Genomic DNA, 57671 nt, shown 5'->3' with positions numbered 1-57671 from the left:
CGCATCGACACCGGCACAGCGGGATTGACCGCGCTGCTGGAGGTAATCGCCGAGAGCGGAGGTGCACCGGGCACCACCCCTATCGCGATCGAAACCTACAATAATCTGCTCGTCGTGGCCCTCGTGGAAGCAGGATTCACCGTATACCCGATCAACCCCCGCGCGGTGGCCCGCTACCGCGAACGCCACGGACAGGCCGGCGGCAAGTCCGATCCGGGGGACACCGCGATTCTGGCGAATATTCTGCGCACCGACCGAGCGATGTACCGTCCGATGCCGGCGATCAGCGAACACGGCCGGGCGGTCAAGGCCCTCGCCCGTCAGCACCAGGAGGCGATCTGGGCGCTGCATCAGACCATCAGCCGACTACGCTCTGTGTTGCTGGAGTTTTATCCTGCTGCACTGCAGGCATTTCCAAATTTGAAGCACCGCGCCGCGGTCGCGGCGCTCTCCGCGGCGCCCACCCCGGCATCGGGTCGAGCCCTGACCAGACGCAAAGTTGTGGCGCTCCTGCAACGCAGTGGCCGACGCAACGACCCGAACCTGGTCGAGCAGATCCTGCCGGAGCTGAAGACGCCCGCGCTCCGGCAGCCGCCGCAGGTCGAGTTGACGACACCAATGGTCAGTCAGGGAATGGGTCAGACGCGGACAACCAACTCGCACCCGTCATTCTCATTGTCCGGGAAGTACGAGCCGGAGCGCAGCTTCGGGATCGCGATGTCCAGAGTGCCGGCGCGGGTGTCGAAGTCGCGGTGTCGGTACCCGTTGCGGCTGTTGGTGCGGTCCTCGGAGCGTTCGCCGTAGCCGGCGCCGCACAGGGTATCGGCCTCGGCGCCCATCAGCGCGTCGATGAACGTGGACAGCAAACTCCGCAGCAGATCGGGGCTGGCGTCGGCGAGCTGATCGCTCAGGAACTGGTGCAGGTCGATATCGTGGGCAGTGGCCATCGCGTGGTCCTTCATCGAGTGACTTTGGTCGGTCTCTCGAAGAGTCACGCGATGGCCGCCTTCATAGGGCTACGACACGCCGGTCAGGTTGGGATCCGGTTCGTACACCACTCTGCTGGACGCAACCACATCAACTTTCGGTTGACGCCCTGGGACTGGGAGCGAGTTGATGTCCTGGGAGCGATAGGTGCTAGTGTCCCGCGTCAGAAATTCGTGAGATATATTTGGCGAGGGAATCGAGGATCTCCTCGGCGGTCTTGTGCCAGACGAACGGCTTCGGGTCGTCGTTCCAGGTCTTGATCCAGTTGCGAACGTCTTTCTCCAGTGCGACAACGCTTTTGTGTACTCCACGGCGGAGTAGTTGATCGGTCAGGAATGCGAACCATCGCTCGACCTGATTGATCCAGGAGGACCCGGTCGGGGTGAAGTGGACGTGAAAACGTGGGTGCTTTGCCAACCAGTCGCCCACTGCAGGCGTCTTGTGGGTGGCCAGGTTGTCGCAGACGAGATGCACGTCCAACTCGTCGGGGACGGCCTTGTCGATCGCGGTGAGGAACTTCTTGAACTCCACGGCCCGGTGACGTCGATGAAGCTCGGAGATCACCGTGCCGTCGGCGATGTTGAACGCCGCGAACAGACTGGTGACGCCGCTGCGGGCGTAGTCATGACTGCGCCGTTCCGGCATGCCGGGCATCATCGGCAACACCGGCTGGGAACGGTTCAATGCCTGCATCTGGCTCTTCTCGTCCACGCACAGGACGACAGCACGCTCCGGGGGATTATGGTAAAGGCCAACGACATCGACGACCTTGTCCACGAACTGCGGATCCGTGGACAGCTTGAAACCGTCGGTCAGATGCGGTTTGAGTTCGAACTTGCGCCAGATCCGGCCGATCGTCGACGGTGACAGGCCGGTGCGCTTGGCCATCGAGGTACGCGACCAGTGCGTCGCATTGGCCGGGGAGGTTTCCAGTGTCGCGGTAACCACGTCTTCGACCCGGTCCAGCAAGATCGAGGGCGGACGACCCGGTCGAGGTTCGTCGACCAAGCCGTCGAGGCGTCGGTCGACGAAGCGCCCGCGCCATTTGTTGACCGTGTTGGCGGATATCCCTAGATCTACCGCAACTTGCTTATTTGTCATCCCTGGCTCTGCGCAAGCCAACACGATCCGCGCCCTCAGTGCCAACGATTGTGGGGTTTTCGCCCGCCGCGACCATCGAACGAGCTGTTCGCGTTCGTTATCGGTCAACATCAACTCCACCTTCGGGCGTCCGGTTCGAGGCATACCTCAGGATATCAAGTTAAAGCACGAATTTATGGCGTACGACACTAGCGCAGGTTGGTGCTGTCGAGCGGGTGGAGCAGTGATCATGCCGACGGCGGCGGCGGGTACGAGGTAAGCGCCTGCGGACCGCGCAGCGAGTAGGCCGCGGCGGTCAGCGACTCTGCGAGACTCGCCTCCATCTCCGGCAAGAATGCGGCACGGTCGGCGGCGACAGCCGCTCGGAGGATCGCGGGCATGCTTCTGTCGGACGCTGCGGTCGCCACTCCGCTCCACCCGCGCGATGCGAGATCCGCCGCCTCCGCCGCAGCGTGGACGCCAAGATCGCCGAGGCGGTCGGCCAGTATTTGGCATCCTGAGGCTTGCAGGCTGCGGAAGAATCCACCGCCGGTGCCAGCTTTCTCGATGAACGCCGAGAGCCCGAGCAGTCATTCGTGAAGGTCGCCCTCATGGAGATGTTCGGGCCATCGCCGTAGATCGTCGACGAACACTTGCACCCCATCGAGTCCGGTCCCCTGCACGCTGGCTGAGGAACGGTCGGATATTTTTGGCCCATTGCCGCGGGACAGTGACAAGGCCGCTTGCGTGAGTGCGCTTGCGGAGATCGCACGCAGGTTCGGGACGCATTCTGGCCACTTGACCACGTAGGTGGTGTGTCGGGTCGGAACCGGGAAACCTGTGGAGGTGCGGGCGCGGGCGAGATCGTCATACGGCACCGTTTGAACGTGCTCGCGGTCGTTGTCGACGACATAGGCCAGCCGTTGCTCGTCGTCGTAGCCGACGATCACGATGTCGTGGCGACTCATCTGCAGTCGGACGCGACGGTATGGCAACGCGCTGATGTCCGCCCACACCATCACTGGCCGGCCCGCGTCGATTTCGTCGGTCACCCATTTCCATCCGGCAACGGGGTCGTCGGTTGCCCGCAGCTCGACCTCGGCCCCGATCCGGTCGAGCAGATCGAGTTCGAGATCACCTCCTCGATACGCCTGGTCGCAGTTCCGGCGAACGGAGGTAAGGAGTGCCCCGCCGAGGGTGAACACGAGCCCCTCGTCGGGTGGACCGCCACATCCCAGTCCGGCCCACTCCATCAGGTCCCGCAGGGCTCCGGATCCGCAGTGCCCGCCTATCCGATGCTGTTAGGGCACGTGCACGGCGGTCATCGGGTACTCACCGGCAACGATGTCAAGCCGCGGAAGGACAATCCGCGGCGCCGGCCCGGGTTACCGGCCAGGGCAAGGTGGCGGAATCTGCTCAGTAGTCGTGGAAAACACTTCGGCTCCTTCGAGTCGGGCCACCGGTGCGCCGAGGCAGAGATGGATTTCGGCTCCGAAGGCAAGTGGGGGGCGTCCGGTCCGGGTGAGATCGAGAGTGTCGGGGTCGTCGAAGACGTCGGGGTCGCGGTTGGCGGCACCAAGGAGTGTGAGCACGGCCCGCCTGGGGTCAGGTCGTGGCTGGCGAGGGTGGTCGGGCGCAGCACTGTGCATCCGTTGGTTTGCACGGGGGCGTCGTAGCGCAGGAGTTCCTCGACTGCGGTGCCGACAATTTCGGGTCGTTCGCGGAGCAAGTGCATTTGCTCGGGGTGTGCGAGCAGCGCCGCCACCCCGTTACCGATGAGATTGGCCGTGGTCTCGAAGCCCGCGGCAAACAGCAGCAGCGCGGTACCACGCATTCGTCGTCGTCGAACGCGTCGTCCCCGCGCGCGCGGTGGCCAACCTGCTGAGTAGATCGTCGCCCGGCGCTCGGCGTTTGCCGACAGTAACCCGGTGAAATAGTCGGTCAATCGATCCTCGGCGACGGCCGCGCGCGCGACGGCGGCGGCGTCAGCGCTGGGTTCGAGCGGGGCGACGAGGTCGCGAACCAGCGACGCCGCCGCCGCACGGTCGTCATCCGGGACACCGAGCATCGTCCCGATCACCGAGACCGGTAGGGGTAAAGCCAGATCGGCAATGATGTCGACATGGGGTCGCACGCTCATCTTGTCCAGCAGCAACTCGATCTGGGCGATCACCGACGAGCGCAGTTCGTCGATATGACGGGGGTGAACACATCTGCCACGATGCGGCGCAACCGCCCGTGGTCGCGTGGGTTGCGAAAGAGCATCGTGCGCCGAAAACGACGCATCGCGGTGCGCTGCAATTCTTCGGGCACTTCGCTGAGGCGAAACCCGAGCGATTCGTCGACCTTGCCCAGATTACGGTCTCGTAGCGCGGCGTCACAGTCGTCGTAGCGGGAGAGAATCAGCGCTCCGGTCCGCGTCGACAGTTCCGGGTGAGCGCCGCGCAACCGAGCGAACGCGGCGTAGGGGCCGGCGGGGCCGTGATCGGTGAGCAACGCATCGACGAGCAGTCCCCAGTGCTCGAGGCGGTCACGGGAGGTCCTGGTCGATATCCGTGGTGGACTGGGCACGTGTCAGCGAGGTCGTGAAATGTGCCAGGTCGACGACAATGAACAACGCGCGCGCCGAGGCGGCAAGATCCCCGGTGGTCGCTACTTCCATCCGCGCGGTCACGTCGAGTTTGCGCCCGCGACGGCGCTGCAGGTCCGCGGTGATCACGTACCGAGTGCCGAGCAGGACGGGGGCGTGGAATTCGGTGTCGAGGCGCCTAGTGACCGCCATCTCGCCTACGGTGTAGAGCAGCATCCCGAACATGTCGTCGAGGACCGTGGTGACGGCGCCGCCGTGCGCGATCCCCGGAGCGCCCATGTGCCGGTCGTCGAAGACGTGCTCGGCGACGACCCCCTCTCCGCGACGGCGCGCGTGCAGGTGGTGCCCGTGCGGATTATCGGGTCCGCACCCCAGGCACCAACTGTGATGCGGTGGAAGCTCGTCGCCGTCTCGGACAGTCGGATGGTGCTGGTGAAATCTCCCCCACCACTGTCCCACCCCCCCCTTGCCGGCGCTCTGCGGTACGCGCAAACCATCAGCCGAGTGTCGTTGTTCACCGCCCTCACCTTGATTGCTACACCTGCGACTCATACGGCACCTTTCGAAGGAGCTTGTACGTATCAACTCATTGCATACATATTTTGATCAATTGTATATGCGGATACATAGTCGCATAGTTTGTAAACGCGTTTTCGCTGACCGGCACTATCGGACCAGTGTCGCGATCTGAACACTTATCACCCATCCGTTACGGTGATGGTCGTGATCGGGGAATCCCTGCGGATGTCTTATCGGCGGCACATGCGAGAGGAAGCCTTGCGTGCGACGCAGACGTTGATCACCGAAAAAGGGTGGAACAAGGTCCGCTTCAGTGACGTGGCTGCCATGATCGGAGTCTCGCGTCCGACGTTGTACAAAGAGTTCGCCAGCAAAAATGAGCTCGGGGACGCCCTCGTACTACGTGAAACGGAGCGGTTCCTCACGGGAATACAGACCATCCTCGACACCAACACCGACTCCGTCCCGAGGGCTATCACCGAAGCGGTGCAATACACCCTCGACGAAGCAGTCGAGAGTCCGTTGCTTCGCGCAGCGCTGACCGCACCGCTCGATGACCTCCGGGGGGAATCGAGCGTACTGCGCTTGGTCGCCACGTCCACATCAATGCTCGAACTTGCCACGCAACGGCTGATCAGCTGGTTCGATGAACACTTACCCAACCATGACCGCGCCGACATCGACCACGCCGTCGACGTGCTGATCCGACTCACGGTCAGCCACATAGTCCTGCCCGCCGCAGGTGGCAACGTACACCGAGAAAATGTGGAGACCTGTCGGCAGATTTCTGATGTCGTTCTCCGTTTCCTTCGTCTGTGAGGACATTCTGTGAGGACATGACCGGAGCTCCATGCGTCGACCTGGACGCCTCAGATCACTCATCTCAGTTGACCGGAGTTTGGAGCTTGACGAGCGGACCCGCCCGCCAGGCGTGATGCGGGATCTGACACGAGATGGGTTCGGTCGAACTATGCCGGCGTCCAAAATCTTCGCACCAACCACGGGAAGGACCTGTGTGTCCTGTTCGGCGTCGATGCTTTCCCTGATGGCCGCCTGCGCGTTGGGGGCAACGTATGCATGATCCCCCTGACCGCTCCTGACGACGGAACACGGCCTCGCGAAACGGCAGCCCTGGAGTCGGCTGAATCTGCGCGACAATGCCTTCCATCTCTCTTCCGTGCCGCCACGATGATGGCCAGCCTCGACCAACGCCTGCTCCCGGGCAATCTGCGATTCATCCTTCTCCTCGCTCATACCGATGGGCCGATTCGGCGACCATTGAGGAACTGTTCCACGACGGGCTAGTGTCCCGCGTCAGAAATTCGTGAGATATATTTGGCGAGGGAATCGAGGATCTCCTCGGCGGTCTTGTGCCAGACGAACGGCTTCGGGTCGTCGTTCCAGGTCTTGATCCAGTTGCGAACGTCTTTCTCCAGTGCGACAACGCTTTTGTGTACTCCACGGCGGAGTAGTTGATCGGTCAGGAATGCGAACCATCGCTCGACCTGATTGATCCAGGAGGACCCGGTCGGGGTGAAGTGGACGTGAAAACGTGGGTGCTTTGCCAACCAGTCGCCCACTGCAGGCGTCTTGTGGGTGGCCAGGTTGTCGCAGACGAGATGCACGTCCAACTCGTCGGGGACGGCCTTGTCGATCGCGGTGAGGAACTTCTTGAACTCCACGGCCCGGTGACGTCGATGAAGCTCGGAGATCACCGTGCCGTCGGCGATGTTGAACGCCGCGAACAGACTGGTGACGCCGCTGCGGGCGTAGTCATGACTGCGCCGTTCCGGCATGCCGGGCATCATCGGCAACACCGGCTGGGAACGGTTCAATGCCTGCATCTGGCTCTTCTCGTCCACGCACAGGACGACAGCACGCTCCGGGGGATTATGGTAAAGGCCAACGACATCGACGACCTTGTCCACGAACTGCGGATCCGTGGACAGCTTGAAACCGTCGGTCAGATGCGGTTTGAGTTCGAACTTGCGCCAGATCCGGCCGATCGTCGACGGTGACAGGCCGGTGCGCTTGGCCATCGAGGTACGCGACCAGTGCGTCGCATTGGCCGGGGAGGTTTCCAGTGTCGCGGTAACCACGTCTTCGACCCGGTCCAGCAAGATCGAGGGCGGACGACCCGGTCGAGGTTCGTCGACCAAGCCGTCGAGGCGTCGGTCGACGAAGCGCCCGCGCCATTTGTTGACCGTGTTGGCGGATATCCCTAGATCTACCGCAACTTGCTTATTTGTCATCCCTGGCTCTGCGCAAGCCAACACGATCCGCGCCCTCAGTGCCAACGATTGTGGGGTTTTCGCCCGCCGCGACCATCGAACGAGCTGTTCGCGTTCGTTATCGGTCAACATCAACTCCACCTTCGGGCGTCCGGTTCGAGGCATACCTCAGGATATCAAGTTAAAGCACGAATTTATGGCGTACGACACTAGGCGCTGGTGAGGAGGACCTCCCCGGGGCCGAACATCACCAGATGCTTACGAAAGAGCATTCCGATGTTGTCAGGCACGGTGCGCGCGACGGAAATATTGTGGGTCACGATCAAGATGGTGGCGTCGATCTGCGCATTGATATCGATCAACAGCTGGCTGAGGTAGGCCCGGCGGACCGGGTCGAGACCGGAGTCCGGCGCATCGCACAAAATGAGCTGCGGGTCGAGAACCAGAGCGCGAGCGAGACCGGCACGTTGTCGCATTCCGCCGGAGATCTCGCCCGGAAGCTGTTGACCGTCACTGAATGTGCAGACGACGGCGTCACTCTGGATGCAAACGGTTTCGGACGGATTTCGAGGATTTCGTCGGCATGGTGACGGCATCGTCGTCACGTTGACGGCATACTCGGCACACTGACGGCCGAATTCGGGCATGCGAATACGCTGGAGAACGATTTTCAGCCGCTGCCCGGTGGTGCGAGCAGTCGTCCCCGGGTGTACATCCCGATCAACGCCCACGGCGCGTCGTCGAACCCGAACCGCCGCTTCGCGTGGAACGCGGCGGCGGCCAACACTGTCAACGTGTGGTGCAGCAGATTGCCGGCATAGCGGATGCGGCCGAAGACCTCGACCGCGATCGAGATGAGCCGTTGATTGGCTTGGGTGTATACCCAGTGCAGATGATCGGGTGGGACCCGGCGCAACCAACGGCGCACTGTTGATTCAGGCCGGCCTAGGATATCGGCGATACGCCGATATCCTAGGCCATTCGCCTTGTGTACCAATGCTGTTCCGATCACCTCGGTGGTGTCGGCGCGGCGCACCTGCAGGGCGGTCGGCAACAGCACCTGAGTCTTCGAACAGCGGGCGCAACGGACACGGGCGGGTCGCACGGTCACCCTCTCGGCGCCGAGCCCGCGCACCGTGCGGCTACGGCCGTATCCCCATTTGCGCAGTCCTCCGCCGCATGCCGGGCACGCCATCGCACCCGAGGCCAGGTGCTCGGCGGCGTCCTCGGCGGACAGGATCACGATCACAGGGGGCGGCTCCACTCATAGCTGTTCAGTCTTGACTAGCACACGCGGCCGCGCCAGGGGCCACATGGTGTTGGGCGGAGGGGCTTTCACCGCTGTTGTCACCCATTGATGCCGATGAACGACCGCACCGTAACCGTGCCGACCAACATTCCCGTGTCAACGTCGTCAATCTCGGGCACCCGTCATCGTCGGCACGTTGGCGATGCAGACGAACGGCCACTCGACCCAGCGCCCATCGGCACCAGGAGTGACGATCGCCGGCCCAGTGGTCTTCATTCGAAGCGACGCTCAACAGGAAGCTTGTATCGGTCACTGATTCACATTCCGTCGCTTTCGAGCAGGTGCAGATACCTGCGGAATATCACCAAGACGGGTGGTGTCGTCATCGTGAATATCGAGCGTGCGGCGCAGGGCACATCTCGTCCTGGACCGAGGGCTCCACTTCCCAGTCCGGGTAGTGGATCATCCCCCAGCTCGGGTACCTACCCATCGCCCATGCCCTCCCTCATCCGCTGCCGTGGTGCGGCGGCCCCGGTGTCGGGCCAATTCCGTGGCCTCCCTCCGCTCCGCACCTTCTACCTTCGCTGCGTGCGCGTGCTGGTTGTCTTCACGTGGCCCAACGACCCCGTTCGTCCTTACGCCTTTGGCGCCGGACCGCTTGCCCGTGAATACGAGCGGTCAGCGGCGGAACTCAGACATCGCGGCCCATGGCATCGGTGAGGAAAGAGGCGGTCACATCGGGCCACCGCCGTAACCATCGATCACCGGAGCGGACGTCTTCGAGAAGCTGGGACAGAACATGTGGAATTTCCGCACCGCCATCGAGTAGCAAACGCGGTAGTCCGAGAACGGCACACTGCGACGCGACTGGAGCCAGCGTCCGTTTGGCCTCGTCCATCCGGCCCGCCGATGCAAGGCAGTGCACCAGCAGCAATGTCGACACCATCAGTGCTCGCGGCCGCTTTTGCTTCCTCACGCTCTCGACCAGCGCTCGCCCACGGGCGAGGGCCGCTTCGATGGATGCGTCAGAACGGTCGGCGAGGAGCAGCATTATCGTCGAATCTTCGTCGAATTGAGATGAGACCTCCGCGATCCCGTTCTCCATCTCCTCTCGAGGGCCGGCATCTTTCAGACGCGCTTCCAAAGAGGGATCGATTGGCAATCCGGCGCGAATTCGCTCGTTCACAATGCGCTTGGCCAAAGGCGGAAGATGGAGCTTCTCAGCTATCCTCGCCCCTTCCTCCAGACGGATCGTCGCGGAATCACGGTCTCCGCGAAGTACCTTGATCCGTGATCCAACGCCGTAGGTGGCGAGCATGATGTCGACTACACCACCTTCGGGGCCGAGTTCGTTGCTGCGATCGAGCAACTCTTCCGCGCCGTCGATGGCGCCCTTGTCGTACAGCACAGAACCGAGAAGTGCGCCAGCGAGGCGTGCGGCGTGACTGTGCATGCCGGTCTGTCGTGCGAGCGCCAGTGCGGTATGAAAGATGTTCTCGGCCTCCCCGACGTCGAGAACCTCGTATGCTGCTACTCCAGCCATGCAGTGGCCGTAGACCGCACTGAACGGCCCGACGGTCTGCTCGTGATACCTGCGCGCCCAGTCCTGCCATCGCCGAGCTGCCGCGAACTCGAAGTTGTGAATCGCCAGAAACGACGCCACATCGCTCGCGGCCGACGCGACGAAAGGACGCAAACCGTCAGGATCTCGGAGAATGTCGTCGATCAGGTCCTGAACACCCTCGCTCTGATCGGCGAGGACCTTTGCGACTGCTCGGACCAAGTTTGCTTCGCGGGCGATAGCACGCTGTTCCCACTCGGTCATCGATTCCGAATCGAGGGAGGAAGAGAGACGGTCGAGCGCGAGTTGCATGACCTTCGGCCGCTGTAACAACACATTTCCCCACGCGACGATGAGCTGAAGACGCGGTCGATTGTGCCACAGCGGGGGGAAGCTTCGCGACAAGACCAAGCAATGTTGCCATCCTGGAGTTCTCGATCAACTCCATTCCACCTGATTCGACCAGATGAGCGGCACGATCGAAATCCTTCGCCGCCATTACGTGATCGACTGCCTCGCTGAGCATTCCGTGGTCCTCGAACCAGGTCGACGCAGTGAGATGCAGTTCTCGGGCCCTTGCCGGATCGACTCGTTCGAGTCGACGTTGGAGGAACTCGGCGAACAGATGGTGGTAGCGGAACCATTCCTTGTCATCGTCGATGCTGGTCAAGAAGAGATCCCGACCTTCGGCTTCCTCGAGCAGTGCCTGGCCAGATTGCAGGCCGGCTAGTTTTGCGGCTAGGTCGCCGCAGACCTTCTCGGCGATCGCCGTGGCCATCAGGAAATCGAGTAGGTGGGGCTCGAGCGTGTGAAGCACGTTGGCCACGAGATACTCGCCGATGGCATGATGCCGTCCAGACAGATGTCTGATGAACTCTGCCGGATCGTCCCGGCCGCGAAGCGACAGCGATGCCAACTGCAGCGCGGCCGCCCATCCGTCCGTCGCGATGGCCAGTTCAGTGACCTCCGATTCGCTTAGCCGCAGGCCATTGACGTCGAGGAGGAAAGCCTTCGCTTCCGAGGCATCGAACCGCAGTGCGTCCGGGTCTATTTCCACGAGTTCGTCGCTCACCCGCATCCTGCTCAGGGGTAGACCGGCCTGAGTGCGACTCGTCACTACCAGCTGCAGATGGTGACACCCATGGTCGAGGAGGAAGTCCATGGCCTCGATCGTTTCGTCTGCGCTCACCCGATGCCAATCATCGATGACGACCACCAAACGCTCGCCACTGGAATGGATCTCGTCGATCAGCGAACTCAGTACGTATCGGGCCGCGTCCGGGGGATGGTCTTCGAGGATCTGTCCGAGCTCACGCGCCAGGGCGGGGCGAACCTGGCGGACTGCTTCTACCAGATGGGCGAGAAACCAGACCACATTGTTGTCGTCGGGGTCGACGCTCAGCCATGCGACTGACGCACCGTCCTCGACCAGAACGCCTCGCCACTGCGACGCCAGCGTGCTTTTGCCGAAGCCGGCGGGCGCATGTATCAGGACCAATCTGCGGTGCGCACCACTTTGCAGAGTGTCGATCAGCCTGCGCCGCACCACCAATGGTCGAGTGGAGGTGGGCGGACGGAACTTGGTCGAGGCGCTCGGCGGTGTGGATGTCGCCGCAGGCATCCACCCAGCCTCATGTGCCCTACCAACCGGTTGCTCCGCGGAACGGTTCGCGAAAGTATCGGTTCCTGTGGGCCCTGCAAGCGCCATATCCGCGCTGTACAATCCGTGTTTCTTTCGGATCCCCCGGAGTTCATCTCCGAGAGCGACGGCCGATTGGGGGCGGTCTGTTGGAGACTTGGCCATCGCATGCTCAATTGCGGCCACCACATCGGGTGGAAAATTCCGCATACGGAGGTCGGGGATCGACGCACGGGTGGTTCGTACGAACTGAGCAACAACGCCCTCGCCGGCCCGGCGTTCGAACGCTGCGTGTCCGGTCATCAACGTGAAGAGCGTCGAGCCGAGTCCGTAGATATCGGATACCGGTCCGGGTGCCTGACCCTGCAGCAATTCCGGGGCGGTGTAGGCGGGCGAGCCTGCGATGTGTCCCGTCGAAGTCTTGAAGGCGCCGCCGACCCGCGCGATGCCGAAGTCGGCTAACTGAGGCTCCCCGTAGTCGGTGATCAGGATGTTGGCCGGCTTCACGTCGCGGTGCAATATCTCGAGGTCGTGTGCGGTGTATAGAGCGCCAGCGAGCTTGATCCCGACCTGAAGGACATCCGGCCAGGGCAAGGGGCCGTGGCGTCGAACCCACGCTTCCAGCGAGTCGCGCGCGTGGAATGGCATCACGATATACGGGCGCCCTGCCGCGAGAACTCCCACCTGCAGTATCTGGACGATATTCGGATGCCCGGACAATCTTCCCATGACCCGTTGTTCTCGGACGAAGCGTTCGCGCTCGCCACGTTCGAAGCCTTCATTCAAGACCTTGATCGCGACTGTTCGATCCAATGCGGTCTGAACACAACGGTAGACGACGCCGAAGCCTCCGCGGCCAACTTCCAGCGCGTCGTTGAAGCCTTCGGCTTCGAGCTCGGAGACGACTGAGAGCGCTACGTCGCGTTCAGTCCGTGCGGGCTCTGCATCGGCCATCTCCTAATCCTGGTCTCCCTGGCGATGCCTGCGTTAGCATTTTCTGGAAAGAATACGAATGCCCATCGTCCAACCGCCATGGGCGGAAGAACTGACCGCAGGGCCATCATGGTGGGCCGGGCGCCTGCACAGGACGTCCGCGTCGCGGCGCAGGTGCCATACCGACGCGCCTCGCCGCAGAGGAATCCTGATGGGGTGGACGGCACGGAATACCTGGGACTCGTAGCGTTACCGCCGTGGTGGTGAACCAGTCGGCTCCGGCCAGCGTTTGTCGTGCTCGCCGCTCAGGGTGCTCGTTAGTAATGATGGTCAACGATGTGTGCCCGAGCAGCTTGGAGACCATTCCGACAGGGATTTCGCCCTAGCCTGGGTGGCGTAGGTGTGCCGGCCCCCGACGGTGTCGACGTTGGCTGGACTGGGCCTTTGGGGGGTGGCCGGTGCTTGACATGCCCTCACGGCCCGTTGCGCTGCTCAGGCATAGGCGGGCCGACCCACCCACGCAGTTGGCGTCAGCGAGCTTCGATCGTGTGCCATCGGGCACTATCTCATCGTGTTGGCCACACCCGGGGCGCTGACCGCGGCCCTTACGTCCACTTCTGGTTGCACAACCGGGCTAGAAACTTCATAGATCTGGCGACGACGCTCAGTCGACTGTGCTCGTGCCGAGGAGCCCGTAGTGACCGGCCAAGCCGGCCGCGACGACCCGATTCGGCGCCCCCAGTTTGTTGAGCAGCGCTGCCACCATTCGTTTGGTTGTGCGTTCGGAGACGAGCATGTGCTTGGCGATCTCCGTGGTCTCCAGGCCGCGGGAGAGCAGAACCCAGAGTCGAATCTCCTCCACGGCCAGTTTGTCGAGCAGGCTTTGCGGAGGGTGCCGGACAGAATCGAGAAGTACGGTCAACAAGTCAGGTGCGATGACTCGTAGACCGGCGGCCACGGTCAAGAGCGGAGCTACCAGTACGTGTGGGTCCGCCGACTTTGGTAGAAATCCGTCGGCGCCGGCTCGTAACGCTTCCTCGGCGAGCTTGTAGTCCGTCGTCCCGGACAGCACGACGACTTTCGTGTCGGGGTATCGGGACTTGATTTGACGAATCGCCAGCATTCCGCCGGTCGGGGGCATCGTGAGATCGACGATTGCGATGTCGGCGCCGCACGAGCCGACCAGGGCCAGGGCCTCATCTGCTCGGTTGGTGATGCCGCCTACCTCGAAACGGTCGGCGTCCTGCGCCTCGAGGAGCATTGCCAGCCCTTGCGTGAACAAATCATGATCATCGATCAGGGCCAATATCAGTTTCTGGTCGCGCATTGCCTCACCCGAATTAGTGTCATGCCACAGTGATCACTCAAACGACTGGTTGAGTGTAAGTGGGAGGTAACCATGTCGGCCGTTCCGTGGTGGCGCTCGTCGCGATCCAGTATGCACTCGGGCACGGAGGCATTCAGGGATGCCGATATCCGGACGATCCAGCGGATCATCGTCAGCGTCCGTTGTGGTGTCGTGTTGTCGGTGGGGGTGCTGCTGGCGGTGGGAGCGGGCAATGTACGCGAGCATCTCGGGTGGGCGCTACTTCTCCTCGGTATCTCGACCGTGTATGCGCTCACGGGGTTCTACTATCCGTCGGCTGAACTGGGGAGCATGAGGGCGTCCGCAATCGTGACCACCCTGGACGCGGGGCTGTCGCTCGGGTTCATCGCGACAACCGGAGGTAGGGAAAGTCCCACCGTGGCGTTGCTGTTTCTGGTTATCATCGCCGCGGCGACGCGATTGTCTTTTGCGGGTACCGTCCTGCTCTCCCTTGCGCTGGGTGTGTCGTATTTCCTCCTCGCACTCACTGTGGACTCCGCGGGCACGCCGCTCGAAGTTCGACTACAGGCCGGGCTGTGGTGGCCGCTGTATCTGTTGTTCACCGCCGCATTGACGGCGGCCTTTACTTTGCTGACGGAGCGCGCGGCGCAAGCGCAAGCGGCGGCGCGGGCCGAAGCTGCGGCCGAGCACGCGGCCGCCGAGGAGGAGCGGGACCTGCGTGCTCGGTTGCTGAGGTCGTACGAAGCCCAGGAGACGGGCCTGCAGGTCATCTTGCACGAATTACGAACGCCGATCGCTTCGTTGAAGGCCCTGGCCGACAGCCACGCAGCTCAACGCGATCTACCGGACCACGACACTCAACGGGTCCGGGACCTGATCGCGGCACATGCAGGTCACCTGTCGGCGATGATGGATGCGCTGGGGGACGTTGCGGCGAGCCGTCGACCCACGTTCAGCACCGGGCGTCGGCAGCTGGTTCTTCTGCACGATTTCCTGCTTGCCACCGCAGACGCCGTCGGCCTGGTCCCTCCTCAGCTTCGGATAACGATCTCGCCACCGGATGCCCGATCCCGGTTCGATCCCCAGCTGCTCCGACGCGTGATCACCAATCTGCTCGAGAACGCCAGCCGGCACGGACGGGGTGAGCCGGTCGACATCATCGTTCGTGTGAGTCCGTCCGAATTACATCTCGAGATCCTCGATCGCGGCCCCGGGCTACCTCCAGAACTGGCTTCTGCGGTCACCAGGAAGTTCGTGTCCGTCGGTGATCAGCGTGGTAGCGCGGGACTCGGCTTGTGGATCGCCGATCAAATCGTGGTCTCCCTCAATGGCCGCCTGCACTTCGGCGCGCGGACGGGCGGTGGCCTCGCGGTGTATCTCGAAGTGCCCATCATGTGAGTGGCGGGCGCCAGTCCCCTGTGGTACCGCGTATCGAGGCGATGCCCGCCCAGTGCAGTCTCCCCCGGTCAGTCGGAGAAGCCGCGAAAGCCCGGCTACGTGACCGCGCCGCGGGGAACAACTCGGCACACCCGTGGTCAAGCCGTGGCATGCGTAGTCCTGCACCTGGCCCCCTGGGGCCATCAATGGCACGCACGGCTCGCGCGAACACGCCTTGCCCGTTGTGATGATGGATACACGCCGTTCCGCGAGTGAGGGAGTCAACAGCCCGTGAAGACAAAAGCAGCAGTCCTGTGGGGTCAGAACGAGAAGTGGCAGGTCGAGGAGATCGACTTGGATCCACCCGGCGAGGGCGAGGTACTCGTCAAGCTGACCGCCAGCGGACTGTGCCATTCCGACGAACACCTGGTCACAGGCGACTTGCCTTTCCCCTACCCGCTCGTGGGAGGGCATGAGGGCGCCGGTGTCGTCGAGGCAGTAGGGGCGAACGTCGCCGACATTTCCGAGGGTGATCACGTCGTCATGATGTTCCTGCCCGCATGCGGCCGGTGCTCGTACTGCGTACGCGGGATCGGCAACTTGTGCGATTCCGGTGCCGCGGTGATGCTCGGACCCCAACTCGACGGGACCTACCGGTTCCATGCGCGCGGCGAGGATGTCGGTCAAATGTGTTTGCTCGGAACCTTTTCCGAATACACGGTCGTCCCAGCAGCATCGGTGGTGAAGATCGATGACGGCATTCCCCTGGACAAGGCTGCGCTGGTGGGCTGTGGAGTAACGACCGGGTACGGCAGCGCAGTTCGTTCGGGTGAGGTGCGAGCCGGCGACGCCGTCGTCGTCATCGGTGCAGGAGGCATCGGCATGAACGCGATCCAGGGAGCGCGGATCGCCGGCGCCCGCATGATCATGGTCGTGGACCCGGTCGAGTTCAAGCGCACCAAGTCACGCGAGTTCGGCGCCACGCACACCGCTTCGTCTGTCGACGAGGCGTGGAATGTGGTCAGCGAATTCACCCGCGGCCAGCTGGCGGATGTTTGCGTCATCACCACCGATGTCGCCGAGGGCGCTTATGTGGCACCCGCACTGAGCCTCGTCGGCAAGCGTGGTCGAGTCGTCGTTACCGCCATCGGCCATCCAGAGGAAACGACCATCACGACCAACCTTCTCGAGTTGACCCTCTACGAAAAGCAAATCCGAGGATCGCTGTTCGGATCTTCGAACGGTCAGCACGACATTCCCCGGTTGCTCGAGCTGTACACCCTCGGACAGTTGAAGCTCGATGAGCTGGTCACAACCGAGTACGACCTCGAGGACATCAACCAGGGCTACGCAGATATGCGCGACGGAAAGAACATCCGTGGCGTGATCCGCTACTGAGTTCGCATTCTCTTCCACCGATCAGGCGCACTAGAAAAGGAAATGGTATGGCAATCGACCGCGTTATCGAGCATGGCAAACGAAGCGGATTTGGCAGCCTCAGCGAGGGCGGCCTGCGAATGAATTCATTCGCAATGAAATTGTTCCGCAAGGGAAACAAGAAGTTCTGGGACCCCGAAGCCATCGACTTCTCCCAGGACGCCCAGGACTTCGCCGGACTGTCCGATGAAGAAAAGCGGCTCACCTGCATCCTTGCCGCACATTTTATCGCCGGTGAGGAGTCGGTGGCACAGGATCTGCAGCCGTTCATGTCGGCGATGGCCGTCGAGGGCAGGCTGGCCGACGAGGCCTACCTCACCCAGTTCACCTTCGAAGAAGCCAAGCACATGCAGGCGTTCCGACTGTGGTTCGACGCAGTGGGACTGAGCAGCGATCTCCACGAATATGTGGATTACAGCGAGCCCTACCAGCGGATTTTCACCGAGGAACTCCCCAAGTCGCTGTACGCACTGACCACAGACCCGTCGCCGGCGGCCCAGATCCGCGCCTCCGTCACCTACAACCACGTGGTCGAGGGATGCCTCGCGCTCACCGGCTATTACGCCTGGGCCAAGGTCTGCAAGAGTCGCAACATCCTGCCCGGGATGCAGGAAGTGATCAAGCACATCGGTGACGATGAGCGTCGGCACATGGCCTGGGGCACGTTCACCTGCCGGCGGCATGTGGCCGCCGACGACCGGAACTGGGATGTCGTAGACGAGCGCATGCAGGAGCTGTTGGAGCCAGCGCTGCAACTGATCGTCAGGATCTTCGACACCTTCGACGAAATCCCGTTCGGTATCACCATCGACGAGATGACCGATTACGGGATGGACAAGCTCAACCGACGGCTCGAGTCGATCGAAAGCGCGCGCGGCAGGCCGCTGGAGGAGATCGACGAGGACTACTCCCCGATGCAGCTCGAGGACAAGTTCGCCGCGGAAGACGAGCTCCAGTTGTCCCAACTTCTGACGAGTGCCACCTCCTGATCCGTCCGGTGTCGTGTCGCAGTCGCGGGCACACATCCGTTCCCCCGTCTACGCCAACCCTGAAACCGAGGAGCGATCTGCATGACAACCGAAATCTCGACAACCGAAATCTCGACAGCCGACGTCGCCGTCGACCTGCTGTTCGTCGGTGCCGGACCGGTTGGCCTCTTCGGCGCGTACTGCGCGGGTTTTCGAGGGCTCAGCACGGCACTGGTTGACGCCTTGCCCGAGGTCGGCGGCCAAGTACAGGCCATCTACCCCGAAAAGAACATCTATGATGTCGCCGGCCTGCCCGGCGTGCAGGGGCAGCAGCTCATCCGGAATCTCACCCAGCAAGCAGAGGCGTTCGCTCCCAAACACCTGCTCTCACAACAGGCCGACACACTCGAACGCCTCCCCGCCGGGTGGCGGGTCACCACCTCGAAACGTGTGGTGATCGACGCGCGGGCTGTGGTGATCACCTCCGGGGTCGGAGCTGTCACTCCGCGGCCCCTGGCAACCGGGGAGGCCTTTCTCGGTCGAGGACTGCGCTACTTCGTTCCCCGGCTAGACGTCCTCGACGGTCAGGATGTCGTCGTCGTCGGCGGCGGTGACTCTGCAGTGGACTGGGCGTTGGCCGCATTACCGCGGGCCCGCTCCGTCACGCTCGTCCACCGGCGTAAGCAGTTCCGGGCGCACGAGCACTCGGTCCGCTTACTGCGTGAGTCTGCCTGCGATCTGCTGCTCGATGCCGATGTGGCGGAAATACGTGGCGATGATCAGGTTGAGAGCGTTATCGTCAAGGTCGCCGGCGAGTCGTCCGGACGTGAAGTCAAGGCCCAGGTTGTCGTTGCCGCGCTCGGATTCCTGATGAATCTCGGGCCGATCGCGGACTGGGGCCTCGAACTCGAAGGCCGGTCGATCAAGGTGGACAGCACAATGCGGACCACCCTGCCCAATATCTTTGCCGCGGGGGACGCCGCCACCTTCGACGGGAAAGTGAAACTGATCGCCGTCGGTTTCGGTGAGGTGGCTACCGCTGTCAACAACGCAGTGGTAGCGCTCGACCCGAACGCATCCCTCGCACCGGGCCATTCGAGCGATCTGGTTCAACCCGTGCTCGCCGAGGCCTGACCTCGTCGGCAAAGTTTGTCACGCAAATAGCAAGGAGGTAGATCTGATGGCATTCGTCATTGGTGAACCGTGTGTGGACGTTATGGACAAGTCGTGCATCGAAGAATGCCCGGTAGATTGCATCTACGAGGGCGGCCGGATGCTCTACATTCATCAGAACGAGTGCATCGACTGCGGTGCATGCGAGCCGGTGTGTCCCGTCAGTGCCATCCGTCCCGCACAAAAGGTCGATGAGCAGTGGCAGCCCTTCCAAGAATCGTCGAGGGAAGTAACCAAGGATCTCGGCAGTCCAGGTGGTTCGAGTAATGTCGACCTTCCGATCGCCGATTCTGAGTATGTGAAGACGCTCGACGAAAAATGACAATCGTCGATTGAGAATCGCCTCGGTCGTATTTCCTCGACAAAAGAGGCCTCCGCACTTGCGCCGCACCTCGTCGGTCGTGAAATGTGCCGCAACCATTCGACAGCCACTCACAATTGTTCGGGCTGCGTTGTGCCGCAAGGAACTTTTGAATCATCTTCTACACAGAAAGGCAGTGCCCGATGACAATGATGTCGGTGGACATACCCGAGGCGGTGCAGTCCTTCTTGCGCGGCGCTTCCGCGAGCATCGTGATCGGGACAGAGAAGTTGGCAGCGGCGGACGGCAGTGAGGTTCCCACCACGGACCCGGCTACTGGCGCAGTCCTGGCGAACATTTCGGCGGGCGGCGCGATCGACGTGGATCGGGCCGTCGACTCCGCAAGTGTGGCCTTCCAGTCCTGGCGCCGCCTGAGTCCCGCCGCTCGAGGTCGGATACTGCTCGACGTCGCGGACGCGATCGAGGCGCACGCGGAGGAACTGGCCACGCTCGAGACCCTCGACAACGGCAAGCCGCTGTCGGAGTCTTTGTATATCGACGTGAGTCTGGCCAGCCAAATCTGGCGATATTTCGGCGGGTGGACAACGAAACTCGCCGGCCAGACTCTGCCGGTTTCACCGGCGGTAGGAGAGGCACTTGTCTACACACAGCGAGAACCGCTGGGGGTGATCGGCGCGATCGCGCCGTGGAACTTTCCGTTACTGATCGCTTCCTGGAAGGTGGCACCCGCGCTGGCGGCAGGCAACACCGTTGTCCTCAAGCCGTCCGAACATACCTCGCTGAGCGCGCTCCGGCTGACCGAAATCGCACTCGAGGTCGGACTGCCCCCCGGAGTCCTCAACCTGGTCACTGGGTTTGGCCCGGAGGCGGGGCAAGCCCTGATTGATCACCCTAAGGTTGCGAAGGTCTCGTTCACCGGATCGACCGAAACGGGGCGCAGGATCATCACCGCCAGCGCGCCGAGCATCAAGAAGCTCACCCTCGAGCTGGGTGGAAAGTCCGCAAACATCGTCTTCCCGGATGCCGATCTCAAGGCCGCAGCACAGGGCGCATTAGCAGCAATCTTCCTCAATCAGGGACAGGTGTGTTGTGCCGGTTCCCGGCTCTTCGTCCACCGCGAGGTCCACGACGAACTCGTAGCCGAGCTGGAGGCGGCCACCCGAGCGATTCAGCTCGGTCATGGGTTGGACGAGAGCACCGAGATGGGCCCATTGGTCTCCGCGATGCAGCTGGACCGTGTCGAGGGCTTCGTACGCGCAGGCACCCGGGAGGGAGCCACCCTGGTCTGTGGTGGTGAGCATCCGGGGGGCGCGCTCGGTAAGGGACACTTCCTCACACCAACGATTTTCACCGATGTGCGTGACGATATGTCGATCGCCACGGAGGAGATCTTCGGGCCGGTGCTGTCGGTGCTGACCTTCGACGACGAAGCGGAAGTGGTGCGCCGAGCGAACTCCAGTGCATATGGACTCGCAGCAGGTGTGTGGACCGACGACCTCAAGCGGGCTCATCGGGTGGCGCGGGAGCTCGCCGCCGGCACCGTCTGGGTCAATCTGTACAACATGCTCGATCCCGCGGCGCCATTCGGTGGCTACAAAGCATCGGGGTACGGGCGAGACCTCGGGGAGGAATCCCTGCTGGGATACACGCAGACCAAATCCGTATGGATCGGCCTGGACTGACCGAGGGTCACTCGGCGAGATCGAATCGTACGAACAGTCAAACACACGAAAGGAATCACTCCAATGGGCGTATTCAAGAACGATGCAGAGGTCCACAAGTACATCGGCGGGGTCTTCGAGAAGGGCCTGGCAGATCCCGAAATCGGACCCAAGCTCTCCGGGTCGGGCGTTGTGCTGCAGATCAATTACACAGACCCCGACGCGATCGTGACGGTCGACCTGCCCAACGGCAAGGTGTTCGCGGGCGCGACCGACATCAAGCCGGACATCGAGTTGTTCATGTCCGCGGACACGGGCAATGGATTCTGGCAGGGCAAGGTGAACCTGTCGGTGGCATTGGCAAAGGGGCAGGTGCGGGCCAAGGGTCCGGTGCAGAAGATCCTCAAGCTGGTCCCGACTGCGAAGCTGCTCTTCCCCGCGTACAAGGCGATGCTCGAGGCCGACGGCCGTAGCGACCTCCAGCAGAAATGACCAGCGATACCGTTCATCGAGGCCACAAGGAATCCAACTGATGCAAGGCACGATGCAGAGTGCTCCCCTGTCGGTGTCGTCGATACTCCACCACGCCGCCGGCGTGCACGGCGACAGGCGGGTGATCAGCGCCACCGAACAGGGTTTCCGCCGTTCGAGCTACCGCCAGATCGGTGAGCGGTGCGCAAACCTGGCGTCTGCCCTGCACCGTCTCGGAGTCACCGGGGATGACCGGGTGGCCACCTTCCAGTGGAACAACCAGGAACATCTGGAAGCGTACTGCGCCGTCCCCGCTATGGGCGCCGTACTGCACACGCTGAACATCAGACTCTCCGCAGAGCAGATCCGCTACGTCGCCAACCACGCGGAGGACAGAGTCATCATTGTGGACTCGTCCCTGGTGCCCCTGCTCGCGCCCGTACTGCCCGATTTGAAGTCGGTACGGACGGTGCTGGTCACCGGCGAGGGTGACACCTCGGCGCTCGACGGCACAGGTCCCGAGGTGCTTCGCTACGAAGAGGTACTAGCCGGGGAATCGGATGAATATCCTTGGCCCACAGTGGACGAGAACTCCGCAGCCGCCATGTGCTACACCAGCGGCACCACAGGTGATCCCAAGGGCGTGGTGTACAGCCACCGATCCATGTATCTCCACTCGATGGCGGCATGCACCGGAAACGGCTTGGGTATTTGCGAGTCCGACCGCGTCCTGCCGATCGTGCCGATGTTTCATGCGAATGCGTGGGGCCTGCCCTACGCGGCGCTGATGGCGGGGGCCGAATTGCTCATGCCGGACAGGTTTCTGCAAGCAGGTCCGCTCACACAGATGGTCCACACGGAGCGGCCCACCGTCGCCGGTGCGGTGCCCACGATTTGGAACGACGTGCTCCTGCATGCCGAGAAGAATCGGGCATTGGACTTCTCGTCGCTGCGGCTGGTGGCCTGCGGCGGATCGGCGGTGCCACGCTCGTTGATGGAGGCATTCGAGGAGCAGCTCGGGGTCACCGTCTTGCAGGCATGGGGAATGACCGAAACCTCGCCGCTTGCTTCGGTCGCACGGCCGCCGGTGGGGGCTTCCCCCGAACAGGCCTGGCGCGTGCGGTCGACACAGGGTCGCGCCGTGTGTGGAGTCGAGATGCGAATCGTCGCAGATGACGGCGCGGTGTTGCCGCACGATGGCGAGGCTGTGGGCGAGTTGGAGGTTCGCGGACCCTGGGTCGCCGCCTCGTATTACAAGGTGGCGGACGAGGACAGGTTCCACGATGGTTGGCTGCGAACCGGCGACGTCGGTCACATCGACCGCGGAGGCTTCCTGACCTTGACGGACCGGGCGAAGGATGTGATCAAGTCCGGTGGCGAGTGGATCTCCTCGGTGCAACTGGAGAACATCCTGATCGGGCACCCCGATATCTTCGAGGCTGCGGTGATCGCCGTACCGGACCCGAAATGGCAGGAACGTCCGCTCGCGGTCATTGTGCTGCGGGAGGGGTCGGCTATTGCTCCGAAGGAGCTGCAATCGTGGCTCGCCGACAAGGTTCCGCGCTGGTGGCTACCCGAACGATGGACGTTCATCGAGCAGGTCCCCCGTACCAGCGTGGGAAAGTTCGATAAGAAACTGCTGCGCGCGGACCACGCGGACGGCAGGCTGACAATCACGAATGTGGGGTGACCGGTTCTACCCATGTGCATGCGGATACGGCCCCGCGAAAGCTGTTATCGCGGGGCCGTATCCCCGCTCTCCCCATGGCTCTCCCCACGCCTATCGGGCTTCATGCTGAACACATCGAATTGGCGCGGCTCACATTCGGGCACCCAATTCATGAGCACGGAGGACTAACGTGCAACTGCTCGACAGATCGGTCACGCCTGGCGAAAGAAGCGCCAAGGCGAGGGCGGCACTACGGGTGGCGCCACGCGCGGTGGGCGCCTTCTACGCGAGCTCACTCGAGACGTATCGCTGCATGTTCAAGCGGCCGTTTCACCTGCGGGAGTTCCTCCAGCAGGCTTGGTTCATCGCCAGTGTGTCGATCATGCCCGCGCTGTTGATGGCAATCCCGTTCTGCATGATGTTCGTCTACCAGATCAACATCCTCCTCGCCGAGATCGGTGCGGTCGATCTCGCCGGGGCCGGCGCCGGTGTCGCGATCGTCCGGGAAATCGGCCCCATCGTCACGGTTTTGGTGGTGGCCGGCGCCGGTTCTACGGCGATCTGCGCGGATCTGGGTTCGCGAACAATTCGCGAGGAGATCGACGCGATGAAAGTTCTCGGCATCGATCCCATTCACCGTCTCTGTGTTCCGCGGGTGTTGGCGTCGACTCTCATCGCGATCTTCCTCAACGGTCTGGTCTCGGCGGTCGGCCTCGTCGGCGGGTACATCGCCACCGTGTACATGCAGGGCGCATCACCCGGGCAGTACGTCACGGCGATCTCCATCATTACCGGTCTCGGTGATTTCTTCGTCGCCGAGATCAAGGCTGCCGTGTTCGGCATGCTCGCCGGGTTGGTTGCATGCCATCTCGGCCTGAACGTAAGGGGCGGGCCGAAAGGCGTGGGAGACGCCGTCAATCAGACGGTGGTGTTCAGCTTCCTGCTGCTGTTTCTGGCGAACTCAATCATCACCACCTTGGCAATGCACTGACTACCTATGAACTCTTTGCAGAAATTGCACGTAAATGACGACGGGAATCTCGTGTCGAAATCGAACCAGCCTTCGGGTACCCGGAAAGCCCGAGCCGTCGCGCTCACGGTGATTGATGCGCCGGTCGGCCATCTGGAGGAGATGGGCCGACAGTTCTCCTTCTACAATCATACGATCGCGGCGATTCCGCGAACGTTCCGCCGTTATCGCGCCGAAACGGTACGGCTACTCGCGGAAGTGAGCATGGGTACCGGAGCGCTGGCGGTGATCGGCGGGACTCTCATGGTCATCTCGTTGCTGACCGCCGCGGTCGGTTACGAGGTCGGCCAGCAGGGGGCCACCTCTCTCGGTCGCGTCGGGATCGGCGCATTGTCCGGCTTCATCTCCGCATTCTTCAATACCCGGGAGGCGATCCCGGTGATCGCCGGGATCGCGTTGACCGCGACTGTCGGTGCCGGATTCACCGCACAACTCGGTGCCATGCGGGTCAGTGAGGAGATCGACGCGATGGAGACGATGTCGATTCCGTCGCTGCCCTACCTGGTCACGACCCGGGTGATGGCGGGGGTGATCGCGGTGATCCCGCTCTACTCGGTGGCATTGTTCGTCGGTTACGCCGCGACCCAACTGGTCACCGTCTACATGGTCGGGGAGGCGAAGGGAACGTTTTGGCACTACTTCAACGTATTCCTCGTTCCCAGCGATGTGATCTGGTCGGCGGTGAAGGTGGTGGCGATGTCCGTGGTGGTGATGTGCGTGCATTGCTATCACGGGTACAACGCCAGTGGTGGTCCGGCGGGGGTGGGTGTCGCGGTCGGCCGGGCGGTCCGGACGTCGCTGATATCCATCATGGTGATCGACCTGCTCATCGGTATCGCGGTCTACGGCGGCTCCGCTGGGGCAGTGAGGGTGTCGGGCTGACATGAGTGGACACCTTGCAGAACGCAGCCGGAAAGCCTACGTTGCACTCGGTCTCGTCATGGTCGCAGTAGGAGCACTCGCGACCGCTACCTCCGTCGCCGTATACCGGGGAAGCTTCACCTCCGCAGTCCCCGTCAAGCTCTACTCCACCCGAGCGGGCCTGATGCTCGAACCCGGCTCGGACGTGAAGATGCGCGAGGTCGTCGTCGGCCGGGTCACGGAGGTGAAACTGGTCGACGGGCGCGCCGAGATCTCGATGGACATCGACAAAGGACGTGCGCAGTCGATCGCCGCGAACGTCTCCGCCGCGATCGACCCCACCACCTTGTTCGGCCGCAAGTTCGTCACCCTCGCCCAACCGGACTCTCCTTCGCCGGAGCCCCTCTCTGCCGGCACGGTCCTGTCGACAGGACGGGTGGCCACGGAGGTGAACGACCTCCTCGAGTCGTTGGTCACCGTGCTACGGACGGTGGAACCGGAGAAGGTCAACGGAACGCTCAATGCACTCGCCACGTCGCTACACGGCCGCGGCGACCAGCTCGGTGACACGTTGGTCGAACTCAATACCTACCTGGCGAGCTTCAACAACAGCCTGCCCACCCTGCGGCGCGACCTGGTACGCGGAGCCGAGACCACCGACGTCCTCGCGGCCGCGGCACCGGACGTGATGGAAACGGTCGACCACGCGAGCACGACGGCGACGACCCTCACCGACCGCCAAGACCAGTTCACGGCATTCCTGCTCAGCTTCACCAACTTCGGCAACAGCGGACGCTCCTTCTTCGAGGCCAGCGGAACCCCGCTGACCGAGTCGCTGTCCTCCCTGGCCCCGACCACCGCACTGCTGGCGCAACGGGCGCCGACGCTGCCCTGCCTGGTCGAGAGCCTCGTGCAGACCAACACCTACCTCGAGCGCACAATCGGCGGTAGTGATCAGCCCGGATTGAACATCCTCGGCACCCTGCTGATGGGGGATCCGCCGTACACGAATCCGGCCAACCTCCCGGTGGTGCGTGCCAATGGACCGGTCGCCTGCTACGACTGGACCCAACCGCAGGGACACACCGATTTCGACGACGGCAGTGCCGCCTACCGACCCGCACGCACCCCGATGGATCTGATCGGAAACCCCTTCGCGCAGTTCTTCCTAGGAGGTCTGCGATGACGAAGACGTCACCCAGCCTGAAGTTGCTGATCTTCGTACTGGTGACCACCCTGACGGGATTCGGTGTCGCAACGGTAGTCGGGAACCTCCGTTTCGGCAGCACACACACCTACAGTGCGGTCTTCACCAGCGCATCCGGCCTCGGAAGCGGTTCAGACGTGCGGGTGGCGGGAGTGCCCATGGGGAAGGTCACCGACGTCTCGGTGAACTCCGACGGCACGGCGTTGGTCACCTTCTCCCTCTCGACCGAGCGCCCGCTGACCGCGGCGACCGAGGCGAAGATCAAGTACAAGAATCTGATCGGCGACCGCTATGTCGACCTGTCCCCGGGATCCTTCGACCCGAGCCCGCTCCAGGATCCGATACCACTCGCTCAGACAACGGCTGCCTTGGATCTCGACCAGGTCGTCAACGGCTTTCGTCCCCTGCTCCAGGGCCTGGATCCGGACCAGACCAACCAACTATCCACGTCATTGATCCAGGTGCTCAACGGGCAGGAAGCCAGCATCAGCCAACTGATCTCCCAGATCGACACCTTCACCAACGCACTCGCCGACCGCGACCAGGCCATCGGCCAGGTCATCGCGAACTTCAACACCGTGCTCGGGACCGTCAACAACCGACGCGACCAATTCGCAACCCTGGTCGACCAACTACAACAACTGGTCGCCGGCCTCAACGACGACCGGGATCTGATCAGCCACTCACTGGGCCAGATCGACGACGCCTCGAAGGCCATGGCGACCGTTCTCACGGAGAACCGGCCCACCATCGCCCAGGATGTGTCCGCGCTCGGCGACCTGGCCGGCCAGCTCAACACACAGACCGACACCGTGAATCTCATTTTGAGCAAGCTTCCCGAGACCTACCGGCTGACCGCGCGGGCAGGCGGATACGGAAGCTTCGTCAACTTGTTCGTATGCGGACTGGCAATCAAGTACGCGCAGGGCCCGGGCGGAGTCACGCCGATGTTCACCGCGCCCGCCGAAAGGTGCAAGTGATGGCAACCAAGTCGTTCCTCGAACGGAACCCGATCCGACTCGGTGTGATCGGAACCCTCGTCCTCGTCGGCGTCCTCGCCGTCGCACTCAACTTCGACACCATCCCGGGCCTCGGCGCGAAGACGTACCATGCCGAGTTCCTTGACGCCAGCGGCCTCGTGGTGGGTGACACCACCCAGATCGCCGGCGTCAAGGTGGGCAAGGTGCGGGAGATCTCCCTAAACGGAGACAAGGTCGACGTCGAATTCGACGCAGACAGCGGGAACGCGCGCCTGGGCAACGACACTCGTGCTGCCATCAAGGTCGAAACCGCACTCGGGCGCCGATACATCGAACTGACCCCGGAGGGAGAGGGTGAGATGGGGCGAGGCGACACCATCCCGTTCTCACGCACCACGTCCGGTTACGACGTCACCCGCTCGCTCGAAGAAGTAACCGACAAGCTCTCCCAGACGGACACCGTCGATTTGTCCGGTGCCCTCGACCAACTCTCGGCGGTCGAGCAGGCCCTGCCACCCGACCTGAAGTCATCGCTGACCGGCCTGTCCCGGTTGTCCGAGACGGTGGCAAGCCGGGACGCGGACCTGCGTCACCTTCTGACAAACACCGCAGGCGTCAGCACCGTACTCGCCGAGCGCAGTCAACGGGTGGCAGACCTGTTCGGTCAGGGACACACCTTGTTCGATGCCCTCAACCAACGCGCCGACTCCATCCACCGCATCCTCGTGCAAACCCGCCAGATCGCCGACGAACTGACCGCCCTCGAGCGGGACAACGAGGCCACACTTGCGCCCACTCTCGAACAGATGGACACCTTGGTCACGACCTTGAATAGCAACTACGACAACATCAACGCCTCCCTGACCGGGCTCGAGCGTTACTCCCAGCAGATCGGCGACGTCTTGGGCAGCGCACCGTTCTTCAGCGCTCTCCTGCACAACATCCTTCCCGCGAACCTGGCCGGTCAGGTTCCCGGCAGCCTCGGAGGTCCCCGATGATGGCCACGAGGACCACCTCGCGTGTGCCGGCGAAGATTCTGCTTCTCGTCGTGATCGTCGCCGCCCTGGTACTGGGCACCGGAGCCTGGGTCGCCGGGCACTCCACGCACCACATCACCGCCTTCTTCCGCAGCACGAGCGGACTCTATATCGGCGACCGTGTCATGATCCTCGGCGTCGAAGTCGGCCAGATCAACGACATCGTGCCCGAAGGCGACCAGGTCCGCGTCGAATTCAGCTACAACGGACAGTACGACGTCCCCGCCGACGCCAAAGCTGCCATTGTCGCCCCGGTTCTGGTCACCGGTCGGTACATCCAACTCGCCCCCGCGTACGTCGGCGGCGACAAGATGGCAGACGGGCAAACGATCCCCGTCGAGCGCACCGCAGTTCCAGTCGAATTCGACGAGGTCAAGGAACAGGTCGTCAAGCTCACACAGGACGTGGGACGCACACCCGAGAACCCCGACGGTTCGCTCAACCGCTTCGTGACAAACACCGCGGATGCTCTCCGCGGTAACGGGCAAACCCTGCACGACTCGCTGGTACAGCTCTCCGACGCCACCAGCACCCTCAGCAAAGGCGGCGAAGATCTGTTTGGCTCGGTCCGAAACCTGCAGACCTTCACCTCCGCCCTGGCCGCCAACGAACAACAGATCACCGCGTTCAGCCATGAACTGGCCACGACGTCGTCGATGCTCAACGACAACCGCACCGAACTCGACGCCCTGCTCAACAGCATGCTCGCGACGATCAACGAGGTCACCGCGTTCCTTCAGAACAACCGTGGGGCACTGACCACCGACGTCGGCAAGCTCACCGACCTCACCCGCCAGCTCGTCGACCGGGAAGACACCCTCGCCTCGATCCTGCACACCGCGCCGACCTCACTGTCGAACTTCTACAACATCTACGATCCCGACTCGAACTCGCTGACGGCCGCGATCGCAGTATCCGACCTTCCCCCCGACCCCCGATCGCTGATTTGCGCGTTGCTCACCACCGCCAATGCGCCGGCCGACGAATGTTCCAAAGCCACCGGTGCGCTCGCCAACGGATTGGTCCAGAAGGCGGTGGCACCGGCACCGGCACCGGCACCGGCACCGAGCGGGGGAACACGATGATCTCGCTCAGACGACTGAGTGCCTGCACCGCCCTGACACTCGGTGTGGCGGTGACCGTTACCGGCTGCCGCTTCGACGGAATCAACTCGATCCCATTGCCCGGCAACGCCATCAGCGGTGACACCTACGAAGTCACGGTCGAACTGGCCGACATTCAGAATCTGGTGGGCAACTCCCCCGTGAAGGCCGACAACGTGATCGTCGGAAACATCGCCCGCATCGGTGGGGAGAACTGGATCGCGCGCCTGACACTCGAACTGCGCGCGGACGCACAGATCCCGGCGAACGTCGGCGCGAAATTGGCGCAAACCAGTGTTCTCGGTTCCCAGTACCTGGAGCTGTCGGTTCCCTCCGGTGAACAACCGGTCGGGACGCTGACGGACGGCGCCGTCATTCCCATCGCCCGCACCAGCCAGTACGCGTCGACCGAAGAGGTTTTGTCGGCACTGTCGTTGGTGCTGAATGGCAGCGGACTGCAGCAAATCCGCACGGTCACCTCCGAACTCGTTCGGGTGCTCGACGGTAGGGAACAGAACCTGCACGAGCTGTTCGGCAACCTCGAGACCGTCATGGGAAACCTCGACCGACAACGCGCGGATATCGTCCGGGCGATCGATGGACTCGACCGCCTCGGCGCCGAGGTCGCGGCGCAGAACGCCACCCTCGATCGCGGCATCGAGACGATCACCCCAGCGGCACAGGTACTCAACGATCAGCAGCAGCAGCTGACGACGATGCTGACCAGTGTCGGCCAGTTCGGCGACGTCGCGACCAAGGTCCTCAATGGTAGCCGCGAGGATCTGCACGCCAATCTCACTGCCCTGCAGCCGACCCTGAGCCAACTCGCCTCGGTAGGCGATTCCATCCCCGAGGCCCTCAAGATCGCTGCCACGATTCCGTTCCCGGTCGAAACCACGGATCGGGCGATCCGAGGCGACTACGTGAATTTGTTCCTCACCCTCGATCTGACTGCCGAGACGGTGGGCGGCAAGGTCCTCGGAAGCATCCCGGTGTCCGAACTGGCGGGACTGAACCCGGCGCGGCAGGCGGCGAACCCGCTACTCGTTCCCACCCAGCGGCCCGCGAGCGCACCACCGGCCGCGACCCCGGCCGCCGGTACGCTCCAACCGCAGGGAGGTCAGCGCTGATGCGCACGAAACTGGTCCGCACCCAACTCGTGATCTTCACCATCGTCGCGGTCGTCGCCGTCGCCAATTCCGTCTACAGCTACATGGGCTTCAACCGGCTCTCGGGTATCGGAATGTACTCGGTCGATGTCGAACTCGAACGCGCCGGCGGCCTGTACGCGAACGCCCTCGTCACCTACCGCGGTGTCGATGTCGGTGTGGTCAGGTCGCTCGACGTGACCCCCGATCACGTGACCGTGCACCTACAACTGGACTCGGACCACCCGATCCCGACATCGACCGACGCCTACGTGCGCAGCGTCTCGGCGATCGGCGAACAGTACGTCGATCTGGTGCCGACCACATCCCAGGGTCCGTTCCTGGCCGACGGCGACGTCATCGATCGATCCCGGACAACGTTGCCGGTGCCGGCAGCGCAGGTCGTCGACGAGGTCAGCACCCTCCTCGACGGACTGCCGAAGGACGACTTGAAGGCCACGGTCGACGAGGCCTACACCGCCTTCGACGGTGCCGGTCCCACCCTCTCGCGTCTGATCGACTCGTCCCGCCCGCTCATCGCCCTCGCCCAGGCCAACCTGGGCCCGACCACCACCCTGATCAACGACGCGGAACCGGTTCTGACGGCGGTGAACACAGCGGGTCCCGATATCGCCAGCTTCTCCACCGACCTGACCTCGTTCACCGAGCAGCTGACCATGAACGACGCTCAGATCCGAGGAACCCTCGACAACGGTCCCGCCTTCTTCGATGCGTTCGGCGGCACACTCGCCGACCTGCAGCCGTCGCTGCCGCTGCTGCTGGCGAATCTGCAGAGCGTCGGAGAGGTATTGCGAGTCAACGTTCCCGGTATCCGCCAGATCCTGGTGATCTACCCGGCAATGTCCGCCGCGATCAATCACATGCACCAGGGTGTACAAGGCGCGGACCGCACCTACGGTCAGGGCCCACTCGATATTAAACTCGGCAACACCGCCAACCCGCTGCCCTGCACCGAGGGCTACGAGCAGACACAGCGCCGCGATCCCGGCGACCTATCGCCGGCCGAACCCGCCGCCGACCCGTACTGCAAGTTGCCCCCGAACGAGCCGCGTGTGGTGCGCGGTGCCCGGAACCTTCCGTGCGCCACCGACCCCTCCGTGCGGACCGCGGAGGTCGGCGAATGCCCCGGCGGTCTGCCGTCCACCTGGCCGCAGATGCTGGCCCGGCCCGGGCAGCCCTACGCCCCGGCACCGAGCGCACCACCCGCACTGCCCACGGTGCCGGAGCCGGAACAGTCGGACATCGCTGAGCAGGCTCCGGTCTCCGCGGCCCCGGCGACCTGGTCCAGCCGGCAGGCCCCGACGGTCGCCACCGCACCCTACGACCCGATCACCGGTACGTTCCGCGCCCCGGACGGCGCCCTGTACTCCATCGACGCCACATCCCCAACCCAGTCCGAGGAGGAACTGACATGGCAGAGTCTGCTGCTGCGCTAGCACCGGACACGATCGACGACGACAACGTCCTCGATCGACCCGAACGGCCGCCCGAAACATCGACGGACGCCGCCGAGGACTCCGGTGGCCCCGCCCGGCGGGGAGGCCGTGCCACCCTCGCTGCGGTCGTGTTCCTCGGTGCGATCGTGCTGGCCGGTTCGGTGTTGGGGTTGAGATCGTGGAGCGATTGGCGGACCACCGAAGCCGCCGCGGCCCGTGATGTCGCCGTCCTCGATACCGCCACCGCGATGGCGACCAACTTGGTCACCCTCCGTCACCAAAGCATCGACGAGGACATCAAGAAGGTCGCCGACGGCACGACCGGACCCTTTCACGAGCAATTCGCCACGTCCTCGGGTGGTTTCGGGGATGTGCTGAACCAGGGTCAGGTCGAGTCAACCGGCGCCGTGAAGTCCGCCGGCATCGTCGACTCGACGGACGATCACGCCACCGTCCTCGCGGCAGTGACGTCGACGGTCAAGAACACCGAAGCCCCCGACGGTGAAATGCGGGTCTACCGCATGAAAATGACCCTCGACCTCGTCGACGGTCGCTGGCTCGTATCCAACGTGGAGTTCGTCGCATGATTACCTACATCGCTCGCATCACCTCGTTCTTCGGCACGTGGAGCAGCCGTAAACGCACACTGTTGGTCGCCGGCCTCGGCGTGCTGGCCGTCGCGGCGACAGTCGGCAGCGCGACACTGACGATCCGCGCCCACGAAGGGCGTAGCCAGGAGGACACCCGGCAGCAGGCCCTCACACAGGCGGCGCAACTGGTGCCCGACATCCTGTCCTACGACTTCAACACGGTCGACGACCACTTCACCAGTTCGCTCGAGCACCTCGGGGGCGAGTTCCGCAGCCAGTTCGAGAGTGTGAGCAAGGACGTCATCATTCCGTCCGCGAAGGAGCGGCAGGTGGTCACCTCCGCCACCGTCGTGGAGTCCTCCGTCGTCTCGGTCGACACCGACGCCGCCACCGTGCTGATGTTCCTCAATCAGTCCACCACCAGCACCGACAATCCTGCGCCCAAGCTGGACGGCAGCCGCGTCCAGGTGTCGTTGCACCGCGACGGCGATTCCTGGCAGATCACCGAGATGACTCCGGTGTGAACCACGGCACCGCCTGTGTGATGTATCCCTATCCGCAAATTCACGGACCGACGTAAGGAAAACTCGATGGGTGTCGAAGTTTCAGTCAGCGACCTGACCAAGTCGTTCGGCTCGCAGAGGATTTGGCAGGACGTCTCGCTGACCCTTCCCACCGGTGAGGTCAGCGCGTTGCTCGGCCCATCGGGTACGGGTAAGTCGGTGTTCCTGAAGTCGTTGATCGGTCTGCTCCGCCCGGAGCAGGGCTCGATCGTGATCGACGGCACCAACATCCTCGAATGCTCCTCAAAGGAGCTCTACGAAATCCGCAAGCTGTTCGGGGTGCTGTTCCAGGACGGCGCCCTGTTCGGGTCGATGAACCTCTACGACAACGTCGCGTTCCCACTACGCGAGCACACCAAGAAATCGGAGTCCGACGTCCGCAAGGTCGTCATGGAGAAGATGGAACTCGTCGGCCTCCTCGGCGCCGAAGACAAACTGCCCGGCGAAATCTCCGGCGGTATGCGCAAGCGCGCCGGCCTGGCCCGCGCCCTGGTGCTGGACCCGCAGATCATCCTCGTCGACGAGCCGGACTCCGGTCTGGATCCGGTGCGCACCACCTACATCTCCCAGACGCTGATCGACATCAACGCCGAGATCGACGCGACGATCCTGATCGTCTCGCACAACATCAACCTCGCCCGCACGGTGCCCGACAACATCGGCATGCTCTTCCGCCGCAAACTCGTGATGTTCGGCCCCCGCGAGGTGCTGCTCACCTCGGACCAGCCGGTGGTCAAACAGTTCCTCAACGGCACCATGATCGGCCCGATCGGAATGTCCGAGGAGAAGGACGAAGCCACCATGGCCGCCGAACAGGCGATGGTCGACGCCGGCCACCACGCCGGCGGTGTCGACGACGTCGAGGGCATCGTCCCGCAGATGAAAGCCACCCCAGGGATGCCGTTCCGGCAAGCCGTCGTCCGCCGCCAGGAACGCGTCCGGCACATCATGCACACCCTGCCCGAGAGCGCCCAGATCGCAATTCAGGAAAGTTTCGAGGAACACCAGCTCTACAGCGACTTCGATTCCGCCACCGAGGAACTCGGCGTCGTCGACGTTCATGATTGGAGCGCCCCGTGACCGAACTCATGGCACGAGCTAGCCCGGCACCGGACCTCGAAGACGACTGTCCGATGTAGAGAAACGAGCAAACGATGTCCGACCCCTCCGCCATCATCGCGGCGATCGTGATCGCCGCCGGTGGCGCCGCGAACAACACTGACCTGCCGCCAGAGGTGAAAACGCAGGTCACCGACACCCTGGCCGCCGTCGAACAGGCAGCACCGGCCCTCGATCAGCAGGTCGGGGACGTGATGGCGACGCTTCCCGCCCCCGTACAGCAATTCGCGCAGCAGGGGATCGACAATGCCGCGCAGGCGTTGTCCGGGGTGATTCCTCCTCAATCCCCTCCCGCGCCGCCGCTCCCGCTCCCTCCGGCGGACACGCCGCCACGCCCGGAATCTTCCCCTGCGGCACCCGAACCCCCGGCCGACAGCGATGTCGTACCCGAGCCTGGCAATACCGACAGTTCCGGCGACTCGAGCTGGGCAGACACAAGCGCCACCGACACCGCGTTTGCCGCACCGACCAGTAGCGTGCTGCCCCGCCTCACCTTCGCCCCCGGTAATGCATTCGCCACCTTTGCGCCCTGGTTGACCAAGGCCGGCACACTGTGCGACGGGATCACGGCACCGACACTGGCGGCACTCTATTCAGCGGAAAACGGGTTCCGCTACGGCCCCTCCGCACCGGTCTCACCCGTCGGAGCCAAGGGGCCCGGCCAATTCATGGAAGGCACCTGGCGCAGCTACGGCAAGGACGCCGACGGCGACGGCACCGCCGATATCCTCGGTGTCGCGGACTCAGTCATGGCGTCGGGACATCTCCTCTGCGACATGTACACCCAGATCGACAAGTGGAAGCACCAAGGACGAGTTCGCGGGGACACGCTCGATCTCGCGATCGCCGGATACAACGCCGGGGTTGGCGCCGTCCTCGCCTCCGGAGGCATGCCCTCCGGTAGCCCCGACTACGAGAACCAGACCAAACCCTACGTCGCGAAGATCCGCGCAACCCAGGACTACTTCGCGCGACTGCTCTCCCCCTTCGGCGGACCTGCCCTGTCCGAGCTGGGCGCACGGGCCGTCGAGAGCGCCATGAACTTCCTCGGCCTTCCCTACGTGTGGGGTGGCGGCAACATCCACGGCCCCTCCCAAGGCGGATTCGACTGCTCCGGCCTGACCTCGTACGCGGTATACACCGCGACCGCCGGCAAGGTGACGCTCCCCCGCACCTCCGAAACCCAATGGAATGTAGGGGTCGAACGGCCGATGCCGGAGGCTGTACCCGGTGACCTGTTGTTCGGGAACTGGGGACCGAACGGGCCGGGACACGTCGCGATCTACATCGGAAACGGGCAGATGATCCATGCACCCACGACCGGCGACGTCGTCCGTGTGGGCCCGGTGTTCGACGACATGAAGGCGCGCCGGGTGTTCTGATGCGCACAGTGATCCTGTTGTTTTTGTAGGTTCTCGTGATTGATGTCGCTTTTCTCATTGATCTGTCGCCCCGATGTCGCTTCCGACATTTTAGTGAGAATCGTTCTCGGCGTGTCTGCGGCCTGATCCTGGGCTTGGTCGGTTGGGTGTCCGCCATGCCTGATGAGGGCAGCCTGATGTGGGCGGGTTTGGCGGGAGTTGTGCCGGGATCCGAAGTGGCCGTGCGGTTCCGTGGAGACTCCGGATGGTGACGGCGCTCGCTGAAAATGGATCTGGCGCACTTTTCGTGATTCTGTTGTCGGCCTTAGCTATACGGTATGGATGACGCGCTTGCGGAGCAGGTCCAGGTTCGCGCGTCCGTACATCTGACGTTTAAGCTTTTTAAAAGTTACGTGGAATCTGGCCGTGGGGACGATCATGTCTCCTCGGTGTTGACCACGAACTGAGGAGATGGTTTGAGCGGCACGGTGGTGTTGGAGGAGAAGTGGCCGGTGCTGGGCCGGCATGTGCAGGCGGCCGGGTGGTTGCGGGTGTGGACCGATCTCGGGAGGGCGCCTCGGACGATCGACGCCTACGCCCGGGGGCTTGCCGAGTACCTGGAGATGTGCGAGCGGGAGGGCGTCGACCCGCTCACGGCGAGCCGGGCGCATGTCGGCGTCTATGTGCGGGAGTTGACCGACCGGCCCAGCCGCCGTGGCGCGAATGTGGTGTCGCTCGATTCCGGATCCGGGCTGGCGAATGCCACCATTCAGCAGCGGCTGGTGCCGGTGCGGCTGTTCTACGACCACCTCATGGAAGAGGGCCTGCGCGAGTCCAATCCCGTTGGCCGGGGACGTTTCACACCCGGCCGACGCGGTGGCGGGCATCAGCGGGGGTTGGTGCCCCGGTTGACGAAGCTGCCCTGGGTCCCGACCGAGCGGCAGTGGGCGGACATACTGACCGTCGCCGCCGAGGAACCGGTCCGCAACCGGGTGATGCTGGCGCTGGCCTACGATGCCGCGCTGCGTCGTGAGGAGCTGTGCGCGCTGCGTACCGACGATCTCGACCCGGCCCACCGCACCCTGCGGATTCGGGCGGAGACGACGAAGAACCGGCTCGAGCGGGTCGTGCCCTACTCGGCTCCGACCGGGGTGCTGCTGTCGGACTATCTCGCGCATCGGGCGAGACTCAGCAGGGCACGCGGATCGCTGTTTCTGTCGGAGTCCCGCCGCAATCACGCGCAGCCGTTGAGCCTGTGGACGTGGTCGAAGGTGGTGCGACGGATCGCGCTGGCCGCCGATGTTCCGCGGTTCTCCACGCACACCACCCGGCATCTGTGTTTGACGGATCTGGCCCGGATGGGCTGGGAGCTGCATGCGATCGCGACCTTCGCCGGGCATCGCCACACGGACTCGACGCTGCGCTATATCCACCTGTCCGGGCGGGATCTGGCCGACAAGCTCGGCCGCGGCATGGACCACATCCACGCCTGGCGCATCGGAATGCTCACCGGCGTTGATGCCGCGACCGCAGGAACACCACATTGACCGCGCCGCTGTCGGGGACCCTCGAACCGGACCTCGAATCACGTTGGTGCTCACCGCTCGTCGCGCATCAATTCGACACGACTGTCGACCTCCGAGGCGACGAGGTCCGGGCCATCGGTGAACTCGGCGTGCGCAACCTGCGGCGGCTGCAGTATCACGATCCGCACGCGCCGGGCTGGCAGGTGATCGGACGACTGCTGCGACCGCTGGAGACGTTCAACGCAGGACTGGATTCGCCGGCCACCGCGCATCGGCGGCGCGCCATGGCCGACGCCGTCGCGGTCCTGCTGGTGCGCTGCGCCGAGGTGGAGCGGACCTTCTGGGGCTGGAGCACGCAGGAATGGTTGCATCTGCTCGGCGGTGATCAGGCCGAGTTCCGCCGGAACGCACCCGCCTGGGCCGGCGACGAGGTCCGCCCCTATCTCGCGGCGCACGCCTACCTGCTGGGCTCCTTCACCGAGTTCCACCGGCTCGGCAGCTTCCAACGCCTGACCCTGTCGTGGCGGATCTTCGGGCGCGACCGAGTCGACGGCGAGATCGCCCGGCTTCGTCAGGTGCTCGCCGAGTGGGGTTATCGGCTCGGACGCGGCGACGACACGCTGCTGCCGATGGTGGCCTGCCAGCTGTTCCTGCTCAGCCGCAGCCCGCACCTCGAGGACCTCGGCACCGAGCTGTTCGATCGGGTCCGCCGTGACGGACTGCTCGGCGGCGCCCGGCTGAACGCTGTGCATGCCGTGCAGCGGGCGGTGAATGCTCTCGGATTCTGTGACCCGCCGCCCGCGACGACCGGTCGTGGCACTGCTCGGGCGGCCGGCGGTGCGCAGATCTGGCAGCGGTGGGTTGTGCGCTGGTACGCGACCTCGACATTGACGCCGCGGGCACGCGGCAACGTCCGGTCCCGCCTGCTCAAGGTCGGCCGCTGGATCGCAGCCGAGCATCCCGAGGCCGCCGATCCGACGGCGTGGACCCGGCAGACCTGCGCGACCTGGGTCGCCGCGCTGGACCGGATGAACGTCGGCGACTACGTGCACCGCACCACCGGACTCGATAAGCGCATCGGCAAGCCGCTTCAGGCCTCGACCAAGGACGGTCACCTCTCGGCGATCCGGAGGTTCTTCACCGACTGTCAGGAATGGGAATGGCTGCCGCGACGCTTCGATCCTGGGCGCGCACTGGCCACTCCACGCAGCATCACCGCGCTGCTCGGTCCGAACCCCCGGGTAATCGCCGACGACATCTGGGCGAAGCTGCTCTGGGCGGGACTGAATCTGTCGCACGCCGATCTCCCCGAGACACAATCCGGGAACTTCTACCCGTTCGAACTCGTCCACGCGATCACACTGTCCTGGTTGTTCTCCGGACTGCGCAGCGACGAGATCACCCGCCTGCGGGTCGGCTGCATCCGCTGGCAGCACGACGACACCCCCATCGTCGGTGACTCCGATCAGGTGCTGGCGCGTGACGCGGTCTGCCTGCTCGATGTCCCCGCGCACAAGACCGGCACCGCGTTCACCAAGCCGGTCGACCCGATCCTCGGCCAGGCCCTCGACACCTGGCATACCCTCCGACCCTCACAACCGGCCCGTGATGTGATCAAAGCCAAATGCGCCCCGTTCCTGAAGCTCGGCAAACCCGAGCGACGCAACCGGATGGTCAACGAGGACGACCACACGATCGTCAGGACCTATGGTGCGCAGTACCGGGGATTGGTGGAGTACTACCTGCTGGCCGGTGATGTCTATCGACTGAACCGGTTGGAATGGGTGATGAAGACCTCCATGCTCAAAACGCTGGCCTGCAAACACAACTCGACGGTGACCACGATGGCGGACCGTTACAAGACCACCATCTCCACACCGTCGGGGCCACGCAGGTGCTTCGAAGCACGCGTAGAGCGCGAAGGCCGTCAACCACTGATCGCACGGTTCGGTGGGATTCCCCTGCGGCGCAAGAAACACGCGGTCCTGACCGATCGCATCCCGCGCCCGGTCACCGTCCGCCGAAAAGAGCTGGTTACCCGGCTCCAGGCAGGACGCTGCGAGCTGTGCACGCAAACCGGCACGGTGGATGTCCACCACGTCCGCGCGCTGGCCGAGCTCCACAGACCGGGACAACCGCAACCCGTGTGGAACCAACTCATGGCCAAACGGCGCAGGAAAACCCTCGTGGTCTGCGCCGACTGCCACACCACGATCCACAACGGGTAGTCAACCGCGCCACCCACGCAGTAGTCACTGGAGAGCCGTGATGCTCGGAAAGCGAGCACGTCCGGTTCGGGAGGGGGTCGTCGGGTCGGGTCCAGCTGCGCTGGCACCACGCCCGACGGCCTACCTCATTGGTCGGACCGTACAAGAACAACGGTGCCGAGTATCAGTCGAAGGGTGAACGAACATCTGTTCCTCACCACCTTGCGGTTGACCGACCCAAAAGCGACTGGGCAGGACTGACCCTCTACGGAATCCTCCGTGAACTCCAACGTGCACTTGCCCGTTGGATCGGTACCTGCCCGCTCTGTCACCACACCTTCCCGACCTAACAAAGTCCTATTAGTGACTACCAGGCAACACGTGACGGCTTTTCTGAGGATGTGATCTCGATGCGAGCACGGCCGCCGGCGGCCTCACCTCTGCAGCTCTGCGCCGAGTTTCGCCACCGTCACCCCGCACTCGTGATGCCCGCCGACTACGTCACCGAGTGCGGCTTCCGACTGGGACGTTGGCAGGACCGTCAGCGGGTTGCCCGCATGCTCGGCACCCTGCCGCCGCAACGCATTACGCAACTCGATGCGATCGGCTTCGTGTGGACCGATGACAGCGCGCCGCTCCCTGCCGTGCCACCGGCCGAGGGCAAGCGGCGACGGATGCTCACCGAAATCGCAGCCTACCGCGAAGAACACGGCGACGCACTCGTCCCCGCAAACTATGTCACCGCCGACGGTGAACAGGTGGGCCAGTGGCTCTACCGGGCAGTGAAAAAGTGGCGAGCCAACGCACTGCCGGACAACGAGCGGCGCCCCCTCGCAGTCCTCGGGGTGTCCCCCGGGCCGCGCCCACGGGGACCACGACTCTCAGCGCACCCGATGGGATAGCCACCACCACCTGTCCCTCAGACAGATCGACACTCGCGCTCTATGAGGCGGACAGGGGTAGCGCCCATCCCAGTCGGCCACAGCCACGACGAGGCGAAGGACACGGCGTCCGGACTGATAGCCGTGCACATGCTCCGGCGCTCGGCGAGGTGAAGGACTGTCAGATTCCAGTCGATGTGGACGGAGTCGATGTGGACGAAATAGATCAGAACTTCTCTGCCGCACTCCAAGACGGCCACCGGCCAACCCTGCTTCGGTCGCGTAGTTCCGGGACTTTCGGCCTCCAGCCAGAGACGTACTCGCTGAACCACACGCATCTTCACTCGTGCGTCAGCACGCATTTCGACTCGCCTGCCAACACGCACCGCTTCACGCATATCAACACGCAGCGCGTCACGCACATCAACACGGGTCATTTCACGTACATCGACCCGCATTAATCTCGCGGTCAGGGATACGCGTGGTGACCGCATGGGAATCGGGAAGTACCCGGTCCCCGGCGCACCCGGTGCCGGGGACCGCCGGCTGGACGGGGCCGTCCGGACCCGTCCAGCCGTCAGTTCCGTTAGTCCGCGCCGTACAGTTCGGCGGTGTAGTGGACCGCTCCCCTTCGCTGTGCTTCGTCCCAGTCGACGCCCATCACGTCGGCCAGATGGTGCAGATCACCGAGGAAGTCCCCGAAGACCGTGATGGCCTCCTCCTGATCGGTATTGCATGTGCGGGCGTAGGTGATCAGCCCATCGCTTGCCCGCACCGCGCGGACACCGTTGTCGTGGACCTGAGAACCCTCGTCGTACTCGTAGGTGAAGTTCGGTCGGGTCCGCCCCGCGAATGCGGCCGCCAGCTGGGCTGGCGAGTCGACGTCCGGCAGCCGTTCTGCGCGGAACTCGGTCATGATTTCATCGGACATTGTCCAAATTTTCTTTCGTTGTGATGTGTTGCTACACAGCGGGAGTGCAGTGCAGCGCGGCCAACAGGGCGGTATTGGTGGCGTGCGCGGTCGAGGGTTCGGTGTAGGCGAGTACGTCGGCGCTCGCGTCATCGATGACGACGCTCATGTGGGCGCGGTGGCGGGAGAGCATCACGCAGGCGCGGCCCGGATCGAGGCTGAATGGTTCGGCGGTGCGGTATCCGGCCAGTGGATGCAGCACCACCACAGCGGCACGCTCGAGCCCTTGCAGTGAGTTCGCGGTGCCGACCAGCACGTCTGGGTGCTCGGACAGGAGGGCACGGATCGCCGCCGCCTGCGTCACGTGGGGAACCACCACCGCGATATCGGTGGCGTTCATAGGTCGTTGGTCCTCGGCGGTGACGAGCTCCGCGTCGAGTAGCTCCCGTGCCCGCTGTGCGCACGCGGTCACCAGCGTCGGGTCTGACGGGCCACCGCAGACCGTGACGGGGTGGTGCGCCAATTCGGGCAGCACGACTCCGCCCGAGTCGGTCAGGTGCTCCGGTGGTCGTCGGGAGGTAAACGGCAGGTCGGGGTAGAACAACGGTTGAATCAGGGCGGTGGTGCCGGGTCCGAGCCGCCAGGTGTGGCGCAGCCGGACCACGCCCACCGCGTCGCCGTGTGCGGCTTGCAGCGCGATCGGTCCCGGCAGGTTCGGGGCGGTATTGAACCGCCCTGGATCGAGTGGAGACTTCGTTCAGGCCACCTCGGGGATGGAGGTAGCGGTGGGGCGCTGCTCACGGTAGCGCGTCTCGTACTCGATCGGCGAGAGATAGTCGATCGACGAATGCAACCGGTCCGCGTTGAACCAGCGGACCCAGTCGGCGGTCTCCCGCTCGACCTCGGCCCGACCGGACCAGGACTGTGCCCGGTCGATCAGCTCGGTCTTGTAGAGCCCGATCGTCGACTCCATCAGAGCGTTATCGAGGGCGTCCCCGACACTGCCGATGGAACCGGCGATCCCGGACTCGACCAGAGACTCGGTGAAGGCAAGGGACGTGTATTGACCAGGCTCAACCGGTGGAAGCAACACCTCGATAACGGAGGTGTGGGAATGGGACGACCACCCGGGTGGGCAGCAGCGTTGACGGGGCGTGCGGTGATGCGGTCACCGGGACGGCCTCCGATACGCCGAGATCTAGAGCGGGCATTCTGGACGCGGATCGCCGAGGGTCTCACGAGCGACGACGCAGCGACCACATGCGGCGTGTCGGGGCCGGTGGGGACACGGTGGTTCCGCCAGGCTGGTGGGATGCCACCGATCGAGTTGACCCCGGTCTCGGGGAGGTACCTGTCGTTCACCGAGCGTGAGGATATCGCGCTGCTGCGAGCCAAGGGTATGAGTATGCGCGACATCGCTGACCGGATCGGACGGTCACCGTCGACGATCTCGCGGGAGTTGCGGCGGAACGCCGCCACCCGCAATGGCAAGCTCACATACCGAGCGTCGACCGCACAGTGGAAGGCCGACCTCGCCGCGAGGCGCCCAAAACCAGCGAAGCTCGCCGAACACGATCGGCTACGAGAATATGTGCAGGACAAACTGTCTGGTGTGATTCGTGCCGACGATGGAACCGTGGTGTCCGGTCCGGATGCGGCTTGGATTGGCCGAAACAAGCCTCGGCGCGGTGATCGTCGGTGGGCGACGGCGTGGAGTCCGGAGCAGATCTCGAATCGCCTACCGATCGACTATCCGGAGGACCCGACGATGCGCATTTCACCTGAGGCGATCTACCAATCGCTCTACATCGAGGGTCGCGGCGGCCTGGAGCGGGAGCTCGTCGCGTGCTTGCGCACCGGCCGGGCGCTGCGAAAGCCTCGTGCGCGAGCACGGAAGCAGCGCACCGGATTTATCACCGAGAAGGTGACCATCAGCGCCCGTCCGGAGGAGGTCGAGAGCCGGAAGACGCCGGGGCATTGGGAGGGCGACCTCATCATCGGTCTGACCCGGTCCGCGATCGGCACGCTCGTCGAGCGCACCAGTAGATTCACGACTCTACTACACCTGCCGCGACTGAAGGGCTATGGAACAGCGGCGATGGTGAAGAACGGGCCGGCGCTGTCCGGATATGGTTCGGAGTCCGTTCGTGATGCTCTGGCCGCGACGCTGTCACCGCTGCCCGAGCATCTACGCAGATCCGTGACGTGGGATCGCGGAAAGGAACTCGCGCGTCATGCCGAGCTGACGGCATCTACGGGTATCCGTGTCTACTTCTGTGATCCGTACAGTCCATGGCAGCGCGGAACGAACGAGAACACGAATGGGCTCCTCCGGCAGTATTTTCCGAAGGGAACTGATCTGTCGCGATACAACTTCCGTGAACTTCAGGCGGTCGCCGATGCGCTCAACAACCGCCCCCGAAAAGTGCACGGTTGGAGAACTCCAGCGGAAGTGTTTGCCGAACAGGTACACTCGTCCTCACGGCACGGTGTTGCGACGACCGGTTGAATCCGCCTTGACTTCCGGCATCGGAATGATGAACCAAACCTGTTGATGTGAAAAGGAAGTCAGTTCTTCGTCTCGTGAAGAGAGCTTGCTCGAGAACACCGCTGACCAACGGTGTGGACTTCGTCGTCATCACCCGCCAACCCAATATTCGACGCGAGAACACGTCGACACAGAACGCGGTATAGACGAACCCGGCCAGCGTCCAACAGTAGGTGAAATCGGCTACCCACCATTGATCCGGGCTTTGCGGTGCGGCCCAGTTCCGCTCGATCAGGTCCGGATGCCGGGGCGCTCGCTCATCGCGTTCGGTGGTGACCGTGCGTCGTCTGCCCCGGACCGCGCCGGTGATGCCGGTGATCGACATCAGCCGGGCCACCTGGTCTCTGCCTATCTGGTGACCAGCGCGTTTCATCGCGTGCCACATCTTGCGGACACCGTAGACCCGCCGATTGGCCACATACACCGCATGGACGGCGTTCGCGGCGTAGGCGTCGGCCAGTTCGGCGGCGGAGATCCGTCCGCGAGTCTTCGCCTTGTAGTAGGTGGACGGGGCGATGCTGATGCCGTGCTCGGTGAGCACGGCACAGATCGGGTCGACCCCGAATCGTTCCCGGTGGGCGTCGATGTAGTCGACGATCACCGCAGTCGGCGGTCGACCTCCGCCGCCGCGAAAAACGCACTCGCGGTCTTCAGTATTTCGTTGGCCCTGCGTAATTCGTCGTTCTCTTTACGCAGGCGACGTACCTCGTCGAGGTCGATTGGTTCCCCCGCTTCCGAGGTGGTCGGGGCGTCGTTCCGCTCCGCGGCTTCGATCCAGTTCCGCAACGTCGCCGGCGCGATGTCGAGCAGTTCGCCGACGTGGCGACGGGCGGCGACCTTCGAGCCTCCGTGCTCGGCGATCCGGTCCCGATACATCCGGACCGCCCGTTCCTGGGTCTCCGCGTCGTACTTCCTCGGTGCAGGCATACCAGCATTCTCCTTGTTAGATCAGGAGCCTCCACCTCGTCCAGGACGGTTCATATCGCTGCCGTCCCATCGAGACACGTCGCCGGTCACCACCGGATCGATCTGACCGGGATCGCCCACACAGACCACCTGCCTGGCCATGGCGCCGAGTGCGCCCAGATCGGCGTAGGTGCATTGCCACGATTCGTCGAGTTCACTGCTCAGCCCGAAAGATTCTGGGGCACAATGCCACGTCAGAAGTCTGAAGCGCTGTGTCATACATGTGTGCGACTGACATTCGGCGGCCCGAGTTATGAGCGCTGCTGGGTCACGGTCACCACGTCGGGCACTGCCGATAGCGTGTTCAGCCCGGAAGGGGTGTGGAACGCTCTTCTTCAGTCGGGCACGGCGAGTGAGCTCGTTGTCATCGTCGTGATGGTCGGAGTGATTCCGTCTGCGTCACGGTCCGGGCCTGGACCTTGGGGAAAGAGTTCCTTGACGCGATCATGGTTGAGGCGGGAGACGTTGGCGCGGGCGCCGCGAAGTTTGCGCAGGAGCTCGTCACGTTCGACGAGAAGCTCGTTTCGGCCCACGAGGAGGCGTTCATTCTCGTCACGGAGCCGGTTGCGATCGTGTTCGAGCCAGGTCCCGTCGGGGTCGCGCAACTGGCCCAGCAGGTCGGCGACGAGTTGGTGCTGCACGGTGAGTTCCCGGCGAAGGGCACGTGACCGATCTTCGGCGTTGAGTGCCCGTTCACGCCAGGACGCTTCCTGTTGTGCCGTCAACACCTCGACGTGGCCCCGTGCCCGAGCTTGCGACGTCGATTGGGCCTCGGTGATGATCGAGTTCGCGGTCTCGTTCTGGTAGGTGAACGAGCGGGATACCCCGGCCAGCGTTGCGACAGCGGAGCGTGTGATCGGTGCACCGGTGCGGCCGAGGGCTTTGACGCTCTTCTGTACCGCCGCGACCTTGACGGCGGCGTCACGCTTACGGGCGTCGATGGCTTGTCGCGGTGCGGGTTTGGGTGTGCGGGGGCGGGTCACCGTGCTGGTCATGACGGCCTGCTCGCGTCGTGCTCGGTGTGGATGTCCGCACGGACGTCGGTGGGTTCTGCCGTCGGGTGGGAGGCGCCGATCTGCACCAGATCGCCGGTGCGCCAGCCGTGGCGCCAGAGCGGGTCGAAGAAGTCCTGCTGTGGGCTCCGCAGGTCGAGGTCCTTGGCCCGGTCGAGCAGGCCGAGCGCAAGTAGCGCTTTCTCCAGCCCGGCCAGCGCTTGGGAGCTCTTGGCGAAGGTGGTGTAAATGTAGTCGCGGGTGCCCTCGTCGGGGGCGCCTTCGGCGAGAGTTGCCCAGCGTTGTTCCTGCCGTTTCCAGTAGCCGTAGTCGGCGCCGGTCAGCACGAAATGCTCACAGGAATGACAGTTGCGGGCGAATGGGCAATCGAAGCCGCCGACAACCGGTTTGAAGGTGCACAGACCGTGTTCGGTGGGGATCGCGGCCAGGTCGACGAGCAGTCGTTGGGCGGCGTCCGTCTCGGTGACGGTGGGGGTGAGCACAATCTCGCCGGGCCGGGCGGCGCCGGGACCGGTAACCCACACCTGCTGCAGGAAGGGCTCGACCTGTGACCCGGCGATGAGCACGTAGGACTCACCCATCCGCTCGGAGACCTGGCCGAGGACCCGTTTGACGTGGGTCATGCTGGCCCCGGCGTGAACGAGGCGGGTGGCGAGGGTATGACGGGCCTGATGGGTGGTGTGGCCGGGGATCCGCATCGTGTCCGACCCGATCCAGGCCTTGAACGCCGCCGTGAACGTCGAGGTGGACAGGGAACGCTCGAAGGAGGGGTTGCTGACCCGGCTGGGGAACAACGCGATCGTGCGGCGCTGGGCTGCGGTGGGATCGGTGCCGTGCTTGAGCCGGAACCGACGCTCCGTCTTCGCTTGGCGGGCCACGATGAGGTCGTAGACGTCGCGGGGGATCTGGACGGCGTAGTCGAGCTTGCCGACCTTGGTCATATCCACCCACAGCCAGGTCCGGCCCAGGTGTTCGCTCGCACAGTCCCAGCGCAGTTTGACGACCTCGCTGATGCGGCGCCCGCACCGCACCTGAATGGACCAGATGTCGGCCAGGCCCCCGTCGTGGGGATCCACATCCTGCAGCAACGCGATGTTGGCCGGATCGCTCAGCGCTCGCAGTACCTCATCGCTGAACGGCCGGGGGTTGCGGACCGAGGTGGCGCCACCGAAGGGCAGGGCGACGATGAATTCCCGGGGTAGCCCGATCGCCGCCGCGGTCCCGCCGTCCATCGCCGCGCGCATCACCCGCCGTAGTGCGTTGATGGTCAGGGAGTAGCTGAGATCGGTGGCCGTGGAGGCGGTTCCGTCCTTGTTGAACACACCCCGGCTCGGTTGGTGGTTGGCGACGCGGCGGGTGAAGTCCGCGACGAAACCCTGGGCGGTGGCCCGGTTCAGCGCCGCCGGGCGCTGTCCCCGGTCGGGATCGCAGTCGGTCAGGTAGGTGCTGAAGCACACGATCGAACGGCGCACCTGCTCGACGACTCCCTGGGTACGGGGGCGGTTCGGCCCGTCGAGCAGGTCAGCGAAGTAGTCCCAGGTCAGGTTGCGAAGCCACCGCTGCCCGATCGAGGTGAGGTCGAACACCGAGCGGCGATCGGGAAACCGGAACCCCCAGTAGTTGGTGTCGAGGTAGCCGAGTTCGCGGGTGTCGCTGCGGGAGTGATGGATCGGGTCGATGTCGGTGCGCAGTCCCTGCACGATGCGGTTGATGGTGCCCGCTTGCCTGCTCCACGCCATGTTGTTCGCGTCCAGCTCGAGCAGGGAGCCGACACCCATCAGGGTGCACGATTTGACCAGCGTCCGAAGCCACGTCGGATGCCACCGGGCCGGTGCAGCGCTGGTGGTGTGTGCCCATAATCCGTACCGGATTTCGGCGGCGAGCAGCGGTGCAAGCCCACCGAGGAACACGATTCCGGTGTTCAATTCCCCACTGGCCCGCGACAACCACGCCGCCATGCCGGTGTCGCAAGGTGATCCGGCGGACACCCATGCCTTTCGGTGGGTCGGGCACAGCCTCGGCTCCCGCTCGGCCCGGCGTAGGCACTTGGCTATCCGGCAGTCACCGACGCCGGGAAGGCTGACCTGACGGGCGACCCACGCTTCCTCGACGAAGCCGACACCGGCTCGACGCCGCCCTATCACGTGCAGGGCGTCGTGGCGCCGGCACAAATCACCGGCGACCGCGTCACGGTCGGGGCAGAAACGACATGTCGGCCGTCGCGCTCCCGTCGACACGCGCACGTCGTTGGCGGGAAACGCGACCGCGGCGCTCTTCCATGCGGCTTCCCCGACACCCCGACGGAGCGCACCCAGGCGCTCGTCACCATGCCGGGCGCACCACCATTGCGGATGGGTGGCGGGCAGCGCACATCCATGCACGCCGCAGAAGTAGCCGTAGATCGGGTCCTGCATGTCGAAGACGATCGGCTCCCGCCGTAGGTGATCGGGGAAGTTCTTGCCCGCGATCAGCGCTTCGAAGCGAGCCAGCGGATCCAGGCGGAACAGGTCGTCGACCGAGCCGACGGACTGGACCACGCTCATAGCTGCTCCGCCCAGATGTGGTCCAGTGCCGCCTGCAACGTCGGGTCCCCGGCCAGGTGGGCGTAGGTGTCCTCCACCGTCTGGGAGCTGGTCCAGCCGCCTTCGTCGGCGACCGCCTTGGTGTTGCCCCCGGTCGCCTCGGTGAGCGCGGTGGCCCAGGTGTGGCGGAAGGCGTGCGGCCTGACCCTACCCAGCCCGGCTCTGCGGCCGGCGCGGTCGATCATCTGCCGGGCCCCGTGGGTACTGAGACCGGCACCGACCCGCTGCCCGGCCAGTTGGACAAGGACGAGGTCACTGTCGGCCAGTGCCCGGACCCGGTGATAGTCCTCGGCGAGGTACTCGTGGTAGCTGGCGACCATGGCGGGGCTGGCCCTGCGCACAATCCCGCCGGTGATGATCCCGTCCACGACGGTGGCCGGGAATCCGCGCTTCGCGGCGGCCCGGTTCGGGTTGATCCGCTTCACGAGATGCGCGTGCGGACCGCTGCGTTCACCGCAGGGGTGGTCCCGGCTCAGATGCAGATCACAGAACCACAGCCCGCACAGCTCACCGATCCGCATGCCCGAATCGCGAAGCCAGGTCACGATCATCCGATCCCGGGCCGTTCGCACCGCGCCGAGCAGGGCGTCGGCGGCCCCGTGCGGCAGCATTCGCGGATGACTCCGCGGCGCGGCCCCGTGCGAGAGCGGGTTGGACGCCATCGACGTGGGCACATGGCCGAGCATCGAGCGGTCCCGATCTCTCCCGGTCGGCAGGCGCCGAACCGAGAATGCGGACCTGAGAACAGGATTGACGTTCTCCCTGTCCGTCACGTCGAGGTAGTAGCCCTTCAGGCAGGCCGCGCGCACGTCCAGGGCGGACGGGCTCAGCGGCGTCGCCCGCCACGGGATCCCCAACGGGCCCGTGTGCTGGGCACCGCACAGCGCCATATACCGCGCGAGATCCTCGATACTCACCCGGTCCTCGCATTCTCCGGTGGTCCGTAACCACCGCAGATGGTCCACCAAGTGGTAGGCGTACGTGCGCTGGGTGCCCTCGCCCAGTCCAGCCAAATATTTGTCGGCCCGGCGGTGAACACGGCCGGACGCCACGTCCAGGACCAAGTAGGACCGACGCCCGCCCGCATGATCGACGCGTTGCACCCGCAAATCGTCCAGCACCATCGAGACCACCCGGACCACCCTTCCCGGTGGCCGACCGTCGCGGACACTGTGCGTGCCACGGTCCCCTATCGACCTCGGAACACACGTGCACCACGCCGCACGGGCGAGAAGTAAAGTCGAGAAACAGGTAGTCGCAGCCGGTTTGCTCGAAGGAGAAACCGACGTCCTTGGAGTCGGCGTTGATCTTCTTCTCGAGCCTTTCCTGCCACCGTTTCTTGGCCTTCTCGATCTCCTTGATCGTGTTCTGCCCGGTGGCGGCCTCGCGGGCTTCCTCGAGCCGGGTGATCTCGTCGGCAATGTAAGCGGCCTGAGTGTCGACCGAGCACTGCATCTTGGTGAAGGCCGGTTCCGGAACGATCACCAGGTCCCAGTCCTGGGAGGCTGATTGCGCCATGAACAGTTGCCGGTCGGCGCGGGACTTGAAGTCGTCCCCGACCAGCACCCGGGCACCGGGGTAGGCGTCGGCGACCTCGCGGGACCACTGGTCGACCAGGTGGTTCGGGACCACCACCCAGGGCTGTTTGATCTGCCCGAGGCGGCGCATCTCCATCGCGCACATCGTGATCGACCAGGTCTTGCCGGTGCCGACGGTGTGGTCGAGCAGCACCGACGGTTCGTTGATCTGCCGCACCGCGACCGCGGCCTGATGCGGGTGGGGTGTGATCCGCAGACCGGGGAAAGTGCGGCCCTGCCCGCTGTAGGAGGGGTCGACGAAGGAGTTGAACCGGTCGTTGAACGCCCGGGTCAGCGCGGCGGTGCGAGCCGGGTCGGCGAACAGCCATTCCCCGAACGCCGTTTCGAGCATCTCGGCCCGCTGTTGCAGTTCCTCGGTGAGCTCTTCGTGGAACCGCGGCTTGGGGGAGTGTTCGAGTTCGGCTTCGGTCTTGAAGACCCGGATGGGCTGGTTGTTGGCGATCTTCTCCAGCAATGACAGCCCGTCGACGCCGCGCCGGTCCCCGGCCGTTTCGTACGGCAGCCCGTAGGGGTCGGTGTACTGGTCTCCGGCGATCGTGAAGTCCCAGGACGCGGTGATGGGGGAGTACTCGACCGCGATGCGGGTGTCCGGGTGCACCGAGAACGATTCGCGGATGAACTGCTCGTACAGCGGGGTCGGTACCCAGTTCGCACCGGGGCGGACGGTGATGTTGGTCGGATCCAGATCCTTCGGGATCACCTGCCGCAGGGCGTCGACGGCGCCGGCGTAGAGCTGCGGGTTGTGCCTAGCGGCGGCTTCGGTGGCCGCCAACTTCTCCCGCACGTTTCCGGACAGGAATCTTGGGGCCGGGATCAGCTCGGTCGGGTCTTCCGGGTCGGGGAAGACCAGCCCGTCGAGCTGGGTCCGGGCGGTCTCGGGGTCGATGCCCACCAGCCCGGCGATCCGGTCCAGGTCGACCTGCCCGGTCTCGTCCAAACTGACTGCCAGCGCTTCGGCGATGTCCTGGGCGGACTGCGCCCGTTGCGGCGCGGTGATGACGTCCTCGGTGAAGATCTTCGACTTGCGCGCCTGCTGGGTGTCCTCGTCGAAGATTTCGATGCTGCGGACCAGCGCGATCGCCGGGTCGTAGCGGATGGCGCCCTCGAGGTGCCGCATCTTCTTCCACGCCGGGTTCGGCTCCGATGCCTCCGCCAGCAGCCGGGCGGCGACGTCCTCGGGAAGGGCACCGGTGACCGGGCCGGTCTCGTCACCGTTGTTGGCCCGCCACTTCTTCTCCAGGTCGGTGAAGCGTTTGTCGATCACCTTCTGGTTGGGCGGCGCGGGGGTGACCCAGGTGAACCGGCCCAGCGGCCCGTACTTCCGTGCGTACGCGTCGTACTGGCGGTTCAGCTGAGCCCGCAGCCGGTTCTTGGTGTCCTCGTCGCCGCCGGTGCGCTGGGCGTCGACGAGGTCGGTGACCGTGCCGGCCATGGCGAGCATGGACTTCCACTGGGCGGTGCGGGCCTTGTCGATCTTCGACGGCACCGGCATCCACCGGCCGCCGAGGGAGAGCTGCTCGAACATGTCGATCTCGTCGTTGTACCGAACCGATCCCGGAATCTCGGTGTTCGCGGCTTCTTCCGCGGTGATCAGCCCGGCCCGATCGAGCATCGGGTCGGCGGCCGGCTGTTCCGCGTCCTGCCCGAGTCCCGTGTTCTTCGCGGTGTCGACGATGGCGGTCAGCCGGTCACGGACCTGGGTGGCCAACGGGCGGGACGGGTCGGCGGTCACCTTCAAGGTGGCCGCCGAGTACATGCCCGATCCGACCCCGAGTTCGCCGAGCACGTTCTCCGGGTGGGCCAGGAAGTAGTCGTTGACCTGGATCTCACCCTCTGCCAGTTCGGCTTTCGAGGTGGTGATCCATTGCTCGGTCGCCGGTGCCGGTGCGCGGCCGGCCTCGCGGCGGCGGAAGATCAGCAGGTCGGTGACCACATCGGTACCGGCTTGGCGGTCGAATGCCTTGGTCGGCAACCGCAGTGCGCCGACCAGGTCGCCGAGTTCGGCGATTTCCTCGCGGGCCTTGGTCCGCTGGGCGTCGGAGGTGAAGGCGCTGGTGATGACTGCGACGTAGCCTCCGGTTTCGGTCAGTGCCAGGGACTTGCGGATGAAGTGGTTGTGGATGGTCAGCCCGGACGGGTTGTGCAGCGGGTCGCTGACTGCGAAGTTGCCGAAGGGGACGTTGCCGATTACCGCGGTGAAGGCGCCCTCGTCGGGGGAGAACTTCTCGAATCCCTGATTGCGGACCTGGTGCTCGGGGTAGAGGTGGTGCGCGATCCGGGCGGTCATCGGGTCCAGCTCCACCCCGACCATCCGGGTGCCGCGCGGGGCGTGGCCGATGAAGTTGCCGGCCCCGCATCCCGGTTCGAGGACCCGCCCGCCGGTGAATCCGGCTCTTCCCAGAGCGGACCACATCTCGGCCGCGATCGCCGGGTCGGTGTAGTGGGCGTTGAGGGTGGAGGCGCGGGCGGCGGCGATCTCCGCCGGGGTCAGCACGGCGGAGAGGTCGGTGCGGAGCTCGTCCCACTCGGGTTTGCGCTTGTCGAAGATGTCCCCGACCGCACCCCACCCGGACCAGGCGGCGAGGACCCGCTGTTCTGCCGGGGTCGCTGCCCGATTCTCGTCATTGAGCTGGTGCACCAGACGGATCGCGTCGATGTTCGCGCGGGCGCGGGCCTTTGCCCCGGATGGTGCCAGCACCTCGGCGCCGAGGACGAAGTTCGCTGCCGCCGCGGGCGGCCGGTCCGCCGCCGACTCGGCCGCCGCCGGCGGTGCAGCCTCGGCCTCGTTCTCGGTGGAGGGGGCGAGGTCCTGACGGCCGCGTTCTGGGGTGTCGCGCTCCCCGGTGATGCTCGCGGCGGCCGCGGCCGACTCGATGTGCCGGCCGGTGCGTGCGGTGGCGATCGCCTCGGCGAGGGTTGCCGTGATGACCGGTTCGGCGTCGCCGCGGCTGACCTGCCAGTCCTTGGTGCGCCACCGGTAGCTGACCTGGGCCCGGTCCTGACCGGGTTCGCCGACCAGGTACTCCGAGGCCCGCACCGCCTCGAGATCGGCCGGTCCGGTCGCCGCCGAGAACAGGTCGTCAGGTTCGGTGGCGCTGGTGTGCAGGGTGTCGAATGCGTGGTCGGCGACGTCGAGACGCAGTATCTCGGACATGTCGAGGCCGTGGGCGCGGCATGCCGCCGCCAGTGCGGGGTGCTCGCGCTCGACCTCGGTGAGGATGCGCGAACGTAACTCTCGGGAGGCCTGCGAGGTCAGGAAGCCGGTGCGGCCCAGGCTGGGGTGCGGTGAGGTGGCGGCCGCGACGAACACCTCGTCTTCTTGCAGGGCCTGCCTGGTGATCTCGGCGAACCGGCCGCGGGCCTGCTCGGCGACCATCCCGCTGCGGACCGGTCCCGCGTTCGGCTGACCGGTGCCGACCGTGGCCCGCCGGACCGCGGGCAGGTGGTGGCTGCCCCAGTGCTCGCGGCTCTCACCGCCGTCGGTGGTGACCTCCCAGATCGGGTTGCCGGTGTGCGGGGTGAACCGGTGTGTCTGGGTGCGGGGGCGGTCTGTTCGTACGAAGGTGTCGACGCCGCGCGGGAACCATTCGGTGGCCTTGTCCCGGTAGACGTCTTCGAGGGACGCCAGCAGCGGCCCGCGGACTTCGGCGGTGAGCCATGGGTGGCCGCCGTGGTCGTCGATCACCGCCGCGAGCTCGGGATGGGTGGCCAGACGATCGGCCAGGTCGTCGGCCGCGGACTCGAGGACGGCGCTGGTCCGTTTGGTCACCAGAGTGCTCGCCGCCAGGGCCACCACCAGCGGATCCTGAGCAAGCTCGTCGTACGCCCAGGCCCGCCACTTCTCGACGGCGGCAGTGCGGTCGTCGACGCTGCCGGCCGCCTGCCAGGCGCGCAGGCTGGGGTCCGGGATCTGCGCCCGGGTGGTGTCGGCGCGGTGCTGCGCCTCGGCCACCGCGGCGGCGTCGGCGTCGGCGCCGTCGAGGATCAGGGCGGTGTGCACGCGTTGGGCGTCGAGCCAGGCATGGATCTTGTCTCGATCCGGAATCTCGGCGTCGGCCTCGACGGCAGTGCCGAGTGCTGTTACCGCGTCGATCGTGACCTCGCCGGGCTCGGCGGTCTCCGGTGTGGGCGCGTCCGGGTCGGGGGAGTCCTTCACCGCCTCGTGGACCGCATCGAGGGTGGTGGCGATGTTGTCGTGCAGCCAGTACGCCGCCGCCTGATATTGCGGATCGGCGGAGTCGACGGACAGCAGCCAGTCGCTGACGGTGAGGTTGAGTAGCCGATGCCGGCCGACGCTGAGGTAGTCCTCGGGTCGTCGCCGCAGCACCTGCAGGCGGGGGTGGGTGATCATCTCGGCCTGCAGATCGGCGAGGACCTCGCCTTCGCGCCTCCGCGCCCATTCGGTCCGGGCACCGTGCCAGCCGCGGTTCCAGTCCGTGAAGATCTGCTCGGTGCGCGGGTCACCAACGGGGACACCGTCGAGTGCAGCGCGGACTCTCGGGTCCGCAGCCGGGACCGGGGCACCACCGGTGGGCCCGTGTTCGGTCCAAGCGTCGCTACCGACCTGCCGCCAGTCCACCGGGTCGGTGCGGTGACTGTTGGCGTGCACCCGGGTCAGGGTGTCCTCGGCCAGTTGCTGCCGCTGCGTTTCGGTTTCCGGGCCGGCGGCGGTGACGGTGGTGTCGAGGGCCTGCTGCACCGGCGGGGCTGCGGTGAACTGCTCGGCCGGTCCGGTCGCGGCCTCGGTAACAGCAGGGCTCGCTTCGAGTGCGAGGACCGCGGCGTCCGCGGCCGCACGATCGGGGTGGTGCTGCGCCCAGGCGCGGGCGGGTAGCTCCGCCGCTGCCGCCTGCCATCGGGCCGGGTCGTCGAGGGCGGCGCGGGCGATCGCCGCGACCTGCGGGTCCTCGCTCATCACCTGCTCGACCAGGCCGGCCTGCACGTCCTCGTGGGTTTTGCGGGCCGCCCAGATCGTGAACTGCTCGAACGTGTTGGCCTCGGCCCCGGCGACCAGGTTCAGGGTCTCGTCGGCCAACACCTGCCCGCAAATGTCGTCGAGCAACGCCGAAATGCCCTCGTCGTCGGCGACGGGTTCGCGTTGGCTGGTGAACTCGGCGACCAGCTCTCGCAGCGGCCGCCGGCCGGGCACGTCCTCCGAGGCCGGCACGGGAGCCGGTGTCTGTGAGGGGCGCCTCTCGCGGTCGGTGCGCTGGGCGGCGAGTTGCTCCCGGATCTGCGCGGACCGCTCCCGTGCCTGCCCGGGCGTCAGTGGGGGACCGGTGTGCTCGGCCCGCTCGCCGCGCGCCCGTTGGGTTTCCGCCTCGGCGAGGATGCGGGCGATCTCCGGGTCGGCGGTGTCGGCGACCTTCCCGGACCGGGTGCGCAGCAGTTTGATTTGCTCGTCGGCGCGGCCGATCGTCAGGTCGTCGGGCAGCCGCACCGGCAACCCGCGCTGGCGCCGCAGGGTCCGCAGGTACGCCTGCTGCCGATCGGTGGCCGGGCGGTCGCGCCAGTCACGGCGCGGTGGCCGTACCCGGCTGAGGGCGGCCACGTCCACCCCGTCGACGTCATAGCCGGCGGCGATGCACGCCTGCCGGGCACGCTCGGCCGCGTCACGGGCCTCGTGGGCATCGGCCGACACCCGCTCGACCCGGGCCGCCATCCGGTCCGCGGTCGCGGTCAGGTCCTCGATCAGCTCCGGATCGGCATTGGCCAGCGACGCTTCGGCTGCCTGCGCCTGGACCTGCTTGGTCGCCTCGCGCAGGGTGCGGACCTTCTGCCGCAGCGCGTCGGCCTCCCGCTGAGCGCGGGCGTAGGAGATGAGCTCCGGGGCTACACCACTCGGTTCCCCGCGGCCTTCGACGCCTTGATCTGCTCGTCGATCATCTGCGCCAGCTCGTCGGCCAGCGGATCCGCCGCCGTCAGCGGCGTGGTCTCGTTGTCCTCCATCCGCTGCGCGATCAGCGCCGCCGCGTACCCCTGGAACGCGTCCGGTTCGCTCGGCCACACCCGATCGACCACCTGCCACGCCAACGGCGGGATCTCCACCATCGAGGTCCGCCACCGATCCGGGTCGCGGGCCTTCCGACGCTCGGTGATCTCCTCCTCGATCCGCTGCTCGATCTTCAGCTCCCGGGCGATCTGCTCCTCGCTGATCTCCGGCACCTGCGAGTACAGCTCCTCGGTCAGCACCGCCTCTCGGCTGTCGTGCTCGGCCTGCGCGATCAACTGATGGGTCGTCATCACGTCCGGATCCTGTCCCGGATGCTCGGCCTTCCAATTCCGCACCAGATACCCCTGACCGCCCCCGAACCGCTGGGACGTCAGCTCCGTCAGCCGCTGGGCCTCCTCGTCGAACTGGGCCGTCAGCTGCTCCTGTGTCGCGCCCGGGTCCACGCCCAGGTGCTCCCGCCAGATCCGCTCCACTTCCGCGCGAATCGTCGGATCGAACTCCGCCATCGTCGTTTCCTCCCTGGATGATGTGTCCGCGCTCGCTCAACCGTCTGGCCCCTCTCATGTGCTGCCACGCGAAGCGTGACCTCCCCGTGCGCCCATTCGTTGGACACAAAGCACATGCAGCCTATGACGGATCTACCGAAAGTACTTGCAGCGCAAAGTTGTTAAAGTCTTACAACTTTGCCTGCGGTCTTCCCTCAGGCGGCACCGCCCGCTGCTGACCGAGACGCAGCCGGAGCCGTGATCTTCTGGTTGACCAGCATGTTGAGCGAGACGCCCTGTTCCTCGGCTTCGATCGCCAGGGTCCGGTGCACCTGCGGGGACGTGCGCACCATGAACTTGCCGCTGTAGGGCCGGTCCGCGATCGGGACCGGCGGTTGCTCGCCGGACAGCGTCATGTCCTCGAGCACTTCACGGACGATTCCGATGACACCGTCGAGTGCTTCTGCCTGCGTTTCCGCCAGCCAGGACAATGATGGGAATTCGGCGACGGCCCCGACGAATTCGCCGTCGTCCTCCGACCAGGTCACCCGATAGGTGTAGTGCGATGCGTCAGCCATCGCGAGCCTCCTTCGTGAGCTTGTCGTATGCGATGACGACCTGGCCTACCTGATACGCCTTGGCCTTGCCGCCGCTGCCTTTCTCCGATGTTCACTCGCGGGTCGCCCGCCCACGGCATCTTGAACACCGCGTGCGAGGTGCCGCGCTGGCGCGGTTCCCCGAAGATGTCGCAGCAGAAGTTGAACAGCTCGGTATAAGTCACGCTCTGCGGACTTGCCCTCATCCTCGCGATCAACTTCGCCTGCTTCGACATACCGGGATAGTATCACCCGTGATACTATCTAGATAGAGGTTGGTGGCCCGAGCAAGGAGTCGGTGGCATTCGATGCCGGCGACCGCACCGAAGCCACTGCCGGTCAGACCGTCTCAACAGTGGACTCGCCGCTGTTACCCACACTGAAAGAGCAATCGGCGGTGTCGGATGCGCTGCCTACACTGGGCAGCGAAAAGGGGAGGAAAGCAATGAACGCCGAACGACGACCACACAAGGTGCCCAGCTATCGCGGTGAGGGACTTCAATTGCAGCTGTCAGGATCAGTATTGGTCCTGGTAGCTGTCGCTGGGGTGCTCGGGGCCCTTGTGATTTTCGGGTTCGAGAGTCCGTTGTTCTACGCGGTTTTTGCGGTCGCTGTCGGATTCGGTGTGCTTGCCCTGTCGCGTATCTATATTGCCGATGTCATCATGCGCCGTCACGCATTCGTCACCCGGGACGTATACAACCTTGGTTAGAGGCTGTTCGACCGGAGTCACACCTCAGAGGTAAACACCGGCCG

Annotated in this window: 39 protein-coding genes, 10 pseudogenes and 1 other annotated feature (1 of these 50 running past the window's edge); of the genes and pseudogenes, 27 read left to right on the top strand and 22 right to left on the bottom strand. The window is 64.7% G+C overall.

What is annotated here, in order from left to right; all coding sequences use genetic code 11:
* Positions 1-384 (top strand): annotated as a pseudogene (locus R4P95_RS31185) (IS110 family transposase) (its annotated part extends 174 nt beyond the left edge of the window); the annotation flags it as partial.
* 293 nt (positions 385-677) lie between these two features.
* On the opposite strand, the pseudogene R4P95_RS31180 reads toward R4P95_RS31185, so the two are convergent.
* The 6 genes and pseudogenes from R4P95_RS31180 to R4P95_RS31155 all read right to left on the bottom strand — a co-directional run.
* Positions 678-947: pseudogene (locus tag R4P95_RS31180) on the bottom strand (transposase); the annotation flags it as partial.
* A 190-nt stretch (positions 948-1137) separates the two neighbouring features.
* A complete protein-coding gene (locus tag R4P95_RS31175) occupies positions 1138-2232 on the bottom strand; it encodes an IS630 family transposase (protein WP_317747675.1) in 1095 nt (364 codons plus the stop codon).
* Between the two features lie 83 nt (positions 2233-2315).
* Positions 2316-3359, bottom strand: a pseudogene (locus R4P95_RS31170) (BtrH N-terminal domain-containing protein).
* Positions 3360-3388: 29 nt separating this feature from the next.
* Entirely contained in the window at positions 3389-4240 is an 852-nt protein-coding gene (locus tag R4P95_RS31165) for a hypothetical protein (RefSeq protein ID WP_317747676.1), read from the bottom strand.
* Complete coding sequence (locus R4P95_RS31160) at positions 4237-4638, bottom strand: hypothetical protein (RefSeq protein ID WP_317747677.1); 402 nt, start codon at positions 4636-4638, stop codon at positions 4237-4239. Before R4P95_RS31160 ends, R4P95_RS31165 begins: the two co-directional genes overlap by 4 nt.
* Positions 4598-5116 carry a PaaI family thioesterase gene (locus R4P95_RS31155; protein ID WP_012686937.1) on the bottom strand — a complete coding sequence of 173 codons (519 nt, stop codon included), beginning with the start codon at positions 5114-5116 and terminating at the stop codon, positions 4598-4600. Before R4P95_RS31155 ends, R4P95_RS31160 begins: the two co-directional genes overlap by 41 nt.
* Before the next feature lie 258 nt (positions 5117-5374).
* Here R4P95_RS31155 and R4P95_RS31150 point away from each other — a divergent pair, with 258 nt between their 5' ends.
* Entirely contained in the window at positions 5375-5995 is a 621-nt protein-coding gene (locus R4P95_RS31150) for a TetR family transcriptional regulator (protein WP_397504948.1), read from the top strand.
* A 183-nt stretch (positions 5996-6178) separates the two neighbouring features.
* Here the strand turns inward: R4P95_RS31150 and R4P95_RS31145 are convergent.
* The 6 genes and pseudogenes from R4P95_RS31145 to R4P95_RS31120 form a co-directional block, all read right to left on the bottom strand.
* Positions 6179-6477, bottom strand: a pseudogene (locus tag R4P95_RS31145) (ABC transporter ATP-binding protein); the annotation flags it as partial.
* Positions 6478-7572, bottom strand: coding sequence for an IS630 family transposase (locus R4P95_RS31140; protein ID WP_317747675.1), 1095 nt, complete (start codon positions 7570-7572; stop codon positions 6478-6480).
* A gap of 50 nt (positions 7573-7622) precedes the next feature.
* Positions 7623-7922, bottom strand: a pseudogene (locus tag R4P95_RS31135) (ATP-binding cassette domain-containing protein); the annotation flags it as partial.
* A 155-nt stretch (positions 7923-8077) separates the two neighbouring features.
* The gene (locus tag R4P95_RS31130) at positions 8078-8656 is read right to left on the bottom strand and encodes a helix-turn-helix domain-containing protein (RefSeq protein ID WP_317747679.1); all 579 of its coding nucleotides are present in this window, start codon (positions 8654-8656) and stop codon (positions 8078-8080) included.
* Positions 8657-9347: 691 nt separating this feature from the next.
* A pseudogene (locus R4P95_RS31125) lies at positions 9348-12810 on the bottom strand (protein kinase domain-containing protein).
* A gap of 643 nt (positions 12811-13453) precedes the next feature.
* On the bottom strand, positions 13454-14116 hold the full coding sequence (locus R4P95_RS31120; protein ID WP_007297945.1) for a response regulator transcription factor: 663 nt from the start codon (positions 14114-14116) through the stop codon (positions 13454-13456).
* A gap of 72 nt (positions 14117-14188) precedes the next feature.
* Here R4P95_RS31120 and R4P95_RS31115 point away from each other — a divergent pair, with 72 nt between their 5' ends.
* From R4P95_RS31115 to R4P95_RS31005, 23 genes are all read left to right on the top strand, one after another.
* Positions 14189-15514: a HAMP domain-containing sensor histidine kinase gene (locus R4P95_RS31115; RefSeq protein ID WP_317747680.1), complete on the top strand. Its 1326-nt coding sequence runs from the start codon at positions 14189-14191 to the stop codon at positions 15512-15514.
* Positions 15515-15784: 270 nt separating this feature from the next.
* Positions 15785-16891, top strand: a complete 1107-nt coding sequence (locus R4P95_RS31110; protein ID WP_317747681.1) for an NDMA-dependent alcohol dehydrogenase — start codon at positions 15785-15787, stop codon at positions 16889-16891.
* Between the two features lie 47 nt (positions 16892-16938).
* The gene (locus R4P95_RS31105) at positions 16939-17919 is read left to right on the top strand and encodes a R2-like ligand-binding oxidase (RefSeq protein WP_317747682.1); all 981 of its coding nucleotides are present in this window, start codon (positions 16939-16941) and stop codon (positions 17917-17919) included.
* An 81-nt stretch (positions 17920-18000) separates the two neighbouring features.
* Positions 18001-19032 carry an NAD(P)/FAD-dependent oxidoreductase gene (locus R4P95_RS31100; protein WP_317747683.1) on the top strand — a complete coding sequence of 344 codons (1032 nt, stop codon included), beginning with the start codon at positions 18001-18003 and terminating at the stop codon, positions 19030-19032.
* 46 nt (positions 19033-19078) lie between these two features.
* The gene (gene fdxA / locus R4P95_RS31095) at positions 19079-19393 is read left to right on the top strand and encodes a ferredoxin (protein ID WP_007297940.1); all 315 of its coding nucleotides are present in this window, start codon (positions 19079-19081) and stop codon (positions 19391-19393) included.
* A gap of 182 nt (positions 19394-19575) precedes the next feature.
* Complete coding sequence (locus R4P95_RS31090) at positions 19576-21075, top strand: aldehyde dehydrogenase family protein (protein WP_317747684.1); 1500 nt, start codon at positions 19576-19578, stop codon at positions 21073-21075.
* A gap of 63 nt (positions 21076-21138) precedes the next feature.
* A complete protein-coding gene (locus tag R4P95_RS31085) occupies positions 21139-21546 on the top strand; it encodes an SCP2 sterol-binding domain-containing protein (RefSeq protein WP_317747685.1) in 408 nt (135 codons plus the stop codon).
* A 40-nt stretch (positions 21547-21586) separates the two neighbouring features.
* On the top strand, positions 21587-23215 hold the full coding sequence (locus R4P95_RS31080; protein ID WP_317747686.1) for a fatty acid--CoA ligase: 1629 nt from the start codon (positions 21587-21589) through the stop codon (positions 23213-23215).
* Positions 23216-23384: 169 nt separating this feature from the next.
* Complete coding sequence (locus R4P95_RS31075; protein WP_397504945.1) at positions 23385-24185, top strand: MlaE family ABC transporter permease; 801 nt, start codon at positions 23385-23387, stop codon at positions 24183-24185.
* A gap of 6 nt (positions 24186-24191) precedes the next feature.
* On the top strand, positions 24192-25106 hold the full coding sequence (locus tag R4P95_RS31070; RefSeq protein WP_317747687.1) for an ABC transporter permease: 915 nt from the start codon (positions 24192-24194) through the stop codon (positions 25104-25106).
* A gap of 1 nt (position 25107) precedes the next feature.
* A complete protein-coding gene (locus R4P95_RS31065; protein ID WP_317747688.1) occupies positions 25108-26271 on the top strand; it encodes an MCE family protein in 1164 nt (387 codons plus the stop codon).
* Positions 26268-27272, top strand: coding sequence for an MCE family protein (locus R4P95_RS31060; protein WP_317747689.1), 1005 nt, complete (start codon positions 26268-26270; stop codon positions 27270-27272). Before R4P95_RS31065 ends, R4P95_RS31060 begins: the two co-directional genes overlap by 4 nt.
* On the top strand, positions 27272-28270 hold the full coding sequence (locus R4P95_RS31055; protein WP_317747690.1) for an MCE family protein: 999 nt from the start codon (positions 27272-27274) through the stop codon (positions 28268-28270). The genes R4P95_RS31060 and R4P95_RS31055 overlap by 1 nt, the downstream gene beginning before the upstream one ends.
* Complete coding sequence (locus R4P95_RS31050; protein WP_317747691.1) at positions 28267-29394, top strand: MCE family protein; 1128 nt, start codon at positions 28267-28269, stop codon at positions 29392-29394. Before R4P95_RS31055 ends, R4P95_RS31050 begins: the two co-directional genes overlap by 4 nt.
* Positions 29391-30542, top strand: coding sequence for an MCE family protein (locus R4P95_RS31045; protein ID WP_317747692.1), 1152 nt, complete (start codon positions 29391-29393; stop codon positions 30540-30542). The genes R4P95_RS31050 and R4P95_RS31045 overlap by 4 nt, the downstream gene beginning before the upstream one ends.
* Positions 30542-32017 (top strand): MlaD family protein, encoded by a 1476-nt coding sequence (locus R4P95_RS31040; RefSeq protein WP_317747693.1) that lies wholly within the window; start codon positions 30542-30544, stop codon positions 32015-32017. The genes R4P95_RS31045 and R4P95_RS31040 overlap by 1 nt, the downstream gene beginning before the upstream one ends.
* On the top strand, positions 31993-32604 hold the full coding sequence (locus R4P95_RS31035) for a hypothetical protein (RefSeq protein ID WP_317747694.1): 612 nt from the start codon (positions 31993-31995) through the stop codon (positions 32602-32604). The genes R4P95_RS31040 and R4P95_RS31035 overlap by 25 nt, the downstream gene beginning before the upstream one ends.
* Positions 32601-33131, top strand: a complete 531-nt coding sequence (locus tag R4P95_RS31030) for a hypothetical protein (RefSeq protein ID WP_317747695.1) — start codon at positions 32601-32603, stop codon at positions 33129-33131. The genes R4P95_RS31035 and R4P95_RS31030 overlap by 4 nt, the downstream gene beginning before the upstream one ends.
* A gap of 66 nt (positions 33132-33197) precedes the next feature.
* Positions 33198-34250: an ABC transporter ATP-binding protein gene (locus R4P95_RS31025; protein ID WP_317747696.1), complete on the top strand. Its 1053-nt coding sequence runs from the start codon at positions 33198-33200 to the stop codon at positions 34248-34250.
* 74 nt (positions 34251-34324) lie between these two features.
* The gene (locus R4P95_RS31020) at positions 34325-35671 is read left to right on the top strand and encodes an NlpC/P60 family protein (protein WP_317747697.1); all 1347 of its coding nucleotides are present in this window, start codon (positions 34325-34327) and stop codon (positions 35669-35671) included.
* Between the two features lie 455 nt (positions 35672-36126).
* Positions 36127-37197: a site-specific integrase gene (locus R4P95_RS31015; protein WP_317747698.1), complete on the top strand. Its 1071-nt coding sequence runs from the start codon at positions 36127-36129 to the stop codon at positions 37195-37197.
* Positions 37194-39404, top strand: coding sequence for a group II intron reverse transcriptase/maturase (locus R4P95_RS31010; RefSeq protein ID WP_317747699.1), 2211 nt, complete (start codon positions 37194-37196; stop codon positions 39402-39404). The genes R4P95_RS31015 and R4P95_RS31010 overlap by 4 nt, the downstream gene beginning before the upstream one ends.
* A 389-nt stretch (positions 39405-39793) precedes the next feature.
* Positions 39794-40285 carry a helicase associated domain-containing protein gene (locus R4P95_RS31005; protein ID WP_317747700.1) on the top strand — a complete coding sequence of 164 codons (492 nt, stop codon included), beginning with the start codon at positions 39794-39796 and terminating at the stop codon, positions 40283-40285.
* A gap of 565 nt (positions 40286-40850) precedes the next feature.
* On the opposite strand, the gene R4P95_RS31000 is transcribed toward R4P95_RS31005, so the two are convergent.
* The 3 genes and pseudogenes from R4P95_RS31000 to R4P95_RS30990 all read right to left on the bottom strand — a co-directional run.
* Positions 40851-41195 (bottom strand): hypothetical protein, encoded by a 345-nt coding sequence (locus R4P95_RS31000; protein WP_317747701.1) that lies wholly within the window; start codon positions 41193-41195, stop codon positions 40851-40853.
* A gap of 31 nt (positions 41196-41226) precedes the next feature.
* Positions 41227-41901: pseudogene (locus tag R4P95_RS30995) on the bottom strand (AAA domain-containing protein); the annotation flags it as partial.
* 30 nt (positions 41902-41931) lie between these two features.
* Positions 41932-42240 (bottom strand): annotated as a pseudogene (locus R4P95_RS30990) (transposase); the annotation flags it as partial.
* 48 nt (positions 42241-42288) lie between these two features.
* On the opposite strand from R4P95_RS30990, the gene R4P95_RS30985 reads away from it, so the two are divergent.
* Positions 42289-43683, top strand: coding sequence for an IS30 family transposase (locus R4P95_RS30985; protein ID WP_317747702.1), 1395 nt, complete (start codon positions 42289-42291; stop codon positions 43681-43683).
* A gap of 7 nt (positions 43684-43690) precedes the next feature.
* Here the strand turns inward: R4P95_RS30985 and R4P95_RS30980 are convergent.
* The 7 genes and pseudogenes from R4P95_RS30980 to R4P95_RS30950 all read right to left on the bottom strand — a co-directional run.
* A pseudogene (locus R4P95_RS30980) lies at positions 43691-44649 on the bottom strand (IS3 family transposase); the annotation flags it as partial.
* Positions 44231-44362: a sequence feature (AL1L pseudoknot), on the bottom strand. Its footprint overlaps the pseudogene before it by 132 nt.
* A gap of 54 nt (positions 44650-44703) precedes the next feature.
* Positions 44704-44841: pseudogene (locus R4P95_RS30975) on the bottom strand (helicase); the annotation flags it as partial.
* Between the two features lie 182 nt (positions 44842-45023).
* Positions 45024-45683: a DUF6262 family protein gene (locus tag R4P95_RS30970; RefSeq protein WP_317747703.1), complete on the bottom strand. Its 660-nt coding sequence runs from the start codon at positions 45681-45683 to the stop codon at positions 45024-45026.
* Complete coding sequence (locus R4P95_RS30965; RefSeq protein ID WP_317747704.1) at positions 45680-48244, bottom strand: tyrosine-type recombinase/integrase; 2565 nt, start codon at positions 48242-48244, stop codon at positions 45680-45682. Before R4P95_RS30965 ends, R4P95_RS30970 begins: the two co-directional genes overlap by 4 nt.
* A complete protein-coding gene (locus R4P95_RS30960) occupies positions 48241-48828 on the bottom strand; it encodes a tyrosine-type recombinase/integrase (RefSeq protein WP_317747705.1) in 588 nt (195 codons plus the stop codon). The genes R4P95_RS30965 and R4P95_RS30960 overlap by 4 nt, the downstream gene beginning before the upstream one ends.
* On the bottom strand, positions 48791-55888 hold the full coding sequence (locus tag R4P95_RS30955; RefSeq protein ID WP_317747706.1) for a hypothetical protein: 7098 nt from the start codon (positions 55886-55888) through the stop codon (positions 48791-48793). The genes R4P95_RS30960 and R4P95_RS30955 overlap by 38 nt, the downstream gene beginning before the upstream one ends.
* Positions 55889-56534: 646 nt before the next feature.
* Positions 56535-56897, bottom strand: a complete 363-nt coding sequence (locus R4P95_RS30950) for a type II toxin-antitoxin system HicB family antitoxin (RefSeq protein WP_317747707.1) — start codon at positions 56895-56897, stop codon at positions 56535-56537.
* A 316-nt stretch (positions 56898-57213) separates the two neighbouring features.
* On the opposite strand from R4P95_RS30950, the gene R4P95_RS30945 reads away from it, so the two are divergent.
* Positions 57214-57627, top strand: coding sequence for a hypothetical protein (locus R4P95_RS30945; protein WP_317747708.1), 414 nt, complete (start codon positions 57214-57216; stop codon positions 57625-57627).
* Positions 57628-57671: the final 44 nt, after the last annotated feature.

Source organism: Rhodococcus sp. IEGM 27 (assembly GCF_033142305.1).
GTDB classification, from domain to species: Bacteria; Actinomycetota; Actinomycetes; order Mycobacteriales; family Mycobacteriaceae; genus Rhodococcus_F; species Rhodococcus_F oxybenzonivorans.
The sequence above is the reverse complement of the archived record's forward strand: the minus strand, read 5'-3'. Positions and strand labels throughout refer to the sequence as shown.

Bases quoted from the DNA above. Each gene is read 5' to 3' on its own strand.
- R4P95_RS31175 (WP_317747675.1), bottom strand. From the start codon at position 2,232: ATGCCTCGAACCGGACGCCCGAAGGTGGAGTTGATGTTGACCGATAAC.
- R4P95_RS31150 (WP_397504948.1), top strand. From the start codon at position 5,375: ATGGTCGTGATCGGGGAATCCCTGCGGATGTCTTATCGGCGGCACATG.
- R4P95_RS31140 (WP_317747675.1), bottom strand. From the start codon at position 7,572: ATGCCTCGAACCGGACGCCCGAAGGTGGAGTTGATGTTGACCGATAAC.
- R4P95_RS31120 (WP_007297945.1), bottom strand. From the start codon at position 14,116: ATGCGCGACCAGAAACTGATATTGGCCCTGATCGATGATCATGATTTG.
- R4P95_RS31115 (WP_317747680.1), top strand. From the start codon at position 14,189: ATGTCGGCCGTTCCGTGGTGGCGCTCGTCGCGATCCAGTATGCACTCG.
- R4P95_RS31105 (WP_317747682.1), top strand. From the start codon at position 16,939: ATGGCAATCGACCGCGTTATCGAGCATGGCAAACGAAGCGGATTTGGC.
- R4P95_RS31100 (WP_317747683.1), top strand. From the start codon at position 18,001: ATGACAACCGAAATCTCGACAACCGAAATCTCGACAGCCGACGTCGCC.
- fdxA (WP_007297940.1), top strand. From the start codon at position 19,079: ATGGCATTCGTCATTGGTGAACCGTGTGTGGACGTTATGGACAAGTCG.
- R4P95_RS31090 (WP_317747684.1), top strand. From the start codon at position 19,576: ATGACAATGATGTCGGTGGACATACCCGAGGCGGTGCAGTCCTTCTTG.
- R4P95_RS31085 (WP_317747685.1), top strand. From the start codon at position 21,139: ATGGGCGTATTCAAGAACGATGCAGAGGTCCACAAGTACATCGGCGGG.
- R4P95_RS31080 (WP_317747686.1), top strand. From the start codon at position 21,587: ATGCAAGGCACGATGCAGAGTGCTCCCCTGTCGGTGTCGTCGATACTC.
- R4P95_RS31070 (WP_317747687.1), top strand. From the start codon at position 24,192: ATGAACTCTTTGCAGAAATTGCACGTAAATGACGACGGGAATCTCGTG.
- R4P95_RS31065 (WP_317747688.1), top strand. From the start codon at position 25,108: ATGAGTGGACACCTTGCAGAACGCAGCCGGAAAGCCTACGTTGCACTC.
- R4P95_RS31060 (WP_317747689.1), top strand. From the start codon at position 26,268: ATGACGAAGACGTCACCCAGCCTGAAGTTGCTGATCTTCGTACTGGTG.
- R4P95_RS31055 (WP_317747690.1), top strand. From the start codon at position 27,272: ATGGCAACCAAGTCGTTCCTCGAACGGAACCCGATCCGACTCGGTGTG.
- R4P95_RS31050 (WP_317747691.1), top strand. From the start codon at position 28,267: ATGATGGCCACGAGGACCACCTCGCGTGTGCCGGCGAAGATTCTGCTT.
- R4P95_RS31045 (WP_317747692.1), top strand. From the start codon at position 29,391: ATGATCTCGCTCAGACGACTGAGTGCCTGCACCGCCCTGACACTCGGT.
- R4P95_RS31040 (WP_317747693.1), top strand. From the start codon at position 30,542: ATGCGCACGAAACTGGTCCGCACCCAACTCGTGATCTTCACCATCGTC.
- R4P95_RS31035 (WP_317747694.1), top strand. From the start codon at position 31,993: ATGGCAGAGTCTGCTGCTGCGCTAGCACCGGACACGATCGACGACGAC.
- R4P95_RS31030 (WP_317747695.1), top strand. From the start codon at position 32,601: ATGATTACCTACATCGCTCGCATCACCTCGTTCTTCGGCACGTGGAGC.
- R4P95_RS31025 (WP_317747696.1), top strand. From the start codon at position 33,198: ATGGGTGTCGAAGTTTCAGTCAGCGACCTGACCAAGTCGTTCGGCTCG.
- R4P95_RS31020 (WP_317747697.1), top strand. From the start codon at position 34,325: ATGTCCGACCCCTCCGCCATCATCGCGGCGATCGTGATCGCCGCCGGT.
- R4P95_RS31005 (WP_317747700.1), top strand. From the start codon at position 39,794: ATGCGAGCACGGCCGCCGGCGGCCTCACCTCTGCAGCTCTGCGCCGAG.
- R4P95_RS31000 (WP_317747701.1), bottom strand. From the start codon at position 41,195: ATGTCCGATGAAATCATGACCGAGTTCCGCGCAGAACGGCTGCCGGAC.
- R4P95_RS30985 (WP_317747702.1), top strand. From the start codon at position 42,289: ATGGGACGACCACCCGGGTGGGCAGCAGCGTTGACGGGGCGTGCGGTG.
- R4P95_RS30970 (WP_317747703.1), bottom strand. From the start codon at position 45,683: ATGACCAGCACGGTGACCCGCCCCCGCACACCCAAACCCGCACCGCGA.
- R4P95_RS30965 (WP_317747704.1), bottom strand. From the start codon at position 48,244: ATGAGCGTGGTCCAGTCCGTCGGCTCGGTCGACGACCTGTTCCGCCTG.
- R4P95_RS30950 (WP_317747707.1), bottom strand. From the start codon at position 56,897: ATGGCTGACGCATCGCACTACACCTATCGGGTGACCTGGTCGGAGGAC.